At 75.6% G+C, this 57,671-nt stretch carries 48 protein-coding genes (2 of these 48 running past the window's edge); 27 read left to right on the top strand and 21 right to left on the bottom strand.

Annotated elements, in window-relative coordinates:
- Positions 1-1,023, top strand: the 3' portion of a protein-coding gene (locus AB0O09_RS19935) for a geranylgeranyl reductase family protein (protein WP_363543006.1). 177 nt of this gene lie to the left of the window's left edge; 1,023 of the gene's 1,200 nt are visible here — the last part of the coding sequence; its start codon lies off the left edge, out of view; it ends in the stop codon at positions 1,021-1,023.
- A gap of 295 nt (positions 1,024-1,318) precedes the next feature.
- Here the strand turns inward: AB0O09_RS19935 and AB0O09_RS19930 are convergent, their stop codons facing one another.
- Together AB0O09_RS19930 and AB0O09_RS19925 are read right to left on the bottom strand one after the other, a co-directional pair.
- The gene (locus tag AB0O09_RS19930) at positions 1,319-3,604 is read right to left on the bottom strand and encodes a glycosyl hydrolase family 18 protein (protein ID WP_363542993.1); all 2,286 of its coding nucleotides are present in this window, start codon (positions 3,602-3,604) and stop codon (positions 1,319-1,321) included.
- 129 nt (positions 3,605-3,733) lie between these two features.
- A complete protein-coding gene (locus AB0O09_RS19925) occupies positions 3,734-4,717 on the bottom strand; it encodes a helix-turn-helix domain-containing protein (protein WP_363542992.1) in 984 nt (327 codons plus the stop codon).
- Positions 4,718-4,788: 71 nt separating this feature from the next.
- Between AB0O09_RS19925 and AB0O09_RS19920 the strand changes: the two genes are divergently transcribed.
- Positions 4,789-6,051, top strand: a complete 1,263-nt coding sequence (locus AB0O09_RS19920; protein WP_363542990.1) for an MFS transporter — start codon at positions 4,789-4,791, stop codon at positions 6,049-6,051.
- Between the two features lie 165 nt (positions 6,052-6,216).
- Here AB0O09_RS19920 and AB0O09_RS19915 read toward each other — a convergent pair whose 3' ends face one another.
- Positions 6,217-6,990 (bottom strand): ATP-grasp domain-containing protein, encoded by a 774-nt coding sequence (locus AB0O09_RS19915; RefSeq protein WP_363542988.1) that lies wholly within the window; start codon positions 6,988-6,990, stop codon positions 6,217-6,219.
- A gap of 137 nt (positions 6,991-7,127) precedes the next feature.
- On the opposite strand from AB0O09_RS19915, the gene AB0O09_RS19910 reads away from it, so the two are divergent.
- Complete coding sequence (locus AB0O09_RS19910) at positions 7,128-7,892, top strand: enoyl-CoA hydratase family protein (protein WP_344625085.1); 765 nt, start codon at positions 7,128-7,130, stop codon at positions 7,890-7,892.
- 32 nt (positions 7,893-7,924) lie between these two features.
- Here AB0O09_RS19910 and AB0O09_RS19905 read toward each other — a convergent pair whose 3' ends face one another.
- Positions 7,925-8,680, bottom strand: coding sequence for a maleylpyruvate isomerase family mycothiol-dependent enzyme (locus AB0O09_RS19905; protein WP_363542986.1), 756 nt, complete (start codon positions 8,678-8,680; stop codon positions 7,925-7,927).
- 88 nt (positions 8,681-8,768) lie between these two features.
- Between AB0O09_RS19905 and AB0O09_RS19900 the strand changes: the two genes are divergently transcribed.
- A complete protein-coding gene (locus AB0O09_RS19900) occupies positions 8,769-9,557 on the top strand; it encodes a DapH/DapD/GlmU-related protein (protein ID WP_363542985.1) in 789 nt (262 codons plus the stop codon).
- A gap of 27 nt (positions 9,558-9,584) precedes the next feature.
- Here the strand turns inward: AB0O09_RS19900 and AB0O09_RS19895 are convergent, their stop codons facing one another.
- The gene (locus tag AB0O09_RS19895; RefSeq protein WP_363542983.1) at positions 9,585-10,685 is read right to left on the bottom strand and encodes an ionic transporter y4hA; all 1,101 of its coding nucleotides are present in this window, start codon (positions 10,683-10,685) and stop codon (positions 9,585-9,587) included.
- A gap of 81 nt (positions 10,686-10,766) precedes the next feature.
- Positions 10,767-11,705: an NAD-dependent epimerase/dehydratase family protein gene (locus AB0O09_RS19890; protein ID WP_363542982.1), complete on the bottom strand. Its 939-nt coding sequence runs from the start codon at positions 11,703-11,705 to the stop codon at positions 10,767-10,769.
- A gap of 118 nt (positions 11,706-11,823) precedes the next feature.
- On the opposite strand from AB0O09_RS19890, the gene AB0O09_RS19885 reads away from it, so the two are divergent.
- On the top strand, positions 11,824-15,042 hold the full coding sequence (locus AB0O09_RS19885; RefSeq protein ID WP_363542980.1) for a hypothetical protein: 3,219 nt from the start codon (positions 11,824-11,826) through the stop codon (positions 15,040-15,042).
- 158 nt (positions 15,043-15,200) lie between these two features.
- Here the strand turns inward: AB0O09_RS19885 and AB0O09_RS19880 are convergent, their stop codons facing one another.
- Positions 15,201-16,466: an MFS transporter gene (locus AB0O09_RS19880; RefSeq protein ID WP_363542978.1), complete on the bottom strand. Its 1,266-nt coding sequence runs from the start codon at positions 16,464-16,466 to the stop codon at positions 15,201-15,203.
- Between the two features lie 215 nt (positions 16,467-16,681).
- Here AB0O09_RS19880 and AB0O09_RS19875 point away from each other — a divergent pair, with 215 nt between their 5' ends.
- Both AB0O09_RS19875 and AB0O09_RS19870 read left to right on the top strand, forming a co-directional pair.
- Positions 16,682-17,866 carry an ROK family protein gene (locus AB0O09_RS19875; RefSeq protein WP_363543005.1) on the top strand — a complete coding sequence of 395 codons (1,185 nt, stop codon included), beginning with the start codon at positions 16,682-16,684 and terminating at the stop codon, positions 17,864-17,866.
- Between the two features lie 138 nt (positions 17,867-18,004).
- Positions 18,005-18,424, top strand: a complete 420-nt coding sequence (locus AB0O09_RS19870; RefSeq protein ID WP_363542976.1) for a VOC family protein — start codon at positions 18,005-18,007, stop codon at positions 18,422-18,424.
- Here the strand turns inward: AB0O09_RS19870 and AB0O09_RS19865 are convergent.
- On the bottom strand, positions 18,415-19,398 hold the full coding sequence (locus AB0O09_RS19865; RefSeq protein ID WP_363542974.1) for a LysR family transcriptional regulator: 984 nt from the start codon (positions 19,396-19,398) through the stop codon (positions 18,415-18,417). The two genes, AB0O09_RS19870 and AB0O09_RS19865, sit on opposite strands and share 10 nt — an antisense overlap.
- 73 nt (positions 19,399-19,471) lie before the next feature.
- Between AB0O09_RS19865 and AB0O09_RS19860 the strand changes: the two genes are divergently transcribed.
- On the top strand, positions 19,472-19,864 hold the full coding sequence (locus tag AB0O09_RS19860; protein ID WP_363542972.1) for a RidA family protein: 393 nt from the start codon (positions 19,472-19,474) through the stop codon (positions 19,862-19,864).
- An 85-nt stretch (positions 19,865-19,949) separates the two neighbouring features.
- Here AB0O09_RS19860 and AB0O09_RS19855 read toward each other — a convergent pair whose 3' ends face one another.
- Positions 19,950-20,162: a hypothetical protein gene (locus AB0O09_RS19855; protein ID WP_363542970.1), complete on the bottom strand. Its 213-nt coding sequence runs from the start codon at positions 20,160-20,162 to the stop codon at positions 19,950-19,952.
- Positions 20,163-20,429: 267 nt separating this feature from the next.
- On the opposite strand from AB0O09_RS19855, the gene AB0O09_RS19850 reads away from it, so the two are divergent.
- From AB0O09_RS19850 to AB0O09_RS19805, 10 genes are all read left to right on the top strand, one after another.
- Entirely contained in the window at positions 20,430-21,293 is an 864-nt protein-coding gene (locus AB0O09_RS19850; protein WP_363542968.1) for a PhzF family phenazine biosynthesis isomerase, read from the top strand.
- 206 nt (positions 21,294-21,499) lie between these two features.
- The gene (locus AB0O09_RS19845; protein ID WP_363542966.1) at positions 21,500-22,714 is read left to right on the top strand and encodes a sensor histidine kinase; all 1,215 of its coding nucleotides are present in this window, start codon (positions 21,500-21,502) and stop codon (positions 22,712-22,714) included.
- Entirely contained in the window at positions 22,711-23,382 is a 672-nt protein-coding gene (locus AB0O09_RS19840) for a response regulator transcription factor (protein ID WP_363542964.1), read from the top strand. Before AB0O09_RS19845 ends, AB0O09_RS19840 begins: the two co-directional genes overlap by 4 nt.
- Before the next feature lie 398 nt (positions 23,383-23,780).
- Entirely contained in the window at positions 23,781-24,056 is a 276-nt protein-coding gene (locus AB0O09_RS19835) for an SHOCT domain-containing protein (protein ID WP_363543003.1), read from the top strand.
- Positions 24,053-24,973, top strand: a complete 921-nt coding sequence (locus AB0O09_RS19830; protein WP_363542962.1) for an ABC transporter ATP-binding protein — start codon at positions 24,053-24,055, stop codon at positions 24,971-24,973. The genes AB0O09_RS19835 and AB0O09_RS19830 overlap by 4 nt, the downstream gene beginning before the upstream one ends.
- Positions 24,970-27,534, top strand: a complete 2,565-nt coding sequence (locus AB0O09_RS19825) for an FtsX-like permease family protein (protein ID WP_363542960.1) — start codon at positions 24,970-24,972, stop codon at positions 27,532-27,534. The genes AB0O09_RS19830 and AB0O09_RS19825 overlap by 4 nt, the downstream gene beginning before the upstream one ends.
- Before the next feature lie 273 nt (positions 27,535-27,807).
- On the top strand, positions 27,808-28,914 hold the full coding sequence (locus AB0O09_RS19820) for a PLP-dependent cysteine synthase family protein (protein ID WP_363542958.1): 1,107 nt from the start codon (positions 27,808-27,810) through the stop codon (positions 28,912-28,914).
- Between the two features lie 467 nt (positions 28,915-29,381).
- On the top strand, positions 29,382-30,518 hold the full coding sequence (locus AB0O09_RS19815; RefSeq protein WP_363542956.1) for an endo-1,4-beta-xylanase: 1,137 nt from the start codon (positions 29,382-29,384) through the stop codon (positions 30,516-30,518).
- A 127-nt stretch (positions 30,519-30,645) separates the two neighbouring features.
- Positions 30,646-31,578, top strand: coding sequence for a 5-dehydro-4-deoxyglucarate dehydratase (locus AB0O09_RS19810; RefSeq protein WP_363542954.1), 933 nt, complete (start codon positions 30,646-30,648; stop codon positions 31,576-31,578).
- 98 nt (positions 31,579-31,676) lie between these two features.
- Positions 31,677-32,933, top strand: a complete 1,257-nt coding sequence (locus AB0O09_RS19805; RefSeq protein ID WP_363543001.1) for a glucarate dehydratase family protein — start codon at positions 31,677-31,679, stop codon at positions 32,931-32,933.
- Positions 32,934-33,120: 187 nt separating this feature from the next.
- Here the strand turns inward: AB0O09_RS19805 and AB0O09_RS19800 are convergent, their stop codons facing one another.
- From AB0O09_RS19800 to AB0O09_RS19750, 11 genes are all read right to left on the bottom strand, one after another.
- Entirely contained in the window at positions 33,121-33,915 is a 795-nt protein-coding gene (locus AB0O09_RS19800; protein WP_363542952.1) for a DeoR/GlpR family DNA-binding transcription regulator, read from the bottom strand.
- A 123-nt stretch (positions 33,916-34,038) separates the two neighbouring features.
- Entirely contained in the window at positions 34,039-36,507 is a 2,469-nt protein-coding gene (locus AB0O09_RS19795; RefSeq protein ID WP_363542950.1) for a right-handed parallel beta-helix repeat-containing protein, read from the bottom strand.
- A 121-nt stretch (positions 36,508-36,628) separates the two neighbouring features.
- Complete coding sequence (locus tag AB0O09_RS19790) at positions 36,629-37,522, bottom strand: MOSC N-terminal beta barrel domain-containing protein (protein ID WP_363542948.1); 894 nt, start codon at positions 37,520-37,522, stop codon at positions 36,629-36,631.
- A 163-nt stretch (positions 37,523-37,685) separates the two neighbouring features.
- Positions 37,686-38,327 (bottom strand): DUF6643 family protein, encoded by a 642-nt coding sequence (locus AB0O09_RS19785; RefSeq protein WP_363542946.1) that lies wholly within the window; start codon positions 38,325-38,327, stop codon positions 37,686-37,688.
- A 293-nt stretch (positions 38,328-38,620) separates the two neighbouring features.
- Positions 38,621-39,064: a large conductance mechanosensitive channel protein MscL gene (gene mscL, locus AB0O09_RS19780; RefSeq protein WP_363542944.1), complete on the bottom strand. Its 444-nt coding sequence runs from the start codon at positions 39,062-39,064 to the stop codon at positions 38,621-38,623.
- Positions 39,065-39,270: 206 nt separating this feature from the next.
- Positions 39,271-40,467 (bottom strand): DegT/DnrJ/EryC1/StrS family aminotransferase, encoded by a 1,197-nt coding sequence (locus tag AB0O09_RS19775; protein WP_363542942.1) that lies wholly within the window; start codon positions 40,465-40,467, stop codon positions 39,271-39,273.
- On the bottom strand, positions 40,464-42,056 hold the full coding sequence (locus AB0O09_RS19770) for a hypothetical protein (RefSeq protein ID WP_363542940.1): 1,593 nt from the start codon (positions 42,054-42,056) through the stop codon (positions 40,464-40,466). Before AB0O09_RS19770 ends, AB0O09_RS19775 begins: the two co-directional genes overlap by 4 nt.
- Positions 42,056-43,099 carry a GNAT family N-acetyltransferase gene (locus AB0O09_RS19765; protein WP_363542938.1) on the bottom strand — a complete coding sequence of 348 codons (1,044 nt, stop codon included), beginning with the start codon at positions 43,097-43,099 and terminating at the stop codon, positions 42,056-42,058. The genes AB0O09_RS19770 and AB0O09_RS19765 overlap by 1 nt, the downstream gene beginning before the upstream one ends.
- Before the next feature lie 61 nt (positions 43,100-43,160).
- A complete protein-coding gene (locus tag AB0O09_RS19760; protein ID WP_363542936.1) occupies positions 43,161-44,255 on the bottom strand; it encodes a glycosyltransferase in 1,095 nt (364 codons plus the stop codon).
- A complete protein-coding gene (locus AB0O09_RS19755) occupies positions 44,252-46,051 on the bottom strand; it encodes an AAA family ATPase (protein WP_363542934.1) in 1,800 nt (599 codons plus the stop codon). The genes AB0O09_RS19760 and AB0O09_RS19755 overlap by 4 nt, the downstream gene beginning before the upstream one ends.
- A 516-nt stretch (positions 46,052-46,567) precedes the next feature.
- Entirely contained in the window at positions 46,568-47,713 is a 1,146-nt protein-coding gene (locus AB0O09_RS19750) for a glycosyltransferase family 4 protein (protein WP_363542932.1), read from the bottom strand.
- 405 nt (positions 47,714-48,118) lie between these two features.
- Between AB0O09_RS19750 and AB0O09_RS19745 the strand changes: the two genes are divergently transcribed.
- The 7 genes from AB0O09_RS19745 (at position 48,119) to AB0O09_RS19715 (ending at position 55,304) form a co-directional block, all read left to right on the top strand.
- Positions 48,119-49,231 (top strand): glycosyltransferase, encoded by a 1,113-nt coding sequence (locus tag AB0O09_RS19745; protein WP_363542930.1) that lies wholly within the window; start codon positions 48,119-48,121, stop codon positions 49,229-49,231.
- 181 nt (positions 49,232-49,412) lie between these two features.
- The gene (locus AB0O09_RS19740) at positions 49,413-50,303 is read left to right on the top strand and encodes an SPFH domain-containing protein (protein WP_363542928.1); all 891 of its coding nucleotides are present in this window, start codon (positions 49,413-49,415) and stop codon (positions 50,301-50,303) included.
- A 118-nt stretch (positions 50,304-50,421) separates the two neighbouring features.
- On the top strand, positions 50,422-51,093 hold the full coding sequence (locus AB0O09_RS19735; protein WP_363542926.1) for a thiol:disulfide interchange protein DsbA/DsbL: 672 nt from the start codon (positions 50,422-50,424) through the stop codon (positions 51,091-51,093).
- Between the two features lie 237 nt (positions 51,094-51,330).
- Positions 51,331-52,164, top strand: a complete 834-nt coding sequence (locus tag AB0O09_RS19730; protein WP_363542924.1) for an ABC transporter permease — start codon at positions 51,331-51,333, stop codon at positions 52,162-52,164.
- A complete protein-coding gene (locus AB0O09_RS19725; protein ID WP_363542923.1) occupies positions 52,154-53,356 on the top strand; it encodes an ABC transporter ATP-binding protein in 1,203 nt (400 codons plus the stop codon). The genes AB0O09_RS19730 and AB0O09_RS19725 overlap by 11 nt, the downstream gene beginning before the upstream one ends.
- Complete coding sequence (locus AB0O09_RS19720) at positions 53,353-54,552, top strand: glycosyltransferase family 4 protein (RefSeq protein ID WP_363542921.1); 1,200 nt, start codon at positions 53,353-53,355, stop codon at positions 54,550-54,552. The genes AB0O09_RS19725 and AB0O09_RS19720 overlap by 4 nt, the downstream gene beginning before the upstream one ends.
- Positions 54,553-54,728: 176 nt before the next feature.
- A complete protein-coding gene (locus AB0O09_RS19715) occupies positions 54,729-55,304 on the top strand; it encodes a flavodoxin family protein (RefSeq protein WP_363542919.1) in 576 nt (191 codons plus the stop codon).
- A 216-nt stretch (positions 55,305-55,520) separates the two neighbouring features.
- Here the strand turns inward: AB0O09_RS19715 and AB0O09_RS19710 are convergent, their stop codons facing one another.
- Positions 55,521-56,666 carry a glycosyltransferase gene (locus AB0O09_RS19710; protein ID WP_363542917.1) on the bottom strand — a complete coding sequence of 382 codons (1,146 nt, stop codon included), beginning with the start codon at positions 56,664-56,666 and terminating at the stop codon, positions 55,521-55,523.
- Positions 56,667-56,738: 72 nt separating this feature from the next.
- Between AB0O09_RS19710 and AB0O09_RS19705 the strand changes: the two genes are divergently transcribed.
- Together AB0O09_RS19705 and AB0O09_RS19700 are read left to right on the top strand one after the other, a co-directional pair.
- The gene (locus AB0O09_RS19705; protein ID WP_363542915.1) at positions 56,739-57,518 is read left to right on the top strand and encodes an aspartate/glutamate racemase family protein; all 780 of its coding nucleotides are present in this window, start codon (positions 56,739-56,741) and stop codon (positions 57,516-57,518) included.
- A 56-nt stretch (positions 57,519-57,574) separates the two neighbouring features.
- Positions 57,575-57,671 carry the 5' portion of a tyrosine-protein phosphatase gene (locus AB0O09_RS19700; protein WP_363542913.1) on the top strand. It continues 632 nt past the right edge of the window, so the window shows 97 of its 729 coding nt (coding positions 1-97); it begins with the start codon at positions 57,575-57,577; its stop codon lies off the right edge, out of view.

The following is a 57,671-nucleotide window of genomic DNA, read 5'->3' as shown; positions in this document are numbered from 1 at the left end:
GGCCCCTCCCGGGACACCCTCCCGCCGGACTTCAAGCTGCCGCTGCAGGACCGCATCCACGCCGTCACCTTCGCGCTCGGCGGCCGCTTCACCCGGACCCGCCGCTCCAAGCGGATGCTGTTCGGCCTGGTCAACCGGGACGAGTTCGACCTGCGCCTGGTGCAGGCCGCCGAGCAGGCCGGCGCGGTGCTGGTCACCGGTGTGACCGCGACCGGCGTCGAGCAGGACGGCGACGGCCGCACGGTGTTCGTCACCACCGCCGACGGCCGCCGGATCGAGGCCCGCGCGGTGGTCGGCGCCGACGGCTCCGCCAGCCGGATCGGCCGCCACGTCGGCGTCTCCTTCGACCAGATCGACCTCGGGCTGGAGGCGGAGATCCCGGTGCCGGAGGAGGTCTCCCGGGCCTGGGCCGGCCGGATCCACCTCGACTGGGGCCCGCTGCCCGGCTCGTACGGCTGGGTGTTCCCGAAGACCGACTCGGGCACGCTGACCGTCGGCGTCATCTCGGCGCGCGGCGACGGCGAGCGCACCAAGCAGTACCTCGCCGACTACATCCGGCAGTTGGGCCTGTCCGGCTTCGAGCCGAGCATCGAGTCCGGCCACCTGACGCGCTGCCGCGCCGAGGACTCGCCGCTCTCCCGCGGGCGGGTGCTGGTGGCCGGCGACGCCGCCGGCCTGCTGGAGCCGTGGACCCGCGAGGGCATCTCCTACGCCCTGCGGTCGGGCCGGCTGGCCGGCGAGTGGGCGGTGAAGGTCGCCGAGGCCGACGGCAACGCGGACGTGCGGCGGCAGGCGCTCAACTACGCCTTCGCGATCAAGGCGGGGCTGGGCGTGGAGATGCGGGCCGGCAAGGTCATGCTCGGGGCCTTCGAGCGGCGTCCGCACCTGTTCCACGCGGCGGTCTGTCTGGTGAACCCCGCGTGGCGGGCCTTCGCCCGGACCACGCAGGGGCACACGACGTTCGCGCAGGTGATGCGGGAGCACCGCGCCGCGCGGAAGCTGGCGTCGGTCGCCGGGCGGTAGAGCCCTTCGGGAACGTGGGAAGGAGCGCGGGGACCTGCGCGACGGACTCGGGTGGGCCTGAATTCGTACAGCGGCCCACTCCCGGACTGCGCAGTTCCCCGCGCCCCTAGGGCTTGTCTGACGATTCCCGCCGCGCGCGCGACGCCGGGCTCCCGACCGGACGCACCGCCGCATCGCCCGAGTACGTCCAGTACGAGGCCGATACGGCGGCACGCCCGGTCGGGCGCCCGACGCCGCGCGCCGATGCGACGCGAATCGTCAGACAAGCCCTAGTGGCGTCCCCTGGCGGGAAGGCTCACTGCTTGAGGCCGGTGTCGACGGCGGTGATCAGGGTGCCGGACGGGGTGTCGCCGGACATCTCCCAGATCATCGTGCCGAGCAGGCCCTTGGACTTCAGCCAGGCGGTCTTCCTGGCGATCGACCAGGGGTCGTCGAAGGTCCACCACTGGCCTCCGGCGCCGGTGTAGCCGTAGGTGGAGACGGACTGCTCGTCGTGGCGGACCGTCAGGTTGGGCACGCTGGTGAACAGGTTGTCGTACCCGCGGGTGCCGGCCTCCTCGGCGAACTGGCCGGGAGCCGCGCCGCCCGCGGCCTGCCACTCGCCGTTGGCCCCGCCGTCGGTGACGTTCTGCCAGCCGCGGCCGTAGAAGGGCAGGCCGATGGTCAGCTTGCGCGGGTTGACCCCGGCGTCCAGGTAGGTCTGCACGGCCGACTCCACCGAGAAGTGGAAGCCGTACGGGTCCTGGGCGTCGGTGTGGAGGTTGGCCTGGTGGCCGGTGCGGTTCGGCTCCCAGGAGTTGTCGCTGCCGGCGCCGTGGAAGTCGTAGCCCTGGACGTTGGCGATGTCGAGGGACCGGAAGATCTTCGACAGGTCCCAGCCCTGGGCGATCTTGGCGGGGTCGGCCGGGGTGAAGGCGGTGAGCAGCCGGTGCGGGCCGCCGAGGGCGTCCAGCTGGGTGCGGAACTCGGCGAGCAGTGCGGTCAGGTCGGCCTTGTCGTTCGCCGACCAGTGGTTGCCGGGGTGGCCGTCGGGGGAGCCGGGCCACTCCCAGTCGAGGTCGATGCCGTCGAAGATCCCGGCGGCGGTGCCGGGGCCGCCGGCGCCGTTGTAGAGCGGCAGGTTGCCCTTGATCCAGACGTCGATGCAGGAGGAGACGAGCTTCTTGCGGGAGGCGTCGGTGGCGGCGGCGTCGGAGAAGTACTTGGAGTAGGTCCAGCCGCCGAGCGAGACGACGACCTTGAGGTTCGGGTACTTGGCCTTGAGCTTCTTCAGCTGGTTGAGGTTGCCGCGCAGCGGGGCCCAGCCGTCGTCGGCGATCCCGTCGACGGACTGCGCGGCGCTGAACGGGCGGGAGTAGTCGGCGTCCGCGTCGCCGGCGCCGGTGCCCTGGTCCGGGTCCTGCGGGTCGGCGGTGGTGCCCTTGGTGACGCCGGCCAGGCAGGTCAGGTTGACCGGGTCGATGTTCTCGAAGGCGTAGTTGATCACGTCGAGCTTGGCGGCGCTGCCCGAGGTGTCGAGGTTCTTCACGAAGTACTGCCGGCCGTAGATGCCCCACTGGGTGAAGTAGCCGACCCGGGCGTACCTGCCGGGGCCGACCAGGTCGGCTGTGGTGACGCTCAGCGCCGGGGTGGCCGGGGAGGCGTTGTCGGCGGCGTCCCGGGCGCGGACGGTGAAGCCGTACGCGGTGGCGGGGGAGAGGCCGGTGACGGTGGCGGTGGTGCCGGTGACGGTCTGCACGAGCACGCCGTCGCGGTGGACGTCGTAGGCGGCGACCCGCTGGTTGTCGGTGGCCGCCGTCCAGGCCAGCGCGACGCTGCTGGAGGTGACGGCGGTGGCGCGCAGGGCGGTCGGCGCGGTGGGCGGCACGGTGTCGCTCGCCGGGTCGACCGTCCGGGCGGTCACCGCGGGGCCGAGCGGGCCGGCGTTGCCGCGGCTGTCCTTGGCGCGCACGGTGAGCGTGTACGCGGTCGCCGGGGTGAGGCCGGTCAGGGTGGCCGAGGTGGTGGTGGAGGTGCCGAGCACGGTCGATCCGTTCAGCACCTCGTAGGAGGCGACCGGGAAGTCCCCGGCGCCGGCGGCGGGCCAGCTCAGGGCGACGGTGTGCGCGGTGGTGTCGGTGACCTGCGGGGTGCCGGGCGCGCCCGGCGGTACGTCGGCGGTGCCGTCGCACTTGTCGCCGTTGATCCGGCAGCCGGTGGGGGTGCCGATCGGGCCGTTGGCGACGAACCAGAAGCTGTACGGCTCGGTGCTGGCGTGCGGCTGGACGGTGCCGTTGTAGTAGGCGTTGACGGCGGTGACGTGCCGCCCGGTGACGGTGGCCTGGCCGTTGTAGCTGCTGGAGATCGTCACCCCGGCGGGCAGGTCGAACTCCAGGGTCCAGCCGGTGACGGCGGTGGCGTTGTCGTTGCGGACGACGAAGGTGCCCTTCCACCAGGAGCCGTTGTCGGCCGAGGTGAAGCTTGCGGTGAGGCGGCCGGCGGCGTGCGCCGGGACCGCGGCGAGCAGGGCGAGCGGCAGTGCGAGCACGGCGAGCAGGGCGGTGGTACGGGCCCTGGCGCGCCGTGGCGGCCGGTCGTGCATGGTGGTCTCCCTGTCTGGTGTGGGGATGCCGTACAGGGGTGCCGGGAAGCCGTCGACGACTGTAGGTGGTATGGACCAATCGGGTCAACAGGGCCGTCGTGCCGTTGAGTTGACGACTCGTCGGACGGGCTACCTGAGCAGCTCGTCGGCGAGCGGGCTGCGCGCGTACAGCACCACCCGGCCGTGCCGGGCCCGGCTGACCAGACGGGTGTCGGCGAGCACGGCCAGGTGCTGGCTGACCGCGCCCGGGGTGACGCCGAGCCGCCGGGCCAGCTCGGTGGTGCTGGTCGGCTCGTCCAGCATGGTCAGCAGCCGCGCCTTGGGCACCCCCACCAGCTGCTCCAGGGCCCGCCGGGTGGGCGGCGGCACCGCCGGGCCGGCCATCGTCCGCTGCCCGCGGGCCGGGTAGTTGATCACCGGCGGGTGCTCGTCGCTGATGTTGGTGATGGCGCCGCGGGCGAAGAACGTCGGGGTGAAGACCAGGCCGCGGCCGCCCACCGCGATGTCGGTGTCGCCGTCGCTCCAGTCGCGGCGGATCGTCAGCACGCCGTCCTGCCACAGCAGCCGCGGGTCCAGGTCCTCGAACAGCGCCGCCGCGCCGCGCTCCGCCAGCACCCGGGAGCGGTGCACGATGTCCGCGTGCAGCACCGACCGGGCGCGCGGCCACCACTGCGGAGCCAGGCAGTGCGTCCAGTACGCCTCCAGCGCGTCCGCGATCGAGGCGATCAGCCCGGCCGGATCGGCCAGCCCGTCCGCCAGCGGCGGCGGCAGCCGCCGGTCGTGCGGCAGGAAGGTCCGCTCCAGCTCGCCCCGCAGGAGCTCCGGCGCGAGCGCCCGCACGACGGCCAGCTCGGCCGGGAACTCTGGGAAGGGCGTGCTCGGCCGCGGGGTCAGGAAGTCCGGCACGTAGCGGTTGGTCGCGACCAGCGAGCGGAGCAGCGGCGCGCAGGCCAGCTGCTCGAACACCGGCCGGATCCCCTCGAAGACCGGCGTCTGGTGGACGTACGCGCCCGGGTGCGTCCACATCCGCAGGCTGAGCACCGTCTCCTGCAGCGGTGAACAGGCGAAGGAGGCCGCTGCGAGGTCCTCCAGGCCGAGCCGGAAACGGTGCACGTGATCCCCCATTCGTCAGCCCCCGGCTAAATCAATACCGGTGACTGATCCGCATGCGGTGCGATGATGCCATGACCACGACCTCCACGGGGGCGCCCACGGCGTCCCGGGCATCCTCACGCCTGCTGCACCCCGATCCGACGGTCCGCAGACTCGCCGCCATCACCCTGGTGAACACGCTCGGCAACGGCCTCTTCATGACCCTGGGCGCGCTGTACTTCACCAGGATGCTCGGCCTGCCCGCCGCGCAGGTCGGCATCGGCCTCACCGCGGCGGGCCTGTGCGGCGTCCTGATCGGCGTCCCGGCCGGCCGCGCCGCCGACCGCTGGGGGACCAAGCCCGTGCTGCTCGCCCTGGTCGGCGCCGAGGCCGTCGGCACCGCCTGCTACCCGCTGGTGTCCGGCTTCACCGCCTTCGTGCTGCTCGCCTGCGCCGTCACCGCCACCGACCGCGGCACCGCGACCGTCCGCAACGCCCTCTACGCCGAGGTGCTGCCGCCCGACCGGCGGGTCGCCGGCCGCGCCTACCTCCGCGTCGTCACCAACGTCGGCATCGGCGTCGGCACCGGGATCGCCGCCCTCGTCCTCGTCGCCGACACCCGCGGCGCCTACACCGCCGCGATCCTCGCCGACGTCGCCACCTTCGCCGCGGTCTTCGCGATGTACGCCCTGCTGCCCACCCCGCAGGCCGGGCCGCGCGGCACCGCGGACGAGAGCGCACCGCGGACCGGTTCCGCCCTGCGCAACCTGCCCTACCTCGTGGTCGCCGGGCTGGCCGGCGTCCTCGGCCTGCAGTTCGCCATGATCGAGGTCGGCGTGCCGCTGTGGATCGTCGACCACACCGAGGCACCGCGGGTCCTCGTCGCCTGCACGCTCGTCGTCAACACGATCCTCGTCGTCGCCCTCCAGGTGCGGGCCACCCGCGGCACCGAGGAGCCGACCGCCGCAGCCCGGATCTTCCGCCGCGGCGGCGTGCTCGTCGCGCTCTCCTGCGCCGCCTTCGCCCTCGCCGGCGGGCTGCCCGCGTGGGCCGCGGTGCTGGTGCTGCTCGCCGGTGCCTCGCTGCAGGCCCTCGGCGAGGTGCTCGGCCAGGCCGCCGGCTGGGCCCTCGGTTACGACCTCGCGGAGGAGGGCGCGCACGGCGAGTACCAGGGCGTCTTCAACACCGGGTTCTCCGCGGCGATGATGCTCGGCCCCGTCCTGATCACCACCGCCGTCATCGGCCACGGCACCCTCGGCTGGGCGGCCCTCGCCGGGCTCTTCGCCGCGGCCAGTGCGGCGATGGTGCCGGCGGTGGGGTGGGCGCTGCGGCGCAAGGCGGCGACGGCGGCCTGAGGCAGAGGGATCAGCCGGAGCAGGGGAGCGTGGGGGCACCTCCCGGCCGCAGTCCGGGGGAGAACTGCGCAGTGCGGGGTGGCGGTCACGACAGCACGGGTCAAGCCGTGATCCGTACGGTGGCCCGCCTCCGGATTGCGCAGTTCCCCGCGCCCCTGGTGGTCCTCAGCGGACGACGTCCGGGACCGGGCGGGTGTAGGGGCGGTCGGTGGGGGTGACGGCGGTGGCGGGGCCGGCGGCGCGGAGGACGACGTCGAGGACGTGCTCCGGGTCGCAGGCGTAGCCGCCGCTCGCCCAGGCCGGGTTGGCCTCGACGACGGCCCAGGTGCCGTCGTCGAGGCGGCCGACGTCGACCACGACGGCGCTCGGCAGACCGCCGGCGGCCAGGGCGTCGGCGGCGAAGGAGAGCACCTCGGGGCCGGCCTCCGGGGAGACGGCCAGGGCTCCGTCGACGGCGTACCGGCTCGCCGTCCGCACCGCGCCGTCCAGCACGAAGAGCCGGTACTCCTCGGCGAACGCGACCACGTCGCTGATCTGGACGAGGGTGTCGTCGTCGAGGGCGTCCGGGCCGGGCAGCCCGCTGCCGTCCGGGTAGATCCGGGCCGGGAAGAGCTTGTCGACCGGCGGCTTCAGGAACGCCGGGCGGCGCAGCCGGCGGGCCTCGGCGAGCGTGGTGCACTCCACCCGGCGGCCGAGCAGTTCGGCGGGCAGCGTGGCCAGCCAGTCGGCCGGCGGCTCCAGCGGGGCGACGCCGAGGGCCCCGGCGGCCACGTCGGCGAACAGCGGCCCGCCGTACAGGTGCGCGGGCCGCAGACCGGCGAGCTCGTCCGGGACCTCCCAGCGGACGGCGGTGTGCGCCCGCAGCCCGCGGCGGCGGGCGCAGGTGAGCAGGTGCAGACCGGTGTCGTTGATCCGGGGGGCGAGCAGGAGGAGCGTCATGGGGACTCATGCTGGCCCGCCGCACCCGCCGCGGCCAGCGGATTTCCCGGGTCGTACTGGCCGACCGGACGGTCGGCGTGCCAGAGTCCTCCCGAGCGCGTCCGACCCACCCTCAGCCGGAAAGCAGGCCATCCGCGATGACCAGCGAGAGCCCTCTCGTCCGCATCACCACCGCCGATGCGGTGACGACCCTCGAACTCGACTCCCCCCACAACCGCAACGCCCTCTCCACCCGTCTGATGGCGGAGCTGGCGAAGGGCCTGACCGAGGCCGCGGCCGACCCGGCCGTCCGGGCGGTGGTGCTCGGCCACACCGGCAAGGTGTTCTGCGCCGGCGCCGACCTCTCCGAGGCCACCGGCAGCGACCCGACGGTGGGCCCGCGCGGGCTGGTGGACATCCAGCGGGCGATCGTCGACTGCCCCAAGCCGGTGATCGCCGTGATCGACGGCCACGCCCGCGCGGGCGGTCTCGGCCTGCTCGGCGCGGCGGACATCGCGATCGCCGGCCCGGCGTCGACCTTCGCCTTCACCGAGGTGCGGCTCGGCCTGGCGCCCGCGGTGATCTCGCTGCCGCTGCGCCCCAAGCTGGACCCGCGGGCCGCCTCCCGCTACTACCTGACCGGCGAGACCTTCGGTCCGGCGGAGGCCGCCCGGATCGGCCTGATCACCGAGGCCGCCGACGATGTCGCGGGTGCGCTGAAGGTGCTGCTGGACGCCGTCCGGCAGGGCTCGCCGCAGGGTCTCGCCGAGTCGAAGCGGCTGGCGAACGCGGCCGTGGTGGACTCCTTCGAGCGGGACGCCGAGGAGCGGGTCGCGCAGTCCGCGCGGCTGTTCGGTTCGGAGGAGGCACAGCAGGGCATGCGGGCCTTCCTGGAGCGCCGCCCGGCCCCCTGGGCGCAGTAGCCGGCAGGGGGCCGGTGCGAGCGGGTCGGCCGTCAGCTCCAGTTGACGGCCGCGCCCGTCCGCCACAGGTCCAGCAGCGAGGCGTCGCCGGAGACGGCCGCGGCGTCGGCCCCGCGGCGGTTCCACAGCAGCAGGTAGAGGTCGTGCGCGGGGCCGCTGACGGTGCAGTCGGCGGGCCCGGCGCCCGGCTGCGCCTGCGGGGGCTCCTGACCGATCGTCACCAGCCAGCTCTCCGGCCGGTCGGTGGGCCGGACGGCCAGGGTGCGCGGCTCTTCGCTGCGCAGCCGGGACTTCGGCCGGGGCAGGAAGCCGGTCAGCAGTTCGGCCAGGCCGTCGGCGGCGACGGCCGGGGCGACCGGGCTCGCGGCGGTGCCGGCGGCGGACTCCGCGTCGACCCGGTGCACGGTGGTCTCGTGCAGCTGGCGGCGGGCCCAGAAGGCGAGCGGGGAGGGCGCCGGCAGGAAGCTCCAGCACTCCAGGTCGGCGGGGGCGGACCGCAGGACGGTCACCAGGTCGGCGTGCCCGGTGCGGAACCACTCCACCAGGTCGGCGTCGGCGGGCGCCGGACCCCAGGCCGCCTCCTGGCCGGCCGCGTCCAGCGGCCGGGCCAGTCCACCCTTGACGTGCGCGGCGGCCCAGCGGTGCACCTGGCCGGTGTGCAGCACCAGGTCCCGCAACCGCCAGTCGGGGCAGGTCGGCACGGGTGCGTCCAGCGGCGTCGCGGCGGCGGCGTCGGCCAGCAACACGCCCTCGTGGTGCAGGACGTCGACGAGCTCGGGAATCTCCATGGCGCGAGTCTGCCAGGCCCGGCGCCGGCCGGTGTGATGTTGATCGCCCGGCGCCTCGCCGGGGGCGCCCGCCCGCTACGGTGATCGCATGCCGACCGCCCGTACCCTCCTCGCCGCCGCCCGCCTCCGGGGCCGCCGCGCCGCCGGCCACGTCGTGCACCGGGCGTGGAAGTGGGTGCAGGAGACCGGGGCGGTCACCAACCGGACCCCGGGCCCGTACCGGTTCGGCGAGCTCGGCGACGGCACCAAGCTGGCCTTCCCGCTCGGCGCGGTCTTCAACGAGCAGTGGATCACCATCGGGCCGTTCTCGATCATCGGCGAGCGGGTCACCATCTCCGCCGGCTTCCTGCCCGGCCTGGACCTCGGCCCCGAACCGATCGTCAGGATCGGCGGCGGCTGCGTCATCGGCCGCGGCAGCCACATCGTCGGCCACCAGTCGATCGTCCTCGGCGACGACGTGTGGACCGGCCCGAACGTCTACATCACCGACCAGGCGCACGAGTACCGCGACACCGACCTGCCGATCGGCAAGCAGTGGCCGCGCAACGAGCCGGTGGAGATCGGCGCCGGCTCGTGGATCGGCACCGGCGCGGTGATCCTGCCCGGCTCCCGGATCGGCCGCAACGTCGTGGTCGCCGCCGGGGCGGTCGTCCGCGGCGACGTCCCCGACCACAGCGTGGTCGCCGGCGCGCCCGCCAAGGTCGTCCGCAGCTGGTCCGCCGACGAGGGCTGGCAGCCGCCGCTGCGCCACGACGCGCCGCAGCCGATCCCGGACGGCGTCACCGCCGAGCAGCTGCGCGCCCTGGTCGGCTGGGACCTGCGGATCCCCGGCCAGGCCGGGCCCGCCGACGAGAGCACCGCCCGCGCCGCCGACTGACCCGGCCCGGCCGACGGCCGCCCGGGTTCAGGGGCTGACCGCGAGGACCAGGTAGGCCGCCAGCACCGCCAGGTGCACGGCGCCCTGCAGCGGCGTCGCCCGGCGCGGGATCACGGTGAGGGTGCCGACCGCGACGGTCAGCGCCAGCAGCACCATGTGCGAGGCGCCGAGGCCGAGGATCAGCGGACCGCTGAGCCAGAGCGAGGCGACCGCCACCGACGGCACGGTCAGCCCGATGGAGGCCAGCGAGGAGCCGAGCGCCAGGTTGAGGCTGGTCTGCACCCGGTTGCCCGCCGCGGCACGCAGCGCGGCAATCGTCTCCGGCAGCAGCACCAGCAGCGCGATCACCACGCCGACCACCGAGGCCGGCAGGCCCGCGTCGGCGACCGCCGACTCGATGGTGGGGGAGACCCCCTTGGCCAGGCCGACCACCGAGACCAGCGCGACCGCCAGCATGCCGAGGCTGGACCAGGCCGACCGGCGGCTCGGCAGGTCGCCGTGGTCGTCCTCGTCCAGCAGCTCGCCCTCGGCGCCGACCGGCAGGAAGTACTCGCGGTGGCGCAGCGTCTGGGTGGTGACGAACAGTCCGTACAGGCCGAGCGAGGCGATCCCGGCGAAGGTGAGCTGCGCGGTGTTGAACTGCGGGCCGGGCGTGCTGGTGGTGAAGGTCGGCAGCACCAGGCTGAGGGTGGCGAGCGTGGCGATGGTGGCGAACGCGGCGCCGGTGCCCTCCGCGTTGAAGACCGCGACCCGGTGCTTCAGCGCCGTCAGCAGGATCGACAGGCCCAGCACCCCGTTGCAGGTGATCATGACGGCGGCGAAGACGGTGTCCCGGGCGAGGGTGGCGTTCTTGACCGGGGCGTCCACCATCAGCGTCACGATCAGCGCCACCTCGATCACGGTCACCGCGACGGCCAGCACCAGCGAGCCGAACGGCTCGCCCACCCGGTGGGCGATCACCTCGGCGTGGTGCACGGCGGCCAGCACCGCCCCGGCCAGGAACAGCGCCACCACCGCGACCACCGGGCCGGGCAGCGACCGCCCCCAGGTCAGGATCAGCATCACCAGCGCCAGCACCGGCACCGCGACGGTCCACTGGACGAGGCCCCGGCGGATCAGGTCGATCATCCGTCGAGCTTCCCATCCCGGCCGGGCACCGCCCGGGCAGCGCCGCCGGGGTGTCGGGGGTTCGCCTCGACGGAGGAGGCGTCAGGCCCCGGTCCGGACGGCCTCCCAGGCGTCCGCCACCAGCCGGTCGAGCGCCGACCGCTCGGCCCGCCAGCCGAGCTCCCGCCCGATCCGGCCGCAGTCCGACACCAACCGGGGCGACTCCGGCAGCGCGGGCCGCCGCACCACCGGCACCGGACGGCCGGTCAGCCGCTCCACCGCCGCGACGACCTCCCGCATGCTCGCGGGCGTCGCCCCCACGTTGTAGACCCGGCAGCCGCCGTGCGCCGCCGCCACCTCCCGCGCCCCGAGCGCCCGCAGGTACGCCTCGGCGACGTCGTCCACGTGCACGAAGTCCCGCACCACGCCGCCGTCGCCGTTCAGCTCCAGCGACGGATGCCGTCCGGCGGCCACCGCCAGCGCCCGCGGCAGGATCCGGGCCTCGTCCACGTCCCCGGCCCCGGCCGCGTTGAAGCAGCGCAGCACCACCGCCAGGACCTCGCCCGCCGCGGCACGGTCCGCCAGTGCCCGCTCGGCCGCCAGCTTGGACTCGCCGTACGGGCTGCCCGGCGCCGGCTCCACCGACTCGTCGATCGGCTGCCGCTCCGGCGCGCCGTACACCGCCGCCGTCGAACCGAGCACCACCAGGGGCCGGGCGCCGCTGCCGCCGGGCCGTCCGCGCAGGGCGTCCAGCAGGGCGACCGTGCCGCCGAGGTTGACCTCGTGGTGCGCCCGCGGGTGCACCACCGACTCCCGGCCGCGGGTCAGCGCCGCGAGGTGGCAGACCGCGTCGACCCCGGCCACCGCGGGCGCCAGCGCCGCCGCGTCCCGCACGTCGGCGCGGTGCACCTCCGCGACCGGCAGCCCGCAGGCGTCCGTGCGGCTGCTGCTCAGCGCCCGCACCTCGTGCCCGGCCGCGGCGAGCCGACTCACCACCGCCCGCCCGACGAACCCGAACGCCCCCGTCACCAGGACCTTCACGACCACTCCCCGCGCAGGTGAAAACCGATTGCCGCCCCGCCCGCCATGCTGCCACGCTCACCGTCATGACGATCCGAAAGGCCGGCCCCGCGACGTCCCGGTGACCGCGATGGCCCCCATGATCCCCCCGCACGTCGACCGCCTGCCCCGCCCCGAACGCGCCGCCGCCCTGGCGGGCCACGGCCGGGCCCTGACCGCCGACCGGTACCTGCGGCTGCACGCCGCACTGGACGCCGGCGACCACGACGACCGGCACACCGCGCTCTTCCTCGCCGTCGTCCGCCGCGACCTCGACCGGGTCACCGCTGCCCTCTCCGACCCGCTGCTCGCCCACCGTGCGCTCGCCGCCGCCGGACGCCTCCCCGTCCCCGACGAGGCGCTCGCCGACCTCGTCCGCAGCGCACCCCGCGAGCTGAGGCACGACCTCTACCGGCTGCTGCGCCGCTCCCGGCGGCACGCCCTCGCCGAACGGCTGCTCCCGGAGGTCCGCGACCGCCACGACGCCCGCGAGGCCGCCCGGCTGCTGCCCGCCTGCACCCCCGCCGCCGTCGACCACTGGCTGCCACGGCTCGCGGTGCCCGACGGCGTGCTGCAGTCGCTCGCCCGCACCGCACCCCTCGCCGTCGCCCGCCTGCTCACCGCGGAGGCCGCGCCCGACCGGCCCGGCCCGCAGCTCCCGCACCGGCTGCGCGAGCGCCTCGCCTCCGTCGCCGCCCGCGACCGGGCCGCCGCCGAGCACCTGCTCGCCACCGCCCCCGACGTGCTGCCGCCCGACGCCGTGCTGAGGCTGCTCGACCGGCCCGGCCCGGTGCTCGCCGCGATCCGCTCCGGCGCCGTGACCCGGCTGCGGCCGCCCGCCGGCCCCCTGCCCGCCGCGGCCGAACGGGCCGCCCGCGCCCTGCCGCCCGAGGACCTGCGCACCCTCGCCGAAACCTGCCGCCCCCGGCCCGCCCGGGGGATCTTCCACCGGGACGCCTGGGGCCCCGAGCCCTACCTGCTGCTGCTCGACCCCGACACCCGCCTCGGCGTCGCCCGCGAACGCCTCGCCGCCCGGCCGAACACCCGGCGCCCCGACCTCACCACCCTGCTCAGCCTCGACCCGCCCGAGCGGGCCGGCCTCCTCGCCCCCGCCCTGGCCCGCACCACCGACAGCCCGTACCTCCAGGCCGGCCTGCTCGCGCTGCTGCCCTTCGACCGCGCCGAGGAGGGCCTCACGGCCCTGGCCGGCCACCACCGGCACACCACCCGGATGATGGGCCGCACCGGCCTGCTGCGCGCCGCCGCCCAGCAGGACCCGCAGACCTGGGCCCGTGTCCTGCACGGTCTCGAACGCGCCTGGCACGACCACCCCGAGGCCCGCGAACCGGTGCTCGCCGAGGCCGCCCGCACCCCCGAACACCTGCTGGCCGCCACCCCCGAACAGGTCCTGCGGGACGCCGTCCTCACCACCGCCCAGGCCCGCGACAGCACCCCCGGATGCCTGCGCGCCGCCGACACCTGGCTCCGCCGCACCCTGCGCCGGGCCGGCAGGGACGGCGACACCGGGCGGGCCGCCGCCCTCCTCGTCCTCGCCGTCCACCTGCACGAACACCCCCGCTGGACGGCGCCCGCCGAACCGCTCGGCCTCTCCCCGGCCCGGGCCGGTGCCGTCTGGACCCGGCTGCTGCGCACCCCCGGCTTCGAACGGCCCGAGCGCCTGCTCGCCGCCGCCGAACTGCTCCCGCCGCTGCCCGCCGTCGACACCCTGCTGGACCGCCTGGTGACCGGCGACCACCCGCCCGCGCTGCTCGCCCGCGCCGCCCGGGTCCGGCTGCGCGCCCCCGGCGCCCGCGGCACCCGCGAGCGGCGCTGCGCCGCGCTGGTGGCGGCCGATCCCGGCTGGGCCCGGGTGGACGAGGTGTTCGCCGTCCTCGCCCGGCGGCGCACCGACCTGCTGCCCGACGTCCTCGCCGCGGGCCGCACGCACCCCGGCGGACGGTTCGGCGACGGCTGCGGACCCTGGCTGCCCGCCCTTCCCGCCGATGCCGACCGGCGGGCCCGGGCGGCACACACCGCACTGGTCGGCCCGGTCGCGTCCGACGAGGGCGAACCGCTCGCCGTCCGGTCCGCAGCGGCCGCGGTGCTCAGCGACCCCGACCGGCTCGCCGCCCTCGCCGGGCACGCCCCGCAGCCGGTCGCCGCCGCCGCCCTGCTCCGGCTGGCCGACCGCGCCGAGCCGTCGGCCGCACTGCCCGTCCTGCTCGCCCACCTCGGCGGCGGAGTCCGCGGCCGGGCCGCCGTCCAGGGCGTCCGCCGACTGCTCGGACGGCTCCCCGAGGCCGACGGGGTACGGCTGCTGGGGGACCTGCTGACCCGGCCGGGCCTCGCCGTCGGCGTCGGCAAGGAACTCGCCCGCGCCCTCGCCGACCTCCCCGACCGGCCCGCCGCCGACCTCGCCCTGCGGGTCTGGGAGCTCCCCGCCCTGCACCGGGACGTCCGGGCGGTCCTCGCCGCCGGGCTCACCCGCCACCTCGACCGCCCGGGCGTCGCGCCGCGACTGGCCGCCGCCCTCGGCGAGGAGGCGGTGCGCGAGGCCGTCCTCGGCATCCCGCACCTGCGGCTCCCGGCCGCCTGCCGGGCACCGTTCGACGGGCTGCTGCGCGCCGCGGTCCGGGACGGCGACCCCGCCACGGCGGTGCAGGCGCTCGCCGTCCGCCGCTCGCGCGGACCGCTCGACGAGGACACCGTCCGGGCCGTCGTCGAGCGGCTGCGGCGCCCGGACGAGCCGGACGAGGTCCGGAGCTCCGCCGTCGCCCTCCTCGCGGACCGGCCGACCGAGCCGGCCGTCGCCACCTGGTGGCCGCAGCTGGTCGAACGGCTCGCCGACGAGGCCCGGCACGACCCGCGGCAGCGCCGGCGCCTCGCCGAACTGGCCGACCACCGCTCCGGCACCGCCGTGCCGCCGGTGCTGCTCGACCCGCTGGTCCCGGCCCTGCTGGGCGCCGGGCTGCCCGCCCGCGCCGCGGCGGCCGCGTTCGGCGCGGCCCTCGGCGCCCTGCTCGCCGGAGACCTCGCGCCGCACCGCTGGGACACCCTGCTCGACCTCACCCGGGACCGGCCGAACCGGCTGCCGGCGCCGGCCTTCCCCGGCGCACTCCGGCCAGACCCGGCGCTGCTGCACCAGGTCACCGAGCGGCTGCGCGCCGACGGCGGCACGGCGGCCGGCCTGCTCGGGGTCCGCCTGCTGACCGCCCACTTCCGCTGGACGGACTCCGACGCCCTCCGGTCGGCGCTCGCGCCCTGGCAGCAGCACCCCGACCCGGACGTCGCCGAGCAGGCCCTGGTCGCCACCGACTGACGGCGGTGGGTGGGGCGGGTGCGGCCCACGCGTTCGGGGCAGCCCTGGTCGGGGCCCGGTGTTCCTCGCGGCCGCGGCTGGCGTGCGCCGAAGGGCCGGCCCTCCCGCGGTGGGAGGACCGGCCCTCGGGGGTGTGCCGGGTGGAGCGGTGCGGACGGTCAGGCGGTGCGGCGCGGGCGGCCGGCGGTGACGGCGAGCAGACCGGCCAGCGCGGCCGCGGCGGCGACACTGGTCAGGGCGAAGGGCAGGCCGACCGCGTCGGCCAGGAAGCCGATGACCGGCGGGCCGATCAGCATGCCCGCGTAGCCGAGGGCGGAGGCGGTGGCCACGCCCTGCGGGCCGCCGGTGGCGCCGGCCCGGCCGATGGCCAGCGGGAAGATGTTCGCCAGGCCGATGCCGACCAGGACGAAGCCGCCGAGGGCCGCGGGCACCGACGGGACGAGGGCCGCGATCAGCATGCCGACGGCCGCGGTGAGACCGCCGAACAGCATCACCCTGGTCGCGCCGAGCCTGATGGACAGCCAGGTGCCGCTGACCCGGCCGGCGGTCATCGCGAAGGCGAAGGCGGCGTAGCCGGTGGCGGCCAGGCCGGCGCCCGCGTGCACGTCGTCGGTCAGGTGCAGGGTCGCCCAGTCCGCGAGCGCGCCCTCGCCGTAGGCGGTGCACAGCGCGGTGAGACCGAGCAGGACGACCAGCAGGCGCGCGTGCCGGGCCGCCGGAGCCGCCGTCCGGGGCGTCCCGGCCGCGGCGGAGGCGGCGGGCGGGGGAGCGTCGCCCTCCGGGTCGCGCAGCAGGACCGCACCGGCGACCGCGGTGACCAGCAGGCCGAGCACGCCGCCGAGGGCGAGCGCCCACGCCGTGCTGAGGGCGCCCGCCAGCAGCCCGCCGACCGCGGCGCCGAGCAGGCCGCCGAGGCTGTACCCGGCGTGGAAGCTCGGCATCACGGGGCGCCGCAGCCGGGCGACGAGGTCGACGGCGACGCTGTTCATGCTGACGTTGGCGGCGCCGTACCCGGCACCGAAGAGCAACAGGACGGCGCCGAGCGCGGCCACCGAGTGGGTGTGCGCCGGCAGCGGCACGGCGAGGCTCAGCAGGGCCACGGAGCCGACGGTGACGCGGCGGCTGCCGTACCGCAGGCAGAGCCGGCCGACCAGGGCCATGGTGGCGACCGCGCCGGCCGAGATGCAGAGCAGGGCGAGGCCGAGTGCGCTGTGCGAGGCGTGCACCTGGGCGCGCACGTCGGGGATGCGCACCACCCAGGCGGCGAACAGGAAGCCGTCCATCGCGAAGAAGGCCGTGAGGGCGAGCCTGGCGGCGGACCAGGTGCGCGGGGCACGGACCGCCGCGGTGGCGGCGGTGATGGCGGGGTCGGTGGCGGTGTCGGCGGCGGAGGACCGGGCTTCTCTTTTGTTCAGTAGCGGCACAAAGTCAGAATAGAGGAGTGCCGACCTCACCCACAAGTGCCCAGCCCCCGACCGAGCCGCCGCACTGCCGGCCCGCGCCGGACGCCGACGAGACCCGCCCCCCGGCGTCCCCCGGAGCGAGCGGCTCCGCCGCGGCCGAAGCGCGCCGTCCGGCCGCCGACGGCCGGACGACGCCCACCGACCACCGCAGGCCTGCACCGGACCGCGGCCGCAGCCTGCTGGGGCCCGCCCTCGAACTCGTCCACACCGGACGGGCACCGACCCGCTCCGCGCTGACCGGTGCCCTCGACGTCACCCGGGCCACCGCGGGCGCCGTCACCGGCGAACTCGAGGCGCTCGGGCTGATCACCGTCGACTCCCGGCCCGCGGGCGGCGGCCGCGGCCGCCCCTCGCACCGCCTCGCCGTCAACCCGGCCGGACCGGTCGTCGTCGCCGCACAGATCCACGCGGACAGCCTGAGCGTCGCGCTCGCGGGCCTCGGCGGACGCCTGGAGGGCGTCCGCTACCTGCCGCTGCCGGCCGCGACCGACCCGGTGCGGATGCTGCGGGCCGTCGCCGAGGCCGGCGCCGACCTCGCCCGCGCCACCACCCGCCGCTGCCTGGGCGTCGGCCTGGCCCTGCCGAACCCGGTCACCGAACCGGACGGCACCGCCCTCGCCGCCCTGCACTTCGCCTGGCCCAGCGGCACCCCGGTGGCCGACCTGTTCGCCCAGGAGGTGCGGAGCGCCGACTTCGGCCCGCGCGCCCGCAGCCCGCTGCCCTCCGCCGTCGCCAACGACGCCAACCTCGCCGCCCTCGCCGAGCACCGCCACGGTGCCGGCCGGGACGCCCGCCACCTGCTGCTCGTCACCTCCGGCCACCGCGGCGTCGGCGGCGCCCTGGTGATCGACGGCCGGCTGCACACCGGCAGCGCCGGACTCGCCCTGGAGGTCGGCCACCTGACGGTCGACCCGCAGGGCCGCCCCTGCGTCTGCGGCAACCGCGGCTGCCTGAACGCCGAGACCGACCCGGAGGCGCTGTTCGTCGCCGCCGGCCGCACCCCCGACCCCGGCGGCCCGATCCTCGACCAGGCCCGCCGGCTCGCCCGCTCGGCCGCCGACGACCCCGCTGCCGCCGAAGCCGTCGCCCACGTCGTCGACCGCCTGGGCCTCGGCCTCGCCGGCCTGGTCAACATCCTCAACCCGGACCGGATCGTGCTCAGCGGCCTCCACCTCGACCTGCTCGCCGCCGCCCCCGAACGGCTCGCCGCGGTCGTCGCCGACCGCTGCCTGTGGGGCCGCAGCGGACGCGTCCCGATCGTGCCGGCGGAGGTCGACCACGCCGGCCTCGCCGGAGCCGCCGAACTCGCCTGGCAGCCGTACCTCCAGGACCCGCAGGCGGTGTACGCCGCCCGCGGCTGACGGCCCGCCGGCCGGGGGCGGTGGCCGTGCCGCTCGATGCGGTGCGGCACCCCGCCGTGCGGAACGGCGGTCGTGCCGCGGCGGGCGATGGCACGATGGGAGGGTCGTGCACGGGTGGAACGAAGGGGTGGCGGGCCGATGCCGTACGAACTGGACCACGTGGTGCTGTGGGTGGCCGATCCGGTCCGCTCGGCCGCGTTCTACCGCGACGTGGTGGGGCTGGAGCCGGTCCGGCTGGCCGAGTTCGAGAAGGGCCTCGCGCCGTTCGTCAGCATGCGGGTGACGGAGCGGACGCTCGTCGACCTGGTGCCGCTGACGGTCGCTCCGCAGCTGAACGCCGCGCCGGGTGCCGAAGGGAGCGCCGGCAACCGGCTCAACCACGTCTGCCTGGCCACCTCGGAGCAGGAGTTCGAGGCGCTGCGGACCCGGCTGGAGGCCGGCGGGCACCCGGTGACCCCGTACGCGGAGAACTCGTTCGGGGCCCGCGGCACCGCGCCGCGCACCTACTACTTCGCCGACCCGGACGGCAACGTCCTGGAGGCGCGCCACTACGGCTGAGCCGCGCCGTCCGGTCGGGGCCCACCGTCCGGTCGGGCCTCCGGTGGGGGCCCACCGTCCGGCCGGGGTTCCGCGGTGTCGCCGAGCGCCCGGGCCTCGGCGACGAAGCGGGCGACGAGCGGGTTGCGGTCGCCCCGCCGATGGACGAGGCCGACGACGGTCCGGGCGCCGTCGGGGGTGATCGGCCGGAAGGCCACACCCCGCATCCGTACCCGGCGCACGCCCGCGGGGGCGAGGGACACCCCCAGCCCCGCGCCCACCAACGCGGCGACCGTCTGCCACTCCACCGCCCGCTGGGCGACCCGCGGCTCGAACCCGGCCGCCCGGCACACCCCGACGATCCGGTCGTGCACCGTCGGCCCGCACTCGCGCGGCAGCAGGACGAACGGCTCCTCCGCCAGCCCGGCCACCGGGACGGCCCGCCGGCCCGCCAGCCGGTGCCCGGCCGGGAGGACGGCGACGAACCCCTCCGACCAGAGCGGCTCCACCACCAGGTCCGGGTCCTGCGGGGGCTCGCGCATCAGCCCCACGTCGAGGACGTGCTCGTGCAGCGCCGCGACCTGTGGAGCCGTCGTCATCTCGCGGATCTCCAGCTCCACACCGGGCCGGTGCTCGCGGAAGGTGCGCAGCAGGTCCGGCAGCACGGTCGGTGCCAGCGAGGCCGCGAACCCGATCCGCAGCCGGCCCGCCTCTCCCGTGGCGACCCGCCGGGCCGCCGCCAGCCCGGACGCGACCTCGTCGAGGGCCCGGCGCGCCGCCGGCAGCAGCTCCTCGCCCGCCGCGGTCAGCGACACCCGCCCCGGCCGGCGCTCGAACAGCGGATGGCCGACCCGCTCCTCCAGCCGCCGGATCTGCTGGCTCAGCGGCGGCTGCGCCACGCCCAACCGCTCGGCGGCACGGCCGAAGTGCAGTTCCTCGGCCAGCACGGTGAAGGCGTGCAGCTGGTGCAGGGCGAGCTCGGGACGGTCCTCCATATCTCCCGGGATATCACAGCCGGACCCAACAGGTATTGGACGTATCGCGGTGGTCGCGCCTACCGTCCCTGCCATGGGAGAACGCCGGACGATCCTCAGCGGATCGCTCTTCGAGGAACGGATCGGGTACGCCCGGGCGGTGGTGGACGGGGACCGGGTGCACGTCTCCGGCACGACCGGCTTCGACTACGCCGCCATGACCATCGCCGAGGACGTGGTGGCACAGGCCGAACAGTGCCTGCGCACCATCACCGCCGCACTCGCCGAGGCCGGCTGCACCCTCGCCGACGTCGTCCGGGTGCGCTACCTGCTGCCCGACCGCGAGGACTTCGAGCCCTGCTGGCCCGTGCTGCGCCGCGCGTTCGGCGAGGTCCGCCCGGCCGCCACCATGATGGTCTGCGGCCTCGCCGACCCGCGGATGAGGATCGAGATCGAGGTGGACGCACGACGGCCCGCCACCGGCTGACCGGTGACGGGCCGTCGGGGGCAGCCTGCCGGGAGCAGTCCGCCGGGACCGCGGGAGCGCCGCGGCCGCCGTCCGCCGCAGCGGCTCACGCCGAGAAGCCGAGGCGGCCGACGGTGCGCCGGCGCAGCAGCCGCAGCAGTGGAGCCGGCCGGCGGGCGGGCGGTTCACCCCCGCCCCGGGCCAGGCTGGCGAGCCGGTCGGCCTCGTGACCGCGCACCGCGACGGGCACGCCGATACCGAGGTCACGCTCGCCGGACAGCTCGACGAGGGCGGCAACGAGTACGGAGTAGTCGCTCATTCTGAGTTCCTTTCGGCTGATCACCTCTGACCTCAAGGATGACGGCCCGTCATGACAGCAGGTTTGCAGGCGGGTCTCGCTCTCATGGCGGATCGGGGACCGGAGGTTACATCCCGGTGACCCGCCACCGGAGGGTGGTGCGGGCCGCCTTCGGCCCCGGCCGGCTCCGGTCGGGGGCCGGTCGGCCCGTGGTCGGCCGTGGTCGGCCGTCGTGACCGGCCCCGGTCCGTCGGGAATCACCGGACACCCCGGCACGTTCTGCCGGGCATGACGCTTCCACCCGGTACCGAGGTCCTGCGCTACGCCGCCTTCACCGCCGACCCGGCCGGCGGCAACCCGGCCGGAGTGGTGCCCGACGCCACCGGGCTCGACGACGACACGCAGCTCGCCGTCGCCGCCGGGCTCGGCTACTCCGAGACGGCCTTCCTCACCGCCCGGGGCCCGCGGACCTTCGCGGTGCGGTACTTCAGCCCGCTCGCCGAGGTGCCGTTCTGCGGCCACGCCACCATCGCCTCCGCCGTCGCCCTCGCCGAGCGGATCGGCCCCGGCCCGCTGCTCTTCGAGACCAAGGCCGGCCCGGTGCCGGTCGAGGTCGCAGCCGACGCCGAGGGCCGGCCGGTCGCCACCCTGACCAGCGTCGAGCCCGCCGTCGAACCCGTCTCCGACGCGGACGTCGCCGAGGCACTGGCCGCCCTCGACTGGAGCGCCGACGACCTCGACGAGACCCTGCCGCCGCGGATCGCCTACGCCGGTGCCCGCCACCTGGTGCTGGCCGCCGCCACCCGCAAGCGGCTCTCCGAGCTCGCCTACGACTTCGACCGGCTGGCCCGGCTGATGACCCGGCTCGACCTGACCACCCTGCAGCTGGTCCACCGGGTCTCCGACACCGTCTTCCACGTCCGTGACCCCTTCCCGGTCGGCGGGGTCGTCGAGGACCCGGCCACCGGCGCCGCCGCGGCCGCCTTCGGCGCCTACCTGAGCGAGTTGGAGGGCCTCGGGCAGACCGTCCTCACCCTCCACCAGGGGGAGGACATGGGCCGCCCGGGCGTCCTCCGCGTGGAGCTGCGGGAGGGGGAGCGGCGGGTGCGGGTGAGCGGCGCCGCCGTCCGCATCCCCGACCCGCAGGGCTGACCGGATCCCCGACCGGATGCCCGATCGGCAGGGCTGACCGGACGCCTGATCGGCAGGGCTGACCGGATGCCCGGTCAGCCGGGTGCCGGGGGTGCCGGGCCTGCGCCACGCGGCGGGGACGGGGGGCGCGTACTCCCGGGGGAGTAGGCGCGCCCACCCCGGCAGGCTGACGCCGCGGTGGCCGGACGGCGACTAGCCTTCCCGGCATGACCGACGAACCGCCGCCCTGGCAGCCGCCGTGGGTCCGTGCCGCGAAGGCGGGCTGGCCGGTCGCCTCCTCGGTGCTGGTCGCGGTCGCGCAGCTGGCCGGGACGGGCGCGGCCGCCCGCCACCAGGGCGGACGCCTCCCGCTGGACGCCCTCGGCTACCTGCTGCTCCTGCTCGGCCCGGTACTGCTCCTGTTCCGGCAGCGCCGCCCGGTCGCCGTGGTGGTCGGCACCACGGTCGTCACCGTGGCCTACCTGCTGGCCGGCTACCCGTACGGACCGGTGTTCCTCAGCCTGGTGGTGGCCTTCTGCGCCGCCGTGAAACGCGGCCACCGGCGCGCCGCCTGGGCCTGCGCGGGCGCCTTCTACGCCGCCCACCTGCTGATTTCCTTCGCGGTGCCGCAGGACTGGCTGCGCGGTCCGGCCGCACAGCCCAACGGCTGGCAGGAGCTCGGCATCGCCGCCTGGCTGCTGCTGGTGATGGCCGTCGCCGAGATCCTGAGGTTCCGCGCGGAACGGATGGAGGCCGTCCGGGCCGCCGCCGAGCAGGCCCGGCGGCGCAGGGCCGACGAGGAACGGCTGCGGATGGCCCGCGAACTGCACGACATCCTCGCCCACAGCATCTCGCTGATCCACGTCCAGGCCGGCGTCGCCCTCGAACTCCTCGACACCCGCCCCGAGCAGGCCAGGACGGCCCTCACCACGATCAAGGCCGCCAGCAAGGAGGCGCTCGGCGAGGTCCGGCAGGTGCTGGGCACGCTGCGCGGTCCGGACGCCGCGGCCCCGCGCAGCCCCGCCCCCGGCCTCGACCGGCTGGACGAGCTCGCCGAGCAGGCCCGCCAGGCCGGGCTCGCGGTCTCGGTGCACAGCCGCGGTCGGGCCCGCAGCCTGCCGGCCGGGCTCGACCTGACCGCCTTCCGGATCGTCCAGGAGGCCCTGACCAACGTCATCCGCCACTCGGCGGCCCGCAGCGCCGACGTCCTGCTCGACTGGTCGGGGGAGGGGCTGGCCGTCCGGATCGACGACCCGGGCCCGGCCGGGGCCGGCGAGCCGGGCGGCTCCGGCAGCGGTCTCATCGGCATGCGGGAGCGGGTCGCGGCGGCCGGCGGCACGCTGGAGGCGGAGCCGCGGCCCGACGGCGGATTCCGGGTCCTCGCCCGGTTGCCGATCGGCGGCGGCGGCCCGCAGGACTCGACGGGAGGCGGACCCCGGTGATCAGGGTGCTGCTCGCGGACGACCAGGTGCTCGTCCGGGCGGGCTTCCGTGCACTGCTGGACGCGCAGCCCGACCTCGAGGTGGTCGGCGAGGCCGACGACGGCGAGCAGGCCGTCGCCCTCGCCGCCGAACTGCGGCCCGACGTTGTCCTGATGGACATCCGGATGCCCCGGCTGGACGGACTCGCCGCGACCCGCAGGATCGGCGAGGACCCGGCGCTCGACGGCGTCCGGGTGGTCGTCCTCACCACCTTCGAACTCGACGAGTACGTCTTCGAGGCGCTGCGGGCCGGCGCGGCCGGCTTCCTCGTCAAGGACACCGAACCAGCCGAACTGCTGCGCGCCGTCCGGGTGGCCGCCGCGGGCGACGCCCTGCTCTCGCCCGGCGTGACCCGGCGGCTGATCGGAGAGTTCGCCGCCCGCTCCAAGGCGCCGGCGACGGGAGGGCCGACCGCGCTCGCCGCACTCACCGACCGCGAGCGGGAGGTGCTGGCGCTGGTCGGCCTCGGCCTCTCCAACGAGGACATCGCCCGCCGACTGGTGGTCAGCCCGCTCACCGCCAAGACCCACGTCAGCCGGGCCATGGTGAAGCTCGGCGCCCGCGACCGCGCCCAACTGGTCGTCCTCGCCTACGAGTCGGGGCTCGTCCGGCCCGGCTGGCTGGGCTAGTGTTCTGCGCCGGGCCGTCGGACCGGTGCACCGGCGCCGGGGGGTGGTACTGGGTTCAGGATCGGTGCTGCACCGGGGTGCAGGTCGGATCGGGATACCAGGGGGATGGTGGCGGCTGCGGCGGCGGAGAAGACTTCACCGCATGCGAACCCTGATGCGCACCCTGGTGCACACCCTCGTCCCCTTCCTCCTCCTGGCGGCCGCCGCGACCACCGCCCGTACCGCCGGCCCGCCCTGGGTCCGCCACCTCCTCGCGGGTCGCGACGGCGCCCCGCCCGGCCCCGGTACTACGCCGGGAGTACCGCAGGTGCCGCTGGTGGGACGACGCGCGGCAGGGGCCCGCGGCGAGAGGCTCGGTGCAGTCCCCACAACAGGCATGCACCGAGGAGATGGACACCATGGACACCCTGCTCGCCCACGCGGACGGCCACTGGCCCGGCCCGTGGATCCTGCTGATCCCGTTCTTCTGGGCAGCCGTGATCCTCCTCGTCGTGCTGATCCTGCGGCGCACCGTCTGGCGCCGCGGCTACGGCCCCGGCGGCTGGCACCACGGCGGCGGCCCGCTCGCCACGCTCGGCGACCGGTACGCCCGCGGTGAGATCGACGAGGACGAGTACCGCGCCAAGCGCGCCGTGCTCACCGAGCGCACCGACCGTCCCGGCGGTGCGAAATGACCGTCGTCCAGCTGCACCCCGCCGCCGCGGTCGCCGACGCGGTCAAGGTGTACGGAATCGGCGCCACCCAGGTCCGGGCGCTCGACCACGTCACGGTCGAGTTCCCGGCCGGGCGGTTCACCGCGATCATGGGCCCGTCCGGCTCCGGCAAGTCCACGTTGATGCACTGCGCCGCCGGCCTCGACACCCTCACCGCGGGCAGCGCCCACATCGGCGGCACCGAGCTCGGCACCCTGAACGACCGTCGGCTCACCGAACTCCGCCGCGAGCGCATCGGCTTCGTCTTCCAGGCCTTCAACCTGGTGCCCACGCTCACCGTCCGGGAGAACATCACCCTGCCGCTCGACCTTGCCGGGAAGGCACCCGACGCGGCCTGGGTGGACGCCCTCGTCGACGTGGTCGGACTCGGCGACCGGCTGCACCACCGGCCCGCCGAGCTCTCCGGCGGCCAGCAGCAGCGGGTCGCCGTGGCCCGCGCCCTCGCCGGCCGCCCCCAGGTCGTCTTCGCGGACGAGCCGACGGGCAACCTCGACTCCCGCTCCGGCGCAGAGGTGCTCGGCCTGCTCCGGCAGGCCGTCGACACCATGGGCCAGGCGGTGGTGATGGTCACCCACGACCCGACCGCCGCGGGCTACGCCGACCGGGCCCTGTTCCTGGCGGACGGCCGGCTGGTAGACAGCATGGACGCGCCCACCGCCGACCTCGTCCTCGACCGGATGAAGGCCTTCGACACCCCGGCCGGCTCCACCCGCGCCACCGCCCTCACCGCCGCCCACACCAGCACTGAGCCGGCCACCACTGAGCCGACCGCCGCGGCCCCGACCGCTGCCACCCCGACCGCTGCCACCCCGACCATCAGCGCCCCGACCACCGTCCCGACCGCGGCCACCGGCCCACGGGGGAGTGACCGACGATGAACACCGCCCTGCGGATCGGACTCCGCTCGGCCCGCGCACACCGACGCCGCCTGGTCGGCACCGTCCTCGCCGTCCTGCTCGGCGTCGCGTTCCTGACCGGCACGATGGTGCTGGGCGACACCCTGCGGGCCAACTTCGACACCCTGTTCGCCGACGCCAACGCGGGCACCGGCGCCGTCGTCCGCAGCGCCGACGTCCTGCCCGCGCAGAACGTCCCCGGCGGCGTCCGGGCACCGGTCGACACCGCACTCGCCGACCGGCTGCGCACCGTCCCCGGGGTGAGCGCGGCCGAGCCGTCCGTCCAGGGCGCCGGCCAGCTGGTCGGCCGGAACGGCGAGCCGATCGGCGGCAAGGGCCCGCCGACCCTCGCCGGGAACTGGCTCACCGACGGCACGCTCAACCCCTACCGGCTCGCCGAGGGCCGGGCGCCCGCCGCGCCCGGCGAGGCCGTCATCAACCGCGGCGCGGCCGAGGCCGGCGACCTCCGGATCGGCGACACCACCGTGCTGCGCACCCCCGACCCGGTACGGATCACCGTCGTCGGCATCGCCACCTTCGGTGCCGACGCGGACGGCATGGGCCCCTCCACCTTCACCGGGCTGAGCCTCGCCGACGCCGAGCGCCACCTCACCCCCAAGGGCGAGGGCCAGGCCAACGCGATCCGGCTCCGCTCCGACACCCTGACGCAGCAGCAGCTCGTCGACCGGGTCAAGCCGTTGCTGCCCACCGGCGTGGAGGCGCTGACCGGGCACGCCGCGACCGCCGAGTCCACCGCCGACGTCTCCGGCCGGTTCCTGACCATGTTCACCACCCTGCTGCTGGTCTTCGCCGGGATCGCGCTGCTCGTCGCCACCTTCACCATCCACAACACCTTCGCCATCGTGGTCGCCCAGCGCACCCGGGAGAACGCGCTGCTCCGCGCGCTCGGCGCGCACCGGCGGCAGGTCCTCGGCTCCACCCTCGCCGAGGCGGCCGTCGTGGCCGTGGTCGCCTCCGCGGCCGGCCTGGTCGGCGGCATCGGGGTGGCGGCCGGGCTCAGCGCGCTCTTCTCCGCGCTCGGCTTCTCGCTGCCGACCGGCGGCATGGTCGTCGCGACCGCCTCCGTGGTGCTGCCGCTGGCCGTCGGCATCCTGGTCACCCTGGGCTCGGCCCTCCTGCCCGCCGTCCGGGCCGGTCGCACCGCCCCGCTCGCCGCACTGCGCGAGAGTGCGGTGGACGACGCGGCGACCGGGCGCACCGGCCGGGTCCGGGCCGTCCTCGGCGCGGCCCTGCTGGCCGGCGGGGCGGTGCTCACGGTGCGCGGTGCGACCGACGGGCCCTCGGTGGTGCTGACCACCGCGGGCGCGGTCACGGCGCTGGCCGGCACCGTGGTGCTCGGCCCGGTCGCCGCGGCGCTCGCCGTCCGGGTGCTCGGCGCCCCGCTGCCGCGGCTGCGCGGCGTCAGCGGGGCGCTGGCCCGCCGCAACGCCGCCCGCAACCCGTCCCGGACGGCGGCCACCGCCACCGCGCTGATGGTGGGTGTCGCCGTGGTGACCCTGTTCACCGTGTTCGCCGCGTCGATCAGGGCCACCCTGGACGACACCGTCGACCGCTCGTTCGCCGGCGACCTCGCCGTCACCGCACCCGCGTTCGGCGCGGGCGGCAGCGGGGTCAGCCCGAAGCTCGCCGAGGCCGTCCGGCAGTTGCCGCAGGTCGAGCAGGCCGTGGGCCTCGGCCGTGGGGTCGCCCGGATCGACGGGCACGGCCGCGAGCTGGACGTCACCGACCCGGCCCGGCTGCCCGGCGTGGTCGACCTCGGACGGATCGACGGCAGTCTCACCGCCCTCGGCACCGACGGCCTCGCCGTCTCCCGCAGCGAGGCGGCCGCCCGCGGCTGGCACATCGGTTCCACGGTCTCCGTCGCCTTCACCGACGGTGCGGAGCCGTTCACCGTCCGGGCGCTGTACGAAGGCGGCGGCGTGGCGGGCGACTACCTGATGACCCGTGAGGCCTGGGCCCCGCACCGTGTCCAGGACAGCGACAGCATGGTGGCGGTCGCGCTGCGGCCGGGCGTCTCCCCCGCCGAAGGCAAGGCCGCCGTTCAGCACGTCGCGGACGGCTACGGCAATCCGCAGGTGCAGGACCGCGACGAGTACGCGGCGAGCGCTGCCGGCGGTGTGGACACCATGCTCTCCGTGGTCTACGCCCTGCTCGCGCTGGCGGTGCTGATCGCCCTGCTCGGCATCGCCAACACCCTGACGCTGGCCGTGCACGAGCGCACCCGCGAACTCGGCCTGCTGCGGGCGGTCGGACAGACCAGGGGGCAGCTGCGGTCGATGGTCCGCTGGGAGTCGGTGCTCGTCGCGGCCTTCGGCACGGTCGGCGGCCTGGGGCTCGGCGCCTTCCTCGGGTGGGCGCTGGTCCGGGCTTCCGACAGCGCCGGCACCGGATCCTTCGCCCTGCCGACCGCGCGGCTCGCGGTGGTGCTGCTGGCCGGTCTGGTCGCCGGCGCGGTAGCGGGCCTCCGCCCGGCCGGCCGCGCGGCCAGGCTGGACGTCCTGCGGGCGATCGCCGCGGATTGAGCGCCGCGGAGTGAGTGCCGCCCCGTCGGGTGTCCGGGCCGCCCGCCGGACATCCGGCGGGCGACGTCCGGCGGGTGTTCGGCGGGCCGTCCGCCCAGGTCGGCGCCCCGCTGCGGGGCTGCGCGGGGGCTGCGCGGCGCGGCGCCCGGTCTCACCGCTCTGCTGCCCGATAAGGGTTCGCTGGAGATGCCGTAACAGTCACTTATTGTAGTCGCCTGTTACGCTTGGTGGAGGTGACGTCGTCAGGACAACGTCAGGACAAGGAGGCTCGCGATGGCGCTGCACACCGTGGACGTGGATCGCTCCGACCCGGAGTACCGGGCCTGGCTGAAGGAGGCGGTGCGGAAGGTCCAGGCGGACGCCAACCGGTCCGCCGACACGCACCTGCTGCGCTTCCCGCTCCCGGAGGAGTGGGGCATCGACCTCTACCTGAAGGACGAGTCCACCCACCCGACCGGCAGCCTCAAGCACCGGCTGGCCCGCTCGCTCTTCCTCTACGGCCTCTGCAACGGCTGGATCAGACCCGGCAAGCCGGTCATCGAGGCGTCCAGTGGTTCGACCGCCGTCTCGGAGGCGTACTTCGCCAAGCTGATCGGCGTGCCCTTCATCGCCGTGATGTCCCGCACGACCAGCCGGGCCAAGATCGAGCTGATCGAGTTCCACGGCGGCCGATGTCACCTCGTCGACGACCCCTGCGAGGTCTACGACGTGTCCGCGCGGCTCGCCGAGGAGACCGGCGGCCACTACATGGACCAGTTCACCTACGCGGAGCGCGCCACGGACTGGCGCGGCAACAACAACATCGCCGAGTCCGTGTTCGCCCAGATGGAGTTGGAGCCGCACCCCGAGCCGGCCTGGATCGTCGCCACCGCCGGCACCGGCGGCACCTCCGCGACCATCGCCCGCTACGTGCACTACATGCAGTTCGACACCCGGATCTGCGTGGCCGACCCGGAGAACTCCTGCTTCTTCGACGGCTGGGTCAACGGCGACCCCGACGCCACCTGCCCCAGCGGCTCCCGGATCGAGGGCATCGGCCGTCCCCGGATGGAGCCCAGCTTCGTCCCGGGCGCCCTCGACCGGATGATGAAGGTGCCCGACGCCGCCTCCATAGCGGCCGTCCGCATCCTGGAGGACGCGCTCGGCAAGAAGGCCGGCGCCTCCACCGGCACCGGACTGTGGGGCGCCCTGCGGATCGTCGCCGAGATGCGTGCGGCCGGGCAGACCGGCAGCGTCGTGACCCTCATCTGCGACCCGGGCGACCGCTACCTCGACAAGTACTACTCCGACGCCTGGCTCGCCGAGCAGGGCATCGACATCGACCCGTACGTCGCCGAGCTCGAGGAGTTCCTCGCCGGGACGTCCATCGGCCTGGGCTGAGCCCCTGCCGCGGGGCGGCGTCCGCCGCCCCGCCCGGTCGGCCCGCTCGGTCGACCAACCCTGACGACCCACCATGACGGCCCGGGGAGTGCGCCACGTACTCCCCGGGCCGACGTGTGCGGTGACCCTCGCACCGCAGCCGCGCCGCGGCCACTCCCACACCGGGCCGAAGCGCCCACCGGCCGGACGCCAGTCACGGACCTGCCGGGCGGCAGAATCGTAAACCAGGGCGAGAGTTTCGGCCAGACCCCGCGGGCGGATTGGCAGGTGATGGCGGGGCCGCCGTCCCGACAGTGGGTCGGCCGGTCCGGTGGCGCTCCATGAGCGGACGTCAACCCAGCCGAAATACCTCGGTGCACGGGGATTGACCGTCCAAAATTCTGGCCGCTAGCGTGCCTGAAACTTGCGTAGTCAACTACGAAAAGTTTCGAGAATTGTCACCGTGTGATCTCGTGAAAGGGACCTCCGTGATCCGAGCGACCCGCACCGCCCTCGTGGCGGCCACCACCGCAGCCCTGGCCGTCACCGCGCTCGTCCTCCCCACCGCCTCCGCCGCCACCGGCAGCACCGCCACCGCGGGCAGCACCGGCGCGTCCGGCGACACCCGGGCGGCCGCCGCCCCGGCGAAGGACCCGGCCGCCCGCACCCTCGGCGAGCTCGGCCGCCGCGCAGGCGTGCGCATCGGCACGGCCGTGGACATGTCCGCCCTCGCCGCCGACGCCCCGTACCGGGAGAAGGCCGCGACCGAGTTCAGCTCCGTCACCCCGGAGAACGTGATGAAGTGGGAGGCCGTCGAAGCCGTCCGCGGCACCCACACCTGGGGCCCCGCCGACGACCTCGTCGACTTCGCGCGGGACAACCACCAGCTGGTCCGCGGCCACACCCTCGTCTGGCACAACCAGCTGCCCGGATGGCTCACCTCTGGCAGCTTCACCCCGGACGAGCTCCGCGACATCCTGCACCGTCACATCACCGACGAGGTCAAGCACTTCAAGGGCCGCATCTGGCAGTGGGACGTCGTCAACGAGGCCTTCAACGACGACGGCACCCTGCGCGACTCCGTCTGGCTGCGCAACCTCGGCCCGGGCTACATCGCCGACGCCTTCCGCTGGGCCCACGAGGCCGACCCCAAGGCCGAGCTGTACATCAACGACTACAACATCGAGGGCGTCAACCCCAAGAGCACCGCACTGCTCGCCCTGGTCACCGAGCTGAAGGCGCAGCACGTCCCGATCGACGGCGTCGGCGTCCAGGGCCACCTCGCCGTCCAGTACCCCGCCCCGCACGACATCGCCGACAACCTGGCGCGCTTCGACGCCCTCGGACTGGACACCGCGATCACCGAGGCCGACGTCCGGATGGTGATGCCCGCGGACGCCACCAAGACCGAGGCGCAGGCCGAGGGGTACGGCGTGCTGCTGCAGGGCTGCCTGCTCACCGAGCACTGCACCGACTTCACGGTCTGGGGCTTCACCGACAAGTACTCCTGGGTCCCGAACACCTTCTCCGGCGAGGGCTCGGCCAACCTGCTCACCGAGGACTACCGCCCGAAGCCGGCGTACACCGCGCTGCGCCAGGACCTCACCCTCGCCGGCCGGCACTGACCGACGCCTCCGGCGAGCCCGCTGCGCCCGCCGGGTGACCGTCGGCGCGCCGCCCACCACCGCACCGCCCGCGGGGACAGGCTGGCCGCAGGGGCCGGCCCGCCGCCCGTCCCCGCAGGAGGCGACGATGCACGACGGCCCGCTGTTCTTCCCGGTGACCCCGTTCGGCCCGGACGGCGAGATCGACCCCGCGGTGTACGCCGAGCACCTGGAGGCCGGGATCGCCGCCGGTCCCGGCGCGGTCTTCGCCGCCTGCGGCACCGGCGAGTTCCACGCCCTGGACCCCGCCGAGCACGCCCGGCTGGTCCGGACGGCCGTCCGGGTCGCGGCCGGCCGGTTGCCGGTCTACGCCGGTGCCGGCGGGCCGCTGCCCACCGCCCGCGCCCTCGCCCGGTCCGCCGCGGAGGCCGGCGCGGACGGCCTGCTCCTCATGCCGCCCTACCTCGTCCGGCCCCCGCGGTCCGGCCTGGTGGCCTACACCCGCCAGGTCGCCGAGGCCGGCGGGCTGCCGCTCATCGCGTACCACCGCGACACCGCCCGGCTGGACGTCGGCACGGCCGTCGAGATCGCCCGGCTGCCGCAGGTGGTCGGAATCAAGGACGGCTGCGGCGACCTCGAACTCCTCGCCCGGATGATCACGGCCGTCGAGACGGCACTGCGCCCCTCCGGGAAGCGGTTCCGGTTCTTCAACGGCCTGCCCACCGCCGAGGCGACCGCGCCCGCCTACCGCGGCCTCGGCGTCCGGCGGTACTCCTCCGCCTCGTTCGCCTTCGTCCCGGAGATCGCCCTCGCCTTCCACCGCGCCCTCGCCACCGGGGACGACTCCTCCGTCGGCCGCCTGCTGGCCGCCTTCTACCTGCCCCTGGTGGAACTGCGCGCCGAAGTGCCCGGCTACGCCGTCTCCCTGGTGAAGGCGGGGGTGCGGCAGCGCGGCTTGGCCGTGGGCGGCGTCCGGCCCCCGCTGACCGACCCCGTACCCGAGGACCTCGACCGGCTGCGCGCCCTCACCGACGCCGGACTGGCCGCCCTCACCGCCCTCCCGGAAAGCACCGACCGTTGACCGCCGCACGGCCCGACCCCGCGCATGCGTCGGACTCGTCGAACCCGTCCGAGTCGTCGAGCCCGTCCGAGTCGCCGAGCCCGCCCGGCCCGCCGGAGCTGCGGATCACCGCGGTCACCGTCACCCCCGTCGCCTTCCGCGAGCCGCCGCTGCTCAACGCGGTGGGCGTGCACGAGCCGTACGCCCTGCGGGCGGTCGTCGAGGTCGCCACCGACCACGGACCGACCGGCCTCGGCGAGACCACCGCCGACGAGGGCCACCTCGACCGGCTGCGCACCGCCGCCGCGGCGGTGACCGGCCTGCCGGTGCACGCCCTCGGCCGGCTGCGCGCCCGGGTCGCCGCCGTGCTCGGCGGCCGGACGGGCTCCGACCGGCACGGCCTGACCGGGCCGATCACCGCGGCCTCCACGGTGGACCGGGTCTTCTCGCCGCTGGAGGTGGCCTGCCTCGACATCCAGGGCCGCGCCGCCGGACGGCCCGTCAGCGACCTGCTCGGCGGCCGGGTCCGCGACGCCGTCCCGTACAGCGCCTACCTCTTCCACAAGTGGGCCGGCCACCCCGGCGGGCCGCCGGACGACTGGGGTGAGGCGATGGACACCGCCGGCATCCTCGCCCAGGCCCGGCGCCTGGTCGACACGTACGGCTTCACCGCGCTGAAGCTCAAGGGCGGGGTCCGTCCGCCGCACGAGGAGGTCGAGACCGTCCTCGCCCTGCACGAGGCCTTCCCCGGACTGCCGCTGCGCCTGGACCCGAACGCCGCCTGGACGGTGGACACCGCGCTCGACACCGCTCGCCGACTGGAGGGCGTCCTCGAGTACCTGGAGGACCCGACCCCGGGCCTGGACGGCATGGCGGAGGTGGCCGCGGGGACGGCGATCCCGCTCGCCACCAACATGTGCGTCACGGCCTTCGAGCACCTGCCGCCGGCGGTCGCCCGCAGGTCGGTGCGGATCGTGCTCGCCGACCACCACTACTGGGGCGGCCTGCACCGCTCCCGGCTGCTCGCCGGGATCTGCGACACCTTCGGGCTCGGGCTGTCCATGCACTCCAACGCGCACCTCGGCATCAGCCTCGCCGCGATGACCCACCTCGCCGCCGCCTCGCCCGAGCTCACCCACGCCTGCGACACCCACTGGCCCTGGCGGACCGAGGACGTGATCGAGCCCGGCGCGCTCACCCTCGCCGACGGCGCCGTCCGGGTGCCCACCGGGCCCGGCCTCGGCGTCGAGCTCGACCGCGACGCCCTGGCCCGGCTGCACGAGCAGTACCTCGCCTGCGGTCTGCGCACCCGCGACGACACCGGCTACCTGCGCCGGACCGACCCCACCTACCGGCGGCGCATCCCGCGCTGGTGACGGCCCGGGACACCGCTCCACGGCACCACCACGGGACGGGAGTTCGACGGCCACCGCCTCCGTCCGGGCCGCCTTCGTCTTCGGCGCGGCCACGCTCGCCCTCACCACCCCCGTCCTCGCCTGGGGGGACGAGCCCCCCGCCTGACGGGACGAGCCCCCGCCTACGCCCCGCGGACGGTCTCCGGTCTCAGGCGAGGACGACCTCGTCGATCAGCTCGCGGGCGGTCTCCACCGCTTCGGCGGGCAGTCCGGCGTCCGTCACCCAGGTGTCGACCTCGGACAGCTCCGCGAAGGTGGACAGGCCGACGGTGCCCCACTTGGTGTGGTCGGCCACCAGTACCGTCCGCCGCGCCGAGGCGACCAGCGTCCGGTTGGTCTCCGCCTCCGCCAGGTTGGGCGTGGTGAGGCCGGCCTCCGGCGAGACCCCGTGGGTGCCGAGGAACAGCAGGTCGAAGCGGAGCGAGCGGATCGCCCGGTCCGCCACCGGGCCGACCAGAGCGTCCGAGGGCGTCCGCACCCCGCCGGTCAGCACCACGGTGGCGGCCGGGCCGCCCGCGCGGTGCGCCTGTTCGAAGACCTCGGACACCGGGACGGAGTTGGTGACCACGGTCAGCCGCTCGATCCCGGTCAGCTCACGGGCCAGCGCGTAGGTGGTGGTGCCGCCGGAGAGGGCGATCGCCGCGCCGGGGGAGACCAGCCGGGCGGCCGCCCGGGCGATCTGCTCCTTGGCGGACAGCTCCAGCGCGGACTTCGCCGCGAAGCCCGGCTCGTGGGTGCGGGCCGGACCGGCCGGCACCGCGCCGCCGTGCACCTTCTCCACCGCGCCGACGCGGGCCAGCGCGTCCAGGTCCCGACGGATCGTCATGTCGGAGACGTTCAACTGGCGGGTGAGCTCGTTGACCCGGACACCGCCGCGCCGCCGCACCTCGTCCAGGATCAGTGCCCGGCGCTGTTCGGCGAGCATCTGGGCGTTGTCGGTCACGGATCCTCCTGCGGTCGGCTCCGGGCCATCCTCGCACGCGGCCCGGCCGCCGAAGCCCCCGAGAAGCCCGGGACCCCGAGAACGCGGGCGGCCGACGGGAACGCCGGCGGCCGGCCGGCCAGGTCAGAGCGGGAGGTCCGCCGGGACGAGCAGCTGCAGCTCCTCGGTGGACGGGTCGGCGAGCTGGGCGACCCGCATCGCGTGCCGCTCCACCATCGTCTCGAACACCTGCCGGGCCGTCCGGCCGTTGCCGAAGGCCGGTCCGCGCTCCAGGCCGGCGAAGTGCTCGCGCAGGGCCTTCTCGGTCGCCTCGGCCAGCGCGTACTCGTGTTCGGCGCACTGGGCGCGGGCGATCTCCAGCAGCTCGTCGGCGCTGTAGTCGGGGAAGGTGACCGTCCGGGAGAACCGCGAGGACAGGCCGGGGTTGGCGACGAGGAAGCGTTCCATCTCGGCGGTGTAGCCGGCGACGATCACCACCACCTCGTCCCGGTGGTCCTCCATCAGCTTCACCAGGGTGTCGATCGCCTCCCGGCCGAAGTCCCGCCCGCCGTCCTCCGGCGCCAGCGCGTACGCCTCGTCGATGAACAGGACCCCGCCGCGGGCCCGGTCGAAGGCGGCGGCGGTGCGGATCGCGGTGGAGCCGATGTGCTCGCCGACCAGGTCGACCCGGGCCACCTCGACGAGGTGGCCGCGCTGCAGCACCCCGAGCGAGGCCAGGATCTCGCCGTACAGCCGGGCGACCGTGGTCTTGCCGGTGCCGGGGGCGCCCGTGAAGACCAGGTGCCGGCGGAGCGAGGGAGCCTTCAGCCCGGCCTTGCGGCGGCGCCGGCCGACGGTGATCAGGTCGATCAGGGTGCGCACCTCCTGCTTGACGGTGGCCAGGCCGACCAGGGCGTCCAGTTCGGCGAGCGCCTCGTCGGCGGGGCGGCAGTCGGGGATCGGTGCGATCGCGGCCGCCCCGGCCGGGGCCGGCCCGGCGCTGGTCAGCCGGGCCGTCGCCGGCAGCAGCGCGGGACCGGCAGCAGACCCGGCCGCCGGTGCGAGCAGCGGCGGGTACGACGGGGCGGGGGCGAGCGGCGGGGCCGCGGGCAGCGCGGCGCGCGGCACCGGCAGCGCGGGCGGCGGCGGGGGGACGTCGTCCGAGACGCAGCCCTCGGTGACCGGGCCCGCCTCGGAGAACTCGAAGCCGGCCCGGCCGTTCTGCTCGGCCCGGCAGCGGGTGAGCACCGTGCGGCAGCCGTCGATGACGTGGAAGCCGAAGCCGCGGCCGTGCGAGACCCGGCAGTCCTCGAAGGTGCCGCGGCCCTGGGCCGAGACGTACACCCCGGCGTCGCCCGCGCCGCGCACCGTGCACTCGCGCAGCACCGGGTCGGCGCCCTTGGCGACGATCACGCCGGTGGCGACGTCGGCGATCTCGCAGCCGGTGAGCAGGCCGCCGCTGCCGTGGTCGCGGAACCAGAGCCCGGTGCCGGCCTCCTGGATCCGGCAGTCCGTCAGGTCGGCGGTGGCGCCGCCGCTGACCGAGACGGCGGAGGAGCGGATCCGGCTGAACGAGCAGTCGGCGGCGCTCGCCCGGGAGTCGCGGTCGAGCACGAACAGGGCGTCGGGGAGGTCGTGCAGGGTGCAGTCGGCGAGGGCGAGGCGGGCGCCGTCGCTGACCCACAGCGCCGGGTAGTCGCCGTCGGCGGAGTGGATCTCGCTGCCCTCGGCCTCGACCTCGGTGCCGGCGTCCCAGACGGAGAGCGCGCCCCGGCCGAAGGTGTGCAGGGTGCAGCGCTCCAGCCGCAGCCGGGCCCGGCCGCGCAGGTCGGCGGCGTTCTCCGGCAGGTCGTGGATGCGGCAGCCGGCGAGCAGCAGCTCGGCATCGGTGTCCAGGGTGAGGCCGTTGCCGGTGACCCGGTGCACGGTGCAGTCGGTGAGGCGGCCGACCGCGCCGTCCTCGGCCTGCACGCCGCTGCCGCGGATCTCGTAGATCTCGCAGCCGGTCAGTTCGGCGCCGCTGTCGGCGCCGGTGAGCAGCAGTCCGGCGCCCCCGGTGTGGTGGACCTTGCAGCGGTCCAGCACGGCGGCGGCGCCGCCGAGCACCGCGATGCCGGCCTGGCCCGCGGCGGAGACCTCGCACTCCTGGAGGCCGGCCCGGGCGCCGGGGCGCAGCCGCACCCCGAGGCCGGCCGGGTTGGCGACGGTGCAGGAGCGGAGCACGGCGGAGGCGCCGTCGCCGAGTTCGACGCCGGCGGAGGCCTGGGTGTCGATCCGGCAGCCGGTGAGCCGGGCGCCGTCCGCGGTGACCAGGACGGCGGGCAGCGACCGGTCGGAGCCCTCGACGACCACGTCCTGGACGGTCGCGGCGGCGGCGACGGTCAGCGGCACCCCGGCGGGCGGGCTGATCCGGACGCTGCCGGGGCCCTGGGCGGCCAGCACGGTGACCGGTTTGTCGATCACCACCGCCTCCCGGAAGACGCCCGGCCGCACGGTCACGGTGTCGCCCGGTTCGGCGGCCTCCAGGGCCTCCCCGAGCGTGTCGTACTCGCCGGCGCGGCGCCGCCAGCGGGACCCGCTGTCCTGCGTGACCCGGACCCTCTGCTCTGCCATGCGGTCTGTCATCCCACCTTCGTCGGAGCCCTGCGATGGTCGGCCGCCCGCGGGGGCGCCCCCGGCCGCGGTGCGGGGGCCGTCCGCGCACTACAACGAGTGGGCGACGGCGCGGTGCCGGTCAGCGCCGGGCGTCCGGCTGCGGCCGCGGGCCCTCCTCCAGCACGGTGACCTCGTCGCCTACCCGCAGGGTGCCGAGCAGGTCGCCGGTGACGCCCTCGGGACGCTCCGGGACGAGGTTCTGGCCGAAGACGAGCTTCTTGCCGAAGCGGCGGTGCCGGCCGAGCGCGAGCAGCGGCTCGGGGCCGCGGCGCTCGCCGGTCTCCTGGTCGGTGGTGGTCACCACGCAGCGGCCGCAGGGCTTGGCGACCCGGAAGACCACCTCGCCGACCCGGATCCGCCGCCAGCCGTCCTCGGCCCACGGCTCGGTGCCGGAGACGACCAGGTTGGGGCGGAAGCGCTCCATCGGCAGCGGCTCGGCGCGCCGGTCGCCGGCGGGGTGGTCGACGGCGAGGTGCTCGTTGAGCGCGGCCAGCGAGGCGGTGGTGGCGAGCAGCAGCGGGAAGCCGTCGGCCATGCTGGTGGTCTCGCCGGGCCGGCTGTACTCGGGGTCGATCCGCCGGCTGCCGGCGGGGTCCTCCAGGTGCAGCAGGCGGACGTCGCCGAGGCGGTCGGCGAACCAGACCTGTGCCTCCTTCGCGGCCTCCACGGCGGGGAAGAAGGTGCCGAAGACGTCGGCCTGCGCGGCCGGGTCGCCGGCGGCGGTGCTCGGTGCGGGGATGCGGATGCTCGTGCCGTCGGGGTCGGTGACGGTCAGTGAGCCGTCGGCGTGCGGCCGGGTGCGGTACTGGCCGAGGGAGGGGTCGTCGCGCTGGGTGACGGCGCGGCCCGTGGGGTCGGCGAGCATCCAGCGGCGGTCGCCGGCGAGGCCCCACGGCTCCACCCCGGCGCTGTCCGGGCTCAGCCGGTAGGTCGACTTGACGGGATAGACGTGGAGGGCGGTCAGCTGCGGCATGCCCCCATCCTGCCAGTCGGCGGCGGTGCTCCGGTGCCGCGGCCGGGAATGCACGGAGGCCGCCCGGTCCGCCTGGTACGGCGGGCCGGACGGCCCCGGAGAGGAAGACCTCGTGCCCTTGCTCCGCCCGGCGCCCTCGTTCGCCGGGGTGGTGCGGCTTCGGTCAGCCGGCCTGCGGGTAGTACGCGGGGCCGGGGTACTGCTGCTGGACGGGACGGACCGGGGCGACCGGTGCGGCCGGGCGCAGCTGGTTGCCGCCGAAGCTCTGGTCGGCGAAACCCTGCTGCGGGCCCTGGCCGAAGCCCTGCGCACCGAACTGCTGGCCGGACATGCCCGAGGGCGCCGACGCGAAGCCGTTCTGGCCGCCGAAGCTCTGCCCGGTCTGGTACCCGGCCTGGGGGGCGGGGGAGACCGGCGCCTGCGGGCGCTGCGGGGGGAGGTACGGCTGCGGGCTGCCGTACCCGGGGACGGCCGGCTGCGGGGCCGCCGCGTACACCGACGGCGCGGTCTGCGCCGGGATGTACGAGGTGGCGGGGCCGCTGCTGGGGCCGGGGCCCAGGGCGAGGCGGGCCGGCGGGAGCGCGGGCAGGTTGCTCACCGGGCTGTCGAAGCCGGTGCCGTAGCCACTGCCGTAGCTGCTGCCGTAGCCGGAGCCGTAGGTGGCCGGGGGCAGGGCCGCCGGCACGTTGATGGGCGCGATCTGCGGGACACCGCGTTCTGCGACGAGGCTGTCGTAGATGGGCGTGCCGGAGGAGAAGGACGGAGAGGGGTAGCCGACTCCGTCGTAGGAGCGGGGCGAGGTCATGGGGCATACCGTAAGCCCACAACGTGCCTGCTGAGGAGAGTGGAAGAGGTGGGATTTCGACCGTTCACACAGTCTTCGCTCGATCGAAACGCTCGAAAGTGTGCAAATCCGACATATTGTCGGCCAGTTCAAGCCATCCGAACCCCCTGACCGCCGGTCGAACGCCGGGCGAACCGCCGACGTCGGTTCGTCGGACCCTCGGCCGTCCGAACCGGAGGGCGTGCGGTGCGGACCGCGCGCCGGTGGGCCCGACCGTCTCGCGGACGGACCGGACCCGCCGGAGAAACCGCACGTCAGCCGACGTGTACGCTCTGCGCCGGGAAGCCGGGACGGCCCGCCAGCTCCGTCGTGCAGTGCGCGCAGCGGACGGCCGCGACCGGCACCGTGCTCAGGCAGTCCGGGCAGTCGGCCTTCGCCACCGGCACGTCCTTGCGCGGCTCGAAGCGGGCCTGCAGTCGCCCGACCGGCACCACCACGGCGAAGTAGATCACCGCGGCGATCAGCACGAAGCTGATCAGCGCGTTCAGGAACGCCCCGTACGGGAACACGGTGCCCGCGACGCTGAAGGACTCCTTGCTGTAGTCGCCGACCGCGCCGCTGGCGATGCCGATCAGCGGGGTCAGGAACGCCGTCACGAAGCCCGTCACCACGGCCGTGAAGGCCGCGCCGATGACGATGCCGACCGCCAGGTCGACGACGTTGCCGCGCAGCAGGAAGCTGCGGAATCCCTTGAACACCGGGTGACTCCTCGAAATGCGTCGGGCCGCGCCGGCCCGGCCGGCCGGGCCCTTCGACCCCGCCGGCCATCCTGCCGAGGCCGGGACGGCGCGGTCCAGCCGCCGTCACCCGTTCCGCCCAGTCGTCGTACCGGGTTGCGCTCCGGGTGGGCCGGGCCGCGCCCGCGGACGGCCCCGCAGGCCCGCCCGCGACACCCCACGGGCCGTCAGATCCCGGCCGCCCGGAGCCGATCGGCGTGCGCCTGCACCTTCACCACCGCCCCGGCCACCCGCCGCACCGTCGCGGCGTCCATGTGCGACCAGAGCGGCACCGTCAGCACCGAGTCGGCCAGCCGGTCCGTCAGCGGCAGCGCCCCCGCCTGCCCGAGGTGCGCGTAGGCGCGCTGGCGGTGCACCGGCGGGAAGAAGTAGCGGCGGGTGTCCACCCCCTCCGCCTTCAGCGCCCGGCCGAGCTCCGCGGCACCGAGGCCGAACGCGGCCGCGTCCACGATCAGCGTCAGGTCCTTGAAGGTCGAGGTGTCGCCCGGCTCCGGCAGGGCGAGCCGCAGGCCCGGCAGCCCCGCCACCGCGGCCGCGAACACCTCCACCAGCGCCCCGCGGTGCGCCACCCGCTCGGGCAGGCCGGTCAGCGAGGCCAGGCCGACCGCCGCGTGCAGCTCGCTCATCCGGGCGTTCAGGCCGGGGAAGAGCGTGTCGTAGTCGCCCGGGTTGCCGTAGTCGCGGGCGGTGCGCAGGGTCGCCGCGAGCGAGGCGTCCCGGGTGGCGACCAGACCGCCCTCACCGGCCACCGCCACCTTCGTCGGGCTCATCGAGAACACCTCTGCCAGCCCGAAGCCGCCGATCGGCACCCCGCCGCGGGCGCTGCCGAAGCCGTGCGCGGCGTCGTAGACCAGCGGTACCCCGGCCGCGTCCGCGACCTGCTGCAGCCGCTCCACCTGGCAGGGGGTGCCGTACACGTGGGTGGCCATCAGCGCGGCCGGCCGGTCGGCGGCCTTCAGCCGCGCCTCGGCGTCCTCCGGGTCGAGGGTGACGTCCTGTTCGCGGGCCTCCGCGAACAGCGGGGTGCCGCCCGCCCAGTGCGCGGCGTGCGCGGTCGCCGAGAAGGTGAAGCCGGGCATCAGCGCCGGCCGGCCGCCGCCCACCCCCGCGGCCTGCAGCACCAGCATCAGACCGGCCGTGCAGTTGGAGACCGCCACCACATGCGGCACCCGCAGCAGCTCGGCGGCCCGCTCCTCCAGTTCGGCGACCGTCCGCCCGTTGGTGAGCTGGCCGCTCTCCAGCACCGCGGCGATCCGGGTCAGCGCCTCGTCGGCGTGCGGGACCTTCACCCGGGTCAGCGGCAGGCCGTCGGGGAAGGCCGGGGTGCCGCCGAGGGCGGCGGGCGTGTCGAGGTCGGTGGTCATGGTCGGGTCGATCCCCCCTGGGTCGGTCGGTTGCCGGGTGTCCGCGCGGAGGCGGGTGCCGCCGCGGCGGGGTCGGGCGGTGCCGGCCCGGACGGCACGGCACCACCGGGCGGCCCCGCTGTGCCCGGAAGCGCTGTGGGCCGGCCGCCCCACTGGCCGGGCTGCACCCGCCACAGCGGCGGCCGGGAGTGCGCCCGCACCCGCGGGCGGTCCCCGTCCGGCCGCGGGACGGCGAGCAGCACCAGCACCAGCGGCAGCACCTGCACGCGTTCGCGCGACAGGATGCCCATGTTGTTGATGGTCGAGAACGCCCAGCAGAACAGCAGGGTGTAGACGATCGTGAAGGCGACGTAGGAGCGCCGCAGGAACCACCGCGGCACCTGGCTCAGCCGCGGCCAGCTGCGGATGAACATCACCAGCAGCGCGAAGCACTCCACCGACTGCACCAGGTTCTGCACGTTCGACGCCTCGAACGGGAAGGGCCGGAACAGCACGCTGACCACCGCCACCGGCAGTCCCGCCGGATTCAGGCTGAACTGCGGCGAGTCGTCGTCCGCCGCCTGGTTGATCACCGACCCGCCCTGCGAGGTGCGCCGCGAGGTCTCCGACAGCACCTGGTTGACGCTGTCGCCGCCGGTGCCGCTCGTCCCGAAGAACGTCGACACCTGCTGCAGCATCAGCATCACCATCACGCCCAGCACCACCACGGTGAGCACCGTGCGCAGCGGCCCCAGCGCGCTCACCTGCTGCGGCCGCCGGCGCAGCACGTACGCCACCGTCAGGCCCGCGCCGGCCAGCACGGTGACGTGCGGACGGACCATGCCGGTGCCCAGCGAACCCAGCGCGATGCAGAGGAACGCGCCGAACCGGCGGTCCAGCAGCCGCGCCACGCCGTAGGTGGTCAGGCCCAGGCAGAACATCATCCAGGCGTCCTTGCCGATGCTGGACGGCCAGAACAGCAGCGACGGCAGGAAGAACACCAGCTTCGCGTACCGCCGGGAGTCCGCCTCGGGGAAGGCGATCTGCAGCGCCCGCCAGAACAGCAGCAGACCCCAGAAGCCCAGCCAGGAGAACACCAGGAAGCCGCCGACCAGTGACGGACCGGTGATCGCGTACACCGCGCCGGTCACGATGATGATGAAGCCGGTGCCGGCGACCTTCATCCCCAGGTCGTAGTGGAACGTCCCGGAGAGCGGGCTGTGGGTGTCCAGGAACAGCGCCAGCTCGCTGCCCCGCTGGTGGTACATCTTGGCGTCGGCCGCGCCGCCGTACAGCACGAAGGCCATCAGGTACCGCGGGAAGGCGCACAGCAGCTTGAGCGCCATCGCCAGCATCAGCAGCCGGAAGACGTCCTTCTCCGGGTTGGCGGCGGCGACCCGCGCCAGGACCGGCGTGCCGATCGCCATCAGCGCGGGCAGGACCAGCAGCGCCCCCCAGGTGTCGTACCCGGTGTGCACCATCGCCAGCACGAACAGCGTCACGTAGCCGACCACCAGCGCGGCCGCCACCGCCGACGGCCAGGGCACCCGCCGGGCCAGCGCGGCCACCGCCGTCACCGCCGGCCGCGCCGCGACCGCCGGAGCGGCCATCAGAAGACCTCCAGGTCACCCAGGTTGAACCGCCAGTCGGCCGGGATCCGGCCCGCCGTGAGCGGACCGGACGGGGACCGGGCGGCGAGCACCATCCCGGTGCGCGGAGCCGTCAGGTAGCCGCTGCGCCGGGCGGCCGCGGCGGCCTCGGTGCCCGCCGCGAGGTGGCCCGCGACGTGGTCGCAGCCCGCCTTCGCGGCCTGCTTCAGCAGCCGCGCCGCGCTGCCCCGGTCGCCCGGCCGGACGATCACGTCGGCGAGTGTGAACTCGGCCAGCGGCCCGCGCCGCCGCGGCCGGCCGAACGCCACCCCGGCCAGCTCGCCGCCGCGGTGGCAGGTCAGCACCCGGTAGTCCAGGCCGGGCGCGTCGCCGTACCGCCAGCGCAGGAAGTCCGCGGTGCGCCGGACGGCCAGCCGGGTGTCGGTGACGTCCGCGGCCGCCCGCTCCCGCAGCAGCTCGTCCAGCCCCTTCCGCGGGCCGGCGAACCAGTCCTCGGCGGTCGGCAGCGGGCACACCGGCGGGCCCGCCGCACCCGCCCCGCGGCGGGCCAGCGCTGCCCGCGCACCGCGCGCGAACGCCGCCGGCCGGGCCACCCGCACGGCGATCGGCACCCGGCCGAGCTCCCGCCAGCCCATCTTCAGGTAACCCGGCAGGCTGTTGCCGTTCGGCGTGTTGAAGACCAGCTCGGTGTCGCCGGAGACCTCCTCCAGCAGCCGCAGCGTCAGATCGCGGAAGATCCCCCGGCCCTGGAACTCCGGGTGGGTCGCGGTGTCCACCGGGCGGACGGCCGGCACCGTCCGCCCGCCCGCCTGCCACTGCCAGCGCAGGAACAGCCGCACCCCGGCCAGCCGCCCGCCCGCCTCCTCGGCGACCAGGCCCGGACTCGCACCGAACGGGTTCCGTCGGTGCTTCCACTCGAAGAACTCGGCACTGCGCATGCCGGTCGGCCCGCCCGCCAGCGAGGCGGTCAGCAGGTCCAGCACGGCGGGCGTGTCGGCGTCCACGAGCGGACGGTACGTCAGCCCGGCGCTTGACTCGGTCATCTGGGTCTTCGGCTCCATGTCGTCTCGCTCGGCGGGTGCTGCCGGTCGGTGACCGCAACGGTCAACGGGCCAGCACCCGGGCGTACACCTGCTCGATCGCGCGCTGCGCCCCGGCCGTGTCGAAGGTCCGGGACCGCTCCCGGGCGGCCTTCCCGAACCGCTCGCGCAGCCCCTCGTCGGCGGCCAGCCGGCCGAGCGCGCCGGCCAGCGCCGCCGGGTCGCCCGGCGGCACCAGCAGCCCCTCGACACCGTCGTCCACCACCTCCGGCATCCCGCCGACCCGGGTCACCACCGACGGCAGGCCGCTGGCCATCGCCTCCATCAGGGCCACCGGCAGGCCCTCCTGGCGGGAGCTCAGGGTGAACACGTCCAGCGCGGGCAGCAGCGCCGGCACGTCCGGCCGGGAACCGGCGAACACCACGCCCCCGCCGGCCCGGGCCCGTAGCTCGGCCTCCAGCGGCCCGGCGCCGATCAGCACCAGCGCCGCCGAGGGGTGCTCGCGGCGCAGCAGCCCGAAGGCGGCGAGCAGGGTGGCCTGGTCCTTCTTGGCGGTCAGGTTGCCGACCGTGCCGACCACCGGTGCGTCCACCGGCAGACCGAGCGCGGCGCGGGCGGCGGCCCGGGCGGCCGGCCCCTCGGGGGCGCCCGCAAGGTCCGGGCCGTGGTGCACCACGGTGACCCAGCCCTCGTCCGGACGCCGCCGGGCGATCGTCGCCGCCACCGCGTGCGAGACCGCCACCACCGCGTCGTTGCGCCGGTACGTCAGCGCGTTGGCCCAGCGGGTGGCCGTCCGGTACCGCTCCCAGACGTTGTGCTCGGTGTGCACCAGCCGCGGCGCCCGCCGGCCGACCGCCAGCAGCCGGGCCGCCACCGCCGGGACCGGCATGTGCGAGTGCACCAGGTCGTAGCGGCGCTCGGCGAGCAGCCGGCGCAGCCGCACCGGCCAGAGCGCACCCGGCGCCCCGCCCAGGCAGTGCACCCGCACCCCGGCCGCCTCCAGCGCGGGCACCAGGGCGTCCTTGTACGGCAGCACGTAGGCCACCTCGATCTCGTACCGCCCGGTGTCGGCGTGCCGGGCGCAGTTCAGCAGCAACTGCTCGGCGCCGCCCCGGCCGAGGCCCTTGGCCAGCCAGAGCACCCGCCGGCGGCCGCTCACCGCTCCTCGATTTCGCGCAGCTGCAGCGTCGTCTCGACCACCGACTCGCCGCCGGGCCGGCGCGCCCAGCTCGGTGCCGCCCGGTGGTGCTCCTCGGCGACGGGCGCGACCGGCGCGGGCGGTGCCGGCCGCTCGGCGGGCCCCGGCCGGCCGGCAGCCTCCCCGCGCGCCGCGGCGGGGGAGCGGCGGCCCTCCTCGGACCGCGCGGAGGCGGTGGCCGTGCGGCCCACCAGCAGCGCACCGGTGCGCAGCCCGTCCCGCTTCAACCGGCGCCCGGAGGGGCCGATCGTGCCGAGCAGAGCCACCCCGGCGACCGGCACACCGGTACGGGCCAGCAGCTCGGAGACCCGGTCGGCCTGCTCCGGCGTCACGTTGCCGGCCATCGCCGTCACCAGCACCGCGTCGGCGTGCTGCACGAGGTCGTAGGCGTCGTTGGCGTGCAGCAGCGGCGAGGTGTCGATCAGCACCACGTCGGCGTGCTCGCGGGCCCGCCGCAGCACCTCGCCGGCCCGCAGCACCAGCGCCGCCGGGTAGGCGGTGGTGTTGCCTCCGGTGATCAGCCGCACCCCCTCGGTGCCGGTCTCGCGGATCAGGTCGTCCAGCGCCGACAGCCGTTCGCCGCTGAGGAGTTCGGCCATGCCCGGACCGTCGCCGACGCCGAAGTGCAGATGGGTCTGCGGGTGCCGGAAGTCGCAGTCGAGCACCAGCACCCCGCGGCCGGTCTCGGCCAGCGCGGCCGCCAGGTTGGCGACGGTGGTGGTGCGGCCGTCCCCGCTGCGCCCGGACATCACCAGGATCACCGGCGCGGGACCGCCACGGCCCCGGGCGGCCGGCTCGGCGCCGGGCCGGCCCGACAGCGACTCCGGACCGGTGAGCAGCAGGGTCGAGCGCAGCGAGCGGTAGGCCTCGGCCGCCGGGTCGGACGGGCGGGCCACCACCAGCGGACCCCGCAGCCGGCGCAGCCGCCGGGAGAGCTGCGGGATCTCGCCGATCACCGGCAGGTTGAACGCCTCCTCGGTGGTGTTGCGGGTCCGCAGCCGGGTGTCCATCCGGCTGAGCATCACCGCGGCGACGACGCCGAGCGCGAGGCCGAGCACCACCGCCAGGGTGAGGCGCACGCCGCGGCTGGGCGAGCTGAGCAGGCTGCCGCCGGCCTCCTTGGCGTCGATGCTGCCCCACTGCTGGATCGCGTCGGTCTGGCTGTAGTTCTGCAGGGTGCTGATGTCGGTGAGCGTCTTGGTGAGCGCGTTGAGCGCGGCCGTCAGCTGCGGCTGGAGCTTCGGCTGGTCGGCGGAGCCCGCCTTGGTGAAGGCGTGCTGCAGGTTGTTGACCTGCTCCTGCTGGGTGTCGGCCTGCGCCTGGAGGCGCTTGATCGACTCGTCGGCGCTCTTCTTCGACTCCTGGCCGTAGCCCGTGATGGTGGCGTCGGACAGCGCCGCGGCCAGGTCGGTGCAGGACTGCTGGGTGGGGCCGGTGGTGGTGAAGACCAGCATCTGGGTGGAGGCCGCGGTGACGGTGCGCCGGGCGGCGAGCGCGGCCACGTCCGTGACGTGGAGCTTCTTCGCCGCGGTGGTCGTCACGTCCGAGCCCTGCGCGTAGCTCAGCACCTGATCGGCCCGGACGGACTCGCCGGCACCGGCCACCGGGGTGATCGCCACCTTGCACTGCCACTTGCCGTCGTCCACGGCGTCGCCCGCCGGCGTCAGCAGGAAGCCGATGATCAGCGCGGCGAGGGTGCAGCCGACGAGCAGCCGCCAGTAACGCCGCAGGACGGTGAAGTGGTTTGCCGGTTCCACCGGTTGGTTCCCCTCGCGATCGTGGTGCGGGCACGCGGGACACCGGTCCGGCCCGCCTCGGCGGACCCCGGTGCCGCCGGATGCGGCAGGGTCGGGTGCGGCGGCTCCCCGGCGCCGGGCCGGGGGAGGACGCGATCAGGTGGCGGCGGCCGGTAACGCGGTGGACCGGCGCGGACCGTCCGGCAGGACGGCGCATCGTGGCAGTCGTTGTGACATCGGGCCCCCTGACGGCGTCACCCACCCGGCCGCCCCGGCCCGGATGCCTCGCGCGGATCGCCGTGCCCCCCGGCAGCCCGCTTCCCCCCTGCGATGCTTGCCGTCCCGGACCTGGGGCGCAAGCGCTTTGGCGATTCTCGGCGGGGCACATTTCGGCCCTCCCGCGCGTCCTGCCATGGTTGCGGCGGCTTTGTCCGCTTTCCGTGGCATGTCAACTCCGGTGCGCGGGGCGGCACTTCGGCGCGGACCCGATGTGGCCCGATGTGGCCAGGTGTGGCCCGGCGCAGCCCCGGCGCGGCCTCAGCGGCCGGCCGGCACCCGGCGCAGCGACCGCTCGTAGAAGCCGACCATCTGCCCGCAGACCTGCGCCAGCGTGAACGAGGTGAGGAACCGGGCCCGGGCCGCCTTCACCCGCACCCGCGCCGCCGCCCGGTCGTCCAGCGCCGACACCAGCGCCGCCGCCAGCTCGGCCGGCCGCTCCGGCGGCACCAGCAGCGCGTAGTCCTCCGAACCGACGGTCTCCCGCAGCGCCGGGACGTCCGCGCACACCAGCGGGACCCCGACCCCCATCGCCTCCATCGCCGCACTGCCCAGCCCCTCCCAGCGGGAGGGCACCGCGAACGCGTCCGAGGCCGCCATCAGGTCGTACACGTCGCCGCGCGGGCCCAGGAAGCGCACCTGCCCGGCCCGCCCCGCCAACGCCTCCAACCGGGCGGTCTCCGTACCCGGGCTGCCCGCCAGCAGCAGCACCGCCTCCGGCACCTGCCGGCGCACCCCCGCGAACGCCTCCACCAGCACGTCCAACCCCTTCTGGTACTGCTGCCGGGCGGCCGCCAGCACCACCGGGGTGTCCTGCGCCAGGCCCAGCGCGGCCCGCACCGCCGCCCGCCGCTCCGGCGTCACCGAGCCCAGCAGCTCCGGATCGCGGCCGCGCGGTACCACGTCGATCCGGTCCGACGAGACCCGCAGCCGCCGCGCCATCGACGAGGCGACGTGTCGGGTCAGGGCGTGGAAGCGCCGGGTGCCCTGCGCCGTCGCCGCGTCCACGGCCTGCGCCGCCCGCACCTTCCACGGCGACAACCCGCGCGCGTGCAGGTGCTCCGGCCCGTACGAGGAGTTCACCAGGCTCGACACCACCGGGGTGCCCGCGGCCAGCGCCGCCGCCCGGCCCAGCACGTCCGCCTCGTACAGCGTGGTGTGCACCAGGTCCGGCCGGTGCTCGCGGACCAGCCGACGCAGCGCCGCCGCCCGCCCGGCCCGACCCGACCCGTGCACCCCGAACACCCGCGCACCCGCCGCCACCAGCTCCGGCTGGAAGCCCCCCGGCGACTCCTTGAGGTACGCGACGTCCAGGCGCACGCCCGAACGCACCAGGTGCGGGGCCATCGCGGCCAGGCCCTGCTCGGCACCGCCGATCCGGTGCAGGCTGTCGATCACATAGAGCACGTGCACAGCAGCGACCCCCCGGGAACACCGGCGCGGCAGGTCTCCCGTCCGTCCCGCGCCCTGACAGGCGCTCAGCATCCCAGCCCCGGCCCGCCTCCGCCAGGAAAACCGCGACGACGCCGCACCGCACGCCCCGGGCGGGAGCGGGCAGCACCTCAGGGGCGCGTGGGGGCACCTCCCGGCCGAAGGCTGGGGGAGAACTGCGCAATCCTGGGACGGTTACGACAACAGATGGGCCGGCCCGGATTCGTACGGCGAGCCACATCCGAACTGCGCAGTTCCCCGCGCCCCTGAGGTGCTGCCCCTGAGGTGCTGCCTCTGAGGTGCTGCCTCTGAGGTGCTGCCCCCGGGGTGCACCTCCCCGAACGCCTGCGGGCGGTGGGCGGGCTGTGCCAGGGTCGGGGGATGCCAGCCGCCGAGTCCGCGCGTCCCGCCGTCCTGCACCTGGTCACCGACCCTCGGCGGCGCGGCGCCCAGAACCTCGCCCGCGACCTGCACGCCGAACTGCTCCGCCGCGGCCACCGCTCCGAGCTGCGCTCCCTGCGACCGCACCCCGACGCCCCCGGTGCCCCCGCCGTCGGGGACGCCGAGCCGCTCGGTCCGGGCCGCTTCCACCCGGCCACCCTGCGGGCGCTGCGCGCCGCCGCCCGCCGCGCCGACGTGGTCGTCGCCCACGGCTCCTCCACCCTGCCGGCCTGCGCCGCAGCCCTGTTCGGCAGCCGCGCCCCGTTCGTCTACGTCAACATCGGAGACCCGCGGCACTGGGCGGCCTCCCCGGTCCGCCGGCTCCGCACCGGCCTGCTGCTGCGCCGTGCCGCCGCCGTGGCCGCGATCTCCGACGGGGCCCGCGAGGTCCTGCTCGACCACTACCGGCTGCCCGCCCGCAGCGTCCGCACCATTCCCAACGGCCGTGCCGCCGACCGCTACCCGCCCGCGGCGGACGAGGCCGACCGGCAGGCCGCCCGCGCCGCCCTCGGCCTGCCCGCCGCGGGCCCGCTGCTCGCCTGGGTCGGCGCGCTCGCCCGCGAGAAGCGCCCCGACCTCGCGCTGGACGCCCTCGCCCTGCTGCCCGGCGTCCACCTCGCGGTGGCGGGCGACGGCCCGCTGCGCGCCGAGGCGGCCGCCCGCGACACCACCGGCCGGGCGCACTTCCTGGGCGCGCTCACCGATCCCGCCCCGCTCTACCGGGCCGCCGACGCCCTGGTGCTCACCAGCGACAGCGAGGGCGTGCCCGGGGTGCTGGTGGAGGCCGCGCTCGCGGGCCTGCCCGCCGTCGCCACCGACGTCGGCTGGGTCCGTGACGTCGTCCGGGACGGCGTCACCGGCAGGCTCGTCCCGCCCGGTGACGCGGCCGCCCTGGCCGGCGCCGTCGAGAAGCTGCTCGCGGATGCGCACGGCGCGCTCGGCGCCGCCGCCCGCCGGCACGCGCTCGACCGTTTCGACCTCGGCGTGGTCGCCGACGCCTGGCAGGTCCTGCTCGCCGAGACCGCCCGCCGCGGCTCCCGACGCACCGTCTGAGGGCGTCCCGCGCACCGTCCGGAAGCCTCCGGCGCGCCGTCCGGAACGGGCGCGCCGCCGAATCCGCCCCCCGCCTGTGCGCCGCCGCAGGGTGCGCGCATACTGGCCTGCGCGGCTCGCACCGCGCGACAGGGCCACTCCGGACCCGGCACGGCTGCGCCGCGACGGGGGAAGGTGCGCGATGGCAGTACTCGCGATCATCGTCGGAGCCGGTCTGCTCTGGATGCTGACCGGTGTCCGGGTCGTCCAGCAGTACGAGCGCGGGGTGGTCTTCCGGCTCGGCCAGGTCCGCGGGCAGGTCCGCGGACCCGGCCCGACGCTGCTGATCCCGCTGGTCGACCGGATGCGCAAGGTCAACGTCCAGGTGATCACCATGCCGGTGCCGGCCCAGGAGGGCATCACCCGGGACAACGTCTCCGTCCGGGTCGACGCCGTGGTCTACTTCCGCGTCGTGGAGCCGATCCGGGCCACCGTCGACGTGCAGAACTACATGTTCGCGATGTCCCAGGTCGCCCAGACCTCGCTGCGCTCGATCATCGGCAAGAGCGACCTCGACGACCTGCTCTCCGGCCGGGAGAACCTGCACCGCGGCCTCGAACTCATGCTGGAGAGCCCGGCCGTGGGCTGGGGCGTGCACATCGACCGGGTCGAGATCAAGGACGTCGCCCTGCCCGACTCGATGAAGCGCTCGATGGCCCGCCAGGCCGAGGCCGACCGTGAGCGGCGCGCCCGCATCATCACCGCCGACGGCGAGTACCAGGCCGCCGCCAAGCTCGCCGAGGCCGCCACCGTCATGGACGCCACCCCGGCCGCCCTGCAGCTGCGCCTGCTGCAGACCGTCGTCGAGGTCGCCGCCGAGAAGAACTCCACCCTGGTGCTGCCGTTCCCGGTCGAGCTGCTGCGCTTCTTCGACGCCGGCGCCAAGGCCGCCGGTGCCGCCCCGACGACCGCTCCGGCGCCCGCCGCCGAGGTGCCCGCGGCGGAGCAGGCCGGGACGCCGGCGCTGCCGCGGCCCGCCGAGGCGCCCGACCACGCCGCCCTGACGAAGACCGAGCACACCCCCGAGGCCTGACCCCGCCGGTGAGCCCGGCCCGCCCGATCGGCCGACCGCTCGGCCGATCGGGCGAATCCGTCCCCACCGGCCCCGCCTCGGCTGGAGACTGACGCACCGTCACTGCCAGGCTGGAGCCGTGAAGCTGCTGCGCACCGCCACCGCCCTGCTCGCCGCGACCGCCGCCACCGCCGCGATGGCCCCCGGCACGACCGCCGCGGCCGCCGCCCCCGACACCCCGCGCGAGGGCGCCCACGCACTGCTCCCCGCCCACGCGCCGCACCCCGGCCACCCGCAGCGCGCCGCCGCCGAGCGGCAGGAGGCCGTCGAGTTCTTCTGGTACGGCTGCAAGCACTGCGCCCAGTTCGAGCAGCCGCTGGAGCGCTGGGCGGCCCGGCACCGCGACGACGTCGTGCTGCGCCGGGTGCCCGCCGTCTGGCAGGGCGGCCCCGACGAGCAGCGGCAACTCGGCCACGCCCGGCTCTACTACACGCTGGAGCGGCTCGGCGCCGTCGACCGGCTGCAGGCCGAGGTCTTCCGGGCCGTCCGCGAGCGCCACGAGGACCTCACCACCGAGTCCGGCGCCGCCGCCTGGGCACTCGCCCAGGGCCTGGACTCCGCGGCCTTCCGCGCCGCCTGGCGCTCCCCGGAGGTCGACCGGCTGGTCGCCGACGCCCCCGGGCGGATGGCCCGCAACCGCATCACCGAGATCCCCACCGTCCTGGTCGGCTCCGGCCGCACCTCTCCCACCGGCGCCGGCGGCGTCGAACGGATGCCGGACGCCATGGACACCCTCGTCGAACACCGCTGACCCGGACGGGCCGCGCAGCCGCCCGCCGGCGGCCCGGGAGCCGGCCCACCCCTACCCGATCCACCTTCACCGAACCAGCCCCTGGCGCGCACACCTTGTGCCAGAGTGGGACGCCCGGGTCGCACCGCCTGAGCTGCGGCCCACCGGCAGCCACATGCGAGAGGGCGGGGGCCCGTGGGGGGACACAGCGCGCAGGTCGTCGACGGGCGCGGCACGGAGACGGCGACCCGGCCCGCCGTGTCCGAAGGACCGCCGCAGGAGCTGCTCTTCAAACGGCGGCTGCGCCCGGCGCGGACCGCCCGCGAACTCTGGGCCGCCCGCGAACTCGTCCGCGCCCTCGCCGAGCGCGACCTGCGCGCCCGCTACAAGCAGGCCGTGCTCGGCTTCGCCTGGGCGGTGCTCACCCCGCTCGCGCTGTGCGCCATCTTCACCCTGGTCTTCCACCGCGCCGTCAAGATCGACACCGGCGGGGTGTCCTACCCGCTCTTCGCCTACGTCGGCCTGATCGTCTGGCAGTTCTTCAGCAACACCATGAACCAGGGCGCGCTGAGCCTCGCCAACAACCTGAGCCTGCTCAACAAGGTGTACTGCCCGCGCGAGGTGTTCCCGCTCGCCACCATGCTGGTCGCCTCCGTCGACATGCTGATCGGCGTCGGCGTGCTCGCCGTGCTCTTCCTGGCCACCTGGACGGCCCCCGCCGCGACCGCCCTGTGGGTGCTGCCGCTGCTCGCGATCCAGTTCGCCTTCACCTACGGCGTCGCCCTGATCCTCTCCGTCGCCGTCGTCTACCTGCGGGACGTCCGCCACCTGCTGCCGATCATCACGCAGATGGGCGTCTTCGCGACCCCGGTCGCGTACCCGCTGGCCCGGATCCCCGTCCGGCTGCAGGAGGTCTACTGCGGCGTCAACCCGCTCGGCGCCGTCATCGAGGGCTACCGCCGCGCCCTGCTGTACGGCCAGGCCCCCGACGCCCGGCTCACCGTCATCGCCGCGGTCTCCTCGCTGGTCTTCCTGGTCGGCGGCTACCTGTTCTTCAAGAAGCTGGAAACGGGGATCGCCGATGTCGCGTGAGCACGAGCCGGGCACCATCCGCACCGAGCACGTCTGGAAGCGGTTCAAGGCCGACCAGCAGCGGATGCTGCTGCGCGACAAGGTCGAGTCGATGGCCCGCCGGCTGCGCGGCGGCCGCGGCGAGGACTGGCGCTGGGCCCTGCGCGACATCAACCTGCACATCGAACCCGGCGAGTCCGTCGGCCTGATCGGCTCCAACGGCTCCGGCAAGTCCACCCTGCTCAAGATGCTGACCCGGGTGATGTACCCGTACGGCGGCGTCATCGACGTCCGCGGACGGATCGGTGCCCTGATCGAGATCCGGGCCGGCATCCACCCCGACCTCACCGGCCGGGAGAACGTCTACCTGTTCGGCGCGCTGCTCGGCCTCAAGCGCCGCGAGGTCGCCTCCCGCTTCGACGACATCGTCGAGTTCGCGCGGCTCGGCGGCGCTATCGACCGGCAGGTCAAGTTCTACTCCTCCGGCATGCAGATGCGCCTCGGCTTCGCCGTCGCCGCCTACCTGGAGCCGCACGTCCTGCTCGTCGACGAGGTGCTCGCCGTCGGCGACGCCGTCTTCCAGCAGCGCTGCCTCGACCGGATGCGCGAGGTCGCCGAACAGGGCACCACCATCGTCTTCGTCTCCCACGACCTGCCGGCCGTGCAGTCGATCTGCCGCCGCGGCGTCTGGCTGGAGCAGGGCACCGTCCGGGTCGACGCCGGGATCAAGGACGCCCTGGCCGGCTACCGGGACTCCATCGAGGCCCAGTCCGAGGCCTCCGCCCGCTCCGGCGAGCCGCTCCAGCTGCTCAAGTACGAACTCGTCGGCGAGGACCGGGAGAACCTCACCACCGACGAGCCGATGACCGTCGAACTCACCCTCGGCGGCGACTACCGCGGCGACGCCACCCTGCACCTCGGCGTCAGCGAGGGCACCTCCAGCCCGATCTTCCAGATCAGCCACGAGATCCGGCTCACCGGCGACGACCACCACATCGCCTGCGTGATACCCCGCCTCCCGCTGCCCCGCGGCCGATACACCCTCTGGGCGGGCGTCTACTCCATCGGCAAGACCGACGGCGGCACCCTGATGAGCTGGCACTCCGTCGGACAGTTCGACGTGTTCGGTCCCGTGCTGGACACCCCGCCGCGGGCCGTGGTGCTGGCCGCGCCGGTCTTCGTCCCGCACCACTGGGAGGAGTCACCGCGGTGAGACCCGTCAGAGTGCTGGTGCACCTGAACAACCTGGCCCTCGGCGGGGCGCAGCTGAACGCCGTCGACATCGCCCGCACCCTGCGCGACCGCGGCCACGACCCGGTGCTCTTCGCCCAGGGCGTGGCCGGCGACGCACCCCTCGTCGGCGTCGCCGCCGGGCACGGCCTCGACGTCGTGGTCGCCGGCGGCCCGGACACCCCGCACGCCGAAGTCCGCCGCAGGATGCAGAAGCTGGCGGACGAGCACGGCAGCGAACTGATCCACGCCTGGGAGGTCCGCGCCGCCCGCAACGGCTTCTTCGGGCCCGGCAGGCTCGGCCGGATCCCCCTCGTCACCACCTTCTACGGCATCCGGATGCTGCGCGGCATGCCCCGGCACCAGCCGCTCGTCCTCGGCCTCGGCGCCCTCATGGGCGACGGCCGGGCCTTCGGCCACCGCGACGTCCGCCTCGTCGAACCGCCCGTCAACACGGCCACCGACGCCCCCGGCCAGGCCGACGGCGCCGCCTGGCGCCGCGAACACGGCATCGACGACGAGGAGTTGCTGCTCGCCATCGTCACCCGCCTGGTACCCGACCTGGAGAAGGACGCCGGCGCCGAACTCACCGTCGCCGCCGTCCGCGCCCTCAACGACCCCCGGGTCCGCCTCGCGATCGTCGGCGCAGGCCCCAGCCTGGACCGGCTGCGCGCCTGCGCCGCCGAGGCCAACGCCGCCCTCGGCCGCGAAGCCGTCCTCGTCCCGGGCCAGCTGGCCGACCCGCGGCCCGCCTACGCCGCCGCCGACATCGTCCTCGGCATGGGCGGCTCCGCCCTGCGCGGACTCGCCTTCGCCAAGCCCGTCGTCGTGCACGGCGCAGCCGGCTACTCCGCCGTCCACGAACCCGGCCCGCTCGTCGAACCGCACGCCTCCCGCTGCATGTACGGCCGGGGCGACGGCAGCCGCGACCCCGGCCCGCTCGCCGACCAGCTCCGCGGCCTCCTCGGCGATCCCGGCCGCCGCACCGAACTCGGCCGCTGGGGACGGGACTGGGTGGTCGGCCGCTTCTCGCTGGAGAGCGTCTCCTCCGCCTTCGAGCAGCTCTACCTCGAAGTGCTCGCCGCCCCGCCGGGCCCCGCCCGCTGGCTCCGCGACCTCGAACAGATGGCCAGGTACGAGTTCGCCAAGCCCACCGCGCTCCGCCTGCTACGGCGGTGAGCCACCGGGCCTGCCGGGAACGGTGAGCACCCGGCCGGTCATTCCCTGTGATCGAACCCGTCGATCCGGCGTTGTGACGGCGTTGCCGCAGCTGGCAGCCTTACGGCGTCGGGTCGTTCGCGGGCGCAGCGCGCGGCGACCGCTCCGCCCTCCTTCTATCCAAGGGATCTGACAGCATGTCACGCGAGATCAGCGTCGCCATCGCCTACCACAGCGGCTACGGCCACACCGCCCGGCAGGCCGAGTTCGTCCGCCAGGGCGCGGAGGAGGTCGCCGGCACCACCGTCCACCTGATCGCCGTCGACCAGATCACCGACGAGCAGTGGGCGCAGCTCGACGCTGCCGACGCCATCATCTTCGGCTCGCCGACCTACCTCGGCGACGTCTCCGCCGCCTTCCGCACCTTCGTCGAGAAGACCAGCGGCCGCTGGATGCAGCAGCAGTGGAAGGACAAGCTGGCCGCCGGCTTCGTCAACTCCGGTGCCAAGAGCGGCGACAAGCTGCACGCCCTGCAGTCGCTCTCCGTCTTCGCCGCCCAGCACAGCATGATGTGGGTCAGCCTCGGCCTGCTGCCCGGCTGGAACAAGTCGACCGCCTCCGAGTTCGACCTGAACCGCCTCGGCGTCTGGCTGGGCGCCGCCGCCCAGTCCAACGGCGACCAGGGCGCCGACGCCATGCACAAGTCCGACCTGGCCACCGCCGAGCACCTCGGCCGCCGCGTCGCCGAGCAGGCCCAGCGCATCAGCGCCTGACGCCCGGGTGACCCCAGGGGCGCGGAGAACTGCGCGCAGTGGAAAGGCACCTGGTCAGTGTCTTCCGACTCGCGCAGTCCCCCGCGCCCCTCTTTCGGGTTCGCCGTACCTGACAGGTGCGCCGCCCCTCGAGTGCGCGGTTCTCCCCCCCAGCCTTCGGCCGGTGTCCTCACGCGTCCCTGAATCGACCACCCGAGCACCCTTTGAAGGCAGCTCCTAGTGGTGTTCGTAGGTGCGCCCCTTCCAGGCCGCGCCCCGGCCGCGCCGGTGCTGGAGCGCCGAGTCCACCGTCATCAGCAGGTAGAGGCCCGCCGTGAACGGCAGCAGCAGCGCCTCCCCCCACGGCCGCCCGTAGTACCGCTCCATCGGGACGAAGGTCCCCGTCATCACCGCCCAGGCGGCCCCGCCGAGCGCCGCGACCGCCGCGGATCCCGCCGCCGCCCCCGCGACCACCGCGACGACCGGCACCAGGTAGACCAGGGCCAGACCGAGGACCGTCCCGGCGAGCAGCAGCGGCGAGTGCCGCAGCTGGGCGTAGGCACTGCGGGACACCATCCGCCACAGTTCCGCCAGCCGCGGGTAGGGCCGCACGCTGTCGACCTGCTCGGCCAGCCCGAGCCAGGTCCGGCCGCCGGTCCGCTTGACGGCGCGGGCGAGGTTGACGTCGTCGATGACGGCCCCGCGGATCGCCGCCACTCCGCCCGCCCGTTCCAGTGCCTCCCGGCGGACGAGCGTGCAGCCGCCGGCCGCGGCCGCGGTCCGGGATCCGGGCCGGTTGCTCCACCGGAACGGGTACAGCTGGGCGAAGAAGTACACGAAGGCGGGCACGATCAGCCGCTCCCAGCGGGTCTCGACCCGCAGCCGGGCCATCTGCGACACCAGGTCGAGGCCGTTCGCCCCGGCGGCGGAGACGAGGTCGGCGAGCAGGGTCGGGCCGTGGGCGATGTCGGCGTCGGTGAGCAGCAGATAGTCGGTGTCGCCGGCGAGTTCGACGCCGTGCCGCAGGGCCCACAGCTTGCCCGTCCAGCCGGCCGGCAGCGGGGGAGGGACGGCCACCTCCAGCGGCAGTCCGCCGCCCTCGCCGAGGCGGGCGGCGAGCGCCCCGGTGCCGTCCGAACTGTGGTCGTCGACGAGGATCACCCGCGCGGCGCCGGGGTACTTCTGGGCGAGCAGGCCGGGCAGCGACTGCGGCAGTACGGCGGCCTCGTCCCGGGCGGGGACGACCACGGCCACCGACGGCCAGCGGCGGGGTGCGGGCCGGGGCGGCAGCCGCTGGTCGGTGCGCCAGAACATGCCGTGGCAGCAGGCGAGCCACAGCCAGATCGCCAGGGACAGCGCGGACACCCACAGCAGCACGGTCACTCCGGCAGTCTGCCGCACGGCTGCCCGTCCGCAGCGGTACCGGTGCGGAGCCGTTCGGTAGAGTCGTGCCCCGTGAAGATCGCACTGGTGGACTCCGGAATCGGACTGCTCGCGGCCGCCGCCGCCCTGCGCGCGCTGCGCCCCGACGCGGACCTGGTGCTGTCCTCCGATCCCGACGGCATGCCGTGGGGCCCGCGCACCCCGGAGGACATCGCCGAGCACGCCCTGGCCTGTGCCCGGGCCGCCGCGGCCTTCGAACCGCACGCACTGATCGTCGCCTGCAACACCGCCTCGGTGCACGGGCTCGCCCGGCTGCGGGCCGAGCTGGAGCCGGGGCTGCCGGTGATCGGCACCGTCCCGGCGATCAAGCCGGCCGCGGTGGCGGGCGGCCGGGTCGCGATCTGGGCCACCCCGGCCACCACCGGCAGTGCCTACCAGCGCGGGCTGATCGCCGAGTTCGGCGGCGGCGCCGAGGTCACCGAGGTGGCCTGCCCGGGCCTGGCGGACGCCGTGGAGCGCGGCGACCGGGCCGCGGTGGCGGCCGCGGTGGCGGACGCCGCGGGCCGCACCCCCGCCGGCACCACCGAGGTCGTCCTCGGCTGCACCCACTACGAACTGGTCAGGGACGAGATCACCGCGGCCCTCGCCGGCATCGCCGCCCCCGGTCTGCGGTTCCACGGTTCCGCGGACGCGGTGGCCGCCCAGGCGCTGCGCCGCCTCGACGGCCGGGAGCTCGCCCCGGGCTCGGGCACCCTGACGGTGCTGCACAGCGGCCGCACGGCCGCGCTCGCCGAGGCCGCGGCCCGCTACCCCGAGGGCCGGCTGATCTCCGGCGGCGTGCCCGCCCGCTGACCACCGGATCCGGCCGTTCCGGCCCGCCGCGACGGGCCGGTTCGTAGGGTGACGGCATGACCGACACGATCGTGTTCGACCGGCTGTGCAACTTCCGCGACCTCGGCGGCCACCGGACGGCCGACGGCCGCACCCTCCGCCCGGGCCTGCTCT

The organism is Kitasatospora sp. NPDC093679 (assembly GCF_040683455.1).
Lineage (GTDB): Bacteria > Actinomycetota > Actinomycetes > Streptomycetales > Streptomycetaceae > Kitasatospora > Kitasatospora arboriphila.
Note: the sequence above shows the minus strand (reverse complement) of the source record. Positions and strands in the feature narration are given on the sequence as shown.

Bases quoted from the DNA above. Each gene is read 5' to 3' on its own strand.
- AB0O09_RS19930 (WP_363542993.1), bottom strand. From the start codon at position 3,604: ATGCACGACCGGCCGCCACGGCGCGCCAGGGCCCGTACCACCGCCCTG.
- AB0O09_RS19920 (WP_363542990.1), top strand. From the start codon at position 4,789: ATGACCACGACCTCCACGGGGGCGCCCACGGCGTCCCGGGCATCCTCA.
- AB0O09_RS19915 (WP_363542988.1), bottom strand. From the start codon at position 6,990: ATGACGCTCCTCCTGCTCGCCCCCCGGATCAACGACACCGGTCTGCAC.
- AB0O09_RS19910 (WP_344625085.1), top strand. From the start codon at position 7,128: ATGACCAGCGAGAGCCCTCTCGTCCGCATCACCACCGCCGATGCGGTG.
- AB0O09_RS19905 (WP_363542986.1), bottom strand. From the start codon at position 8,680: ATGGAGATTCCCGAGCTCGTCGACGTCCTGCACCACGAGGGCGTGTTG.
- AB0O09_RS19900 (WP_363542985.1), top strand. From the start codon at position 8,769: ATGCCGACCGCCCGTACCCTCCTCGCCGCCGCCCGCCTCCGGGGCCGC.
- AB0O09_RS19895 (WP_363542983.1), bottom strand. From the start codon at position 10,685: ATGATCGACCTGATCCGCCGGGGCCTCGTCCAGTGGACCGTCGCGGTG.
- AB0O09_RS19885 (WP_363542980.1), top strand. From the start codon at position 11,824: ATGATCCCCCCGCACGTCGACCGCCTGCCCCGCCCCGAACGCGCCGCC.
- AB0O09_RS19870 (WP_363542976.1), top strand. From the start codon at position 18,005: ATGCCGTACGAACTGGACCACGTGGTGCTGTGGGTGGCCGATCCGGTC.
- AB0O09_RS19865 (WP_363542974.1), bottom strand. From the start codon at position 19,398: ATGGAGGACCGTCCCGAGCTCGCCCTGCACCAGCTGCACGCCTTCACC.
- AB0O09_RS19860 (WP_363542972.1), top strand. From the start codon at position 19,472: ATGGGAGAACGCCGGACGATCCTCAGCGGATCGCTCTTCGAGGAACGG.
- AB0O09_RS19855 (WP_363542970.1), bottom strand. From the start codon at position 20,162: ATGAGCGACTACTCCGTACTCGTTGCCGCCCTCGTCGAGCTGTCCGGC.
- AB0O09_RS19850 (WP_363542968.1), top strand. From the start codon at position 20,430: ATGACGCTTCCACCCGGTACCGAGGTCCTGCGCTACGCCGCCTTCACC.
- AB0O09_RS19845 (WP_363542966.1), top strand. From the start codon at position 21,500: ATGACCGACGAACCGCCGCCCTGGCAGCCGCCGTGGGTCCGTGCCGCG.
- AB0O09_RS19835 (WP_363543003.1), top strand. From the start codon at position 23,781: ATGGACACCCTGCTCGCCCACGCGGACGGCCACTGGCCCGGCCCGTGG.
- AB0O09_RS19830 (WP_363542962.1), top strand. From the start codon at position 24,053: ATGACCGTCGTCCAGCTGCACCCCGCCGCCGCGGTCGCCGACGCGGTC.
- AB0O09_RS19825 (WP_363542960.1), top strand. From the start codon at position 24,970: ATGAACACCGCCCTGCGGATCGGACTCCGCTCGGCCCGCGCACACCGA.
- AB0O09_RS19820 (WP_363542958.1), top strand. From the start codon at position 27,808: ATGGCGCTGCACACCGTGGACGTGGATCGCTCCGACCCGGAGTACCGG.
- AB0O09_RS19810 (WP_363542954.1), top strand. From the start codon at position 30,646: ATGCACGACGGCCCGCTGTTCTTCCCGGTGACCCCGTTCGGCCCGGAC.
- AB0O09_RS19795 (WP_363542950.1), bottom strand. From the start codon at position 36,507: ATGGCAGAGCAGAGGGTCCGGGTCACGCAGGACAGCGGGTCCCGCTGG.
- AB0O09_RS19790 (WP_363542948.1), bottom strand. From the start codon at position 37,522: ATGCCGCAGCTGACCGCCCTCCACGTCTATCCCGTCAAGTCGACCTAC.
- AB0O09_RS19785 (WP_363542946.1), bottom strand. From the start codon at position 38,327: ATGACCTCGCCCCGCTCCTACGACGGAGTCGGCTACCCCTCTCCGTCC.
- AB0O09_RS19775 (WP_363542942.1), bottom strand. From the start codon at position 40,467: ATGACCACCGACCTCGACACGCCCGCCGCCCTCGGCGGCACCCCGGCC.
- AB0O09_RS19770 (WP_363542940.1), bottom strand. From the start codon at position 42,056: ATGGCCGCTCCGGCGGTCGCGGCGCGGCCGGCGGTGACGGCGGTGGCC.
- AB0O09_RS19765 (WP_363542938.1), bottom strand. From the start codon at position 43,099: ATGACCGAGTCAAGCGCCGGGCTGACGTACCGTCCGCTCGTGGACGCC.
- AB0O09_RS19745 (WP_363542930.1), top strand. From the start codon at position 48,119: ATGCCAGCCGCCGAGTCCGCGCGTCCCGCCGTCCTGCACCTGGTCACC.
- AB0O09_RS19740 (WP_363542928.1), top strand. From the start codon at position 49,413: ATGGCAGTACTCGCGATCATCGTCGGAGCCGGTCTGCTCTGGATGCTG.
- AB0O09_RS19725 (WP_363542923.1), top strand. From the start codon at position 52,154: ATGTCGCGTGAGCACGAGCCGGGCACCATCCGCACCGAGCACGTCTGG.
- AB0O09_RS19715 (WP_363542919.1), top strand. From the start codon at position 54,729: ATGTCACGCGAGATCAGCGTCGCCATCGCCTACCACAGCGGCTACGGC.